A 57147-nucleotide genomic window follows, 5' to 3' on the forward strand; every position below is an offset into this window, starting at 1 on the left:
GCAGGGGTCCCGGGGTGGGGTGGGATGCCGCTGGTTTGTCGTTCATATCTTCATTTTATTGTGTCTGACCTGCGATGACAATGTTTGGTTCGGCTAATTCGCGTGTGTTTCCGTGGTGGTTCGGCCATGGCATTCGGCAATCGGAACGGAAGTCTTTAGGCAATGTCTCCGACGAATCAACAACATTGCAGTTCAGGCGCCTGATCGTGGTGCGGAGGTAGCGGTGGGCGACATCCGTGCCGCATCCCGGTGTGTGCGGCCCAGCGGTGTCGCTCCGTTCCCGAAGGGCACAGAGCGGTCAGGCGTATTGCCGTTGGGCTGGGGCTCCCTGCCTTCTCGCAGCCGTGCCCACGCAGGTGTACCCGTGTCCATACCGCTCACCAAGCACGATCTAGGCTGAGCCGGGCGGCCGGGACCGGCCCGGCGGCCATGACACAGGGGGACACCGCCGATGATCGACCTGCGCTCCGACACCGTCACCCGGCCGGGACCGGCGATGCGCCAGGCCATGGCGCAGGCCGAGGTGGGCGACGACGTGTTCGGCGAGGACCCCACGATCAGGGAACTGGAGGAGGAGACCGCCGCGCGGCTCGGCAAGGAGGCGGCCCTCTACGTCCCGTCGGGGACGATGTCCAACCAGCTCGCCGTCCTCGCGTCGCTGAACAGCGGCGAGGAGTTCTGGGCGCACTCGGGCAGCCACCTCATCACCGACGAGCAGGGCGGGACCTCACTCATCGCGCGGGCGCTGCCGCGCACCTTCGACGACCCCGGCGGCGCGCCCTCCGACGAGGTGCTCGCGGCGTGGACCTTCGAGACCGGCGACATCCACCGCGCGCGGCCCCGCCTGATCTGCCTGGAGAACACCATGACGGGCAGGCCGGTCGCGCTCCGCGAGCAGCGCCGGGTCGGTGCGTTCGCCCGGAGGCACAGCATGCGCGCGCACCTGGACGGCGCCCGGCTGTGGAACGCGGCGGTCGCGCTCGACGCGCGCCCGGAGCAGGTCGCCGAACCGTTCGACACGGTGTCCGTGTGCTTCTCCAAGAGCCTCGGAGCGCCGGTCGGATCGGCGCTCGCCGGCGACGCCGACGCCATCGACCGCGCGCGGCGGGGCCGCAAGCTGCTGGGGGCCGGCATGCGCCAGGCCGGGATCATCGCGGCGGGCGCGCTGTACGCGCTGCGCAACCACGTCGACCGGCTCGCTGAGGACCACGCGCGCGCGTCGCGGCTCGCCCTGGGCCTCCGCGAGCGCTGCGGATTCCACGCCGAGGCGCACACCAACATGGTCGTGCTCACGACCCCGCCGGGGGAGGCGGAGCGCCACGTCGCGGCGTTCGCCGCGCACGGTGTGCGCTGCCTGGCACTCGACGCCGACCGGATCCGGCTCGTCCTCCACCTGGAGGTCGACGACTCCGCTGTCGGCGCCGCTGTCGACGCCATCGCCGCTGCGACCCGGTAGCCGCCCCCGGCCCGCCGACCGCATCGGCCCGCCGGGCCACTCGCCCGGGCGGGTGCGGCGGGCCGGGGGCGGGCCGGGTCAGTCCAATGGGCCGCCGGCGACGTAGATGACCTGGCCGGAGACGAACCCGGCCGCTTCGCCGGTGAGGAACGCGATGGTGTTGGCGATGTCCTCCGGTCGGCCCACCCGGCGCACCGGGATGCTCGCCGCCGCGGCGTTCTTGAAGTCCTCGAACTCCATGCCCACGCGCTCGGCGGTCGCCCGGGTCATGTCGGTGGCGATGAACCCGGGCGCGACCGCGTTGGCGGTCACCCCGAACTTGCCCAGCTCCACGGCGAGGGTCTTGGTGAACCCTTGCATTCCGGCCTTCGCCGCGGAGTAGTTGGCCTGCCCCCTGTTGCCGAGCGCCGAACTGCTCGACAGGTTGACGATGCGCCCCCACCCGTCGGAGGTCATGTACTCCTGCGCCGCGCGGCTCATGAGGAACGCGCCGCGCAGGTGCACGCCGAGGACGGTGTCCCAGTCGTCGTCGCTCATCTTGAACAGCATGTTGTCGCGGATGACGCCGGCGTTGTTGACCAGGATCGCGGGTCGGCCGAGCCGGTCGGCGACCTGGTCGACGGCCGTCCGCACCTGCCCGGCGTCGCTGACGTCGGCGCCGACCGCGATGGCGGTGCCGCCGTCGGCGGTGATCTGCTCCGCTGTGGCGTTCGCGTCGGCCTCGGCGAGGTCGAGGACGGCGACCGAGTGCCCCTCGGCGGCAAGGCGGCGTGCGGTGGCTGCGCCGATCCCACGGGCGGCACCGGTGACGATGGCAACGCGCGGAGTCTCAGGCATGGACGGCCTCCAGTGTTCGGGCGGCGGGCGAGTGCCGCGATCCTACCCACGAGTAGGGGGCAGGGGGAATGTCCGGCCGCGTGGAGACGGAGACGGAGACTGCCGTCGCGGGCGTCGTAGGGGAGTGCGGTTCGAGCGAGGTCGCCAGGGCCGCCAAAACCCCCTTCGCCCCCCTTCGGCTCAACGGCTTTGGGGCTATCCCGTCCGTTCCAGGTCCGCGCCGAAGAGCCGGGCGCCGTTGTCGTACAGGACGGCGCGCAGCCAGTCGTCGCCGAGTCCGAGTGCGGTGAGCGCGGTGAGCTGGTCGTAGTACCGGTGGGGGATGTTGGGGAAGTCGGTGCCGAGCAGGACGCGGTCGCCGAGCCCGCCCAGCCGGGGGAGTTCGGCGGCGGGGAATGGTGCCATGCGCTCGGTGAACGGGGTGAACACCATGGTGGTGTCTAGGTGGACGTTCGCGAAGCGCTCGGCCAGGTCGAGGAACGGGCCGTACTCGGGCAGCCCGGCGTGGGCGATGACGGCGTACAGGCGGGGGTGCGCGGAGAGGACCTTCGTGAACGGCTCCGGCCCGGTGAACGCGCCCGGCCGCGGCCCCGACCCGCAGTGCACCACAACGGGGGTGGCGGAGTCCTCCAGCGCCCCCCAGACCGGCGCCAGCAGTGGGTCGGCGGGGTCGTACCCGCCGACCTGGAGGTGCGCCTTGAACACGCGGGCGCCGGAATCCAGGGCGTCCGTCACATAGCGGGCCGCGTCCGGCTCCGGGTAGAAGGTCGCGCTGTGCAGGCAGTCGGGGGTCCGCGCGGCGAAGTCCGCGGCCCAGCCGTTCAGCCATTCGGCCATGGCGGGCTTGTGCGGGTACAGCAGGGAGGTGAACCGCCGCACGCCGAAGGCCCGCAGCATCGCCACCCGCTCGTCCTCGGTCTCGCGGTAGCGGATGGGCCAGACCCCGTCGCCCAGGCCGTCGAAGAACGCCTGGACCTTGCGCAGGACGTTGGCCGGCATGAAGTGCGTGTGCACGTCGACCAGGCCGGGGAGGCCGAGCCCGGTCCACAGCGCGCGGATCAGCTCGGATTCGGAACCGCCGTCGGTGCTGTCCATGCTGTCCATCCGGCCACCCTAAGGCGTGTCCCGCGGGCCGTCCGGGGCCGGTGTCCGCGCCCCTCCTGTGCGGCGCGCCGAAAGGAGGCGCCGCCTGCGGGCGCGGCGGGGGTAGCGGACCGTGACGGCGGCGGGTGCGACCGGCCGGGAAAGGTCGTGGCGGGCGGCCCGCACCCGTATCCTTATGTCACCCAACGCGTTCTCAGGTGTGCGTTGCGTGTCGATCGCGGGGGTTCGCCGTCGGTCGGCCGGGTGCCGGCGGGCCGTGCGGACTCCGGCGGTGGTGCTGGCACCACGAGCCGCGTGGGGACCACCCGACAATACACAGAGTCACGAAAATTCGCCGTTTTGCGCGGTATCGTAACTCTACGAAACGTCGGATTCGGTCGGTCGTTCCCCGCTCCCGGGGGTGGAGACACGCCTGCCGGTGCCGCACCGGAGGCGATCCGGACGGCGGGAGCCGCCGCACGGGCGCGGACCGCTCTGTGCGCGGCAACCGTCGAACAGGAGCGCAGAAAGGGGTGCGGCCGTGCTGGTCACCGAATCCGCGACACCGGTGCGGCAGGCGGCCGTGCCCGCGGTGCGACGGCCGTCCGTCATCGTCGTCGCGCATCGCGGGGCGTCGGCGAGCGCGCCGGAGAACACCCTCGCCGCGTTGCGCACCGCCGCCCGGCTGGGCGCCCACATGGCCGAGCTCGACGTCCGGCGCACCGCCGACGGCGAACTCGTGGTGCTGCACGATCCCACCCTGCGCCGCACGACCAACGTCGACGCCGTGTACCCCGCGCGCCGCTCCCGCCGGGTCGAGGACTTCACGCTGGCGGAGCTGCGCCGGCTCGACGCCGGGTCCTGGTTCGGCCCGGCGTTCGAGGGCGAGCCGATCCCGACGCTCGGCGAGGCCATGACCACCATGAAGTCCTGCGGGCTCGGCGCGCTCATCGAGCTCAAGGTGCGCCGCCGCGACCCCGAGCTGGCGCAGCGGATCGTCGACCAGGTCTGCGCCGACGCCCATTGGCGCGCGGCCGGCGCCGAGGGCCGGCTCATCGTGCAGAGCTTCGACTGGGTGACCCTGCGCGCCATCGGCAGGCTGCTGCCGGGGGTGCGCACCGCCGTGCTGGGCAAGACCCACACCCGGTACGCGCTGCGCCGGGTGGCCCGCTACGCGGCGCAGATCAATCCGCACCATCTCCGGGTCACCGCGTCCTATGTCCGCCATGTCCACGAGCACGGGCTGGCGATGTTCGGTTGGACCGTCAACACCGACCAGGCGATCCGCAGGCTGATCCGCGACGGTGTCGACGGGATCATCACCGACTACCCCGACCGGGTCGCCGCCCACCTGGCGATCGCGGCGTGATCCGCGATTCCGCACGTCCCCGGGCGCCGAGGGCCGCCCGGGGGGCGGTCCACCGCTGTCCGTGACCGGCCGACACGGAATTGCAGCGAAGGATCTGCGTACTTCCCCTGTCGTTGGTGGGATCGTGTTCTAGTATGGGTGGACGGAGAGAATGCACGTGCATTCGTGCCTTGCATCTGCACACTCTCCCCGTGTTCCGGCGCCGGTGGGCACCGGATCGGCCGACAGGCGACCGACACGACGGCAAGGGGTTCCCGGTGACCGGACATTTCGCCCATGGGTCGATTCGGAGACCGTCCGTGCGGGAGTGGGCGTCGGAGACCGTGTTCTCGGCCGAGGCCCAGCGCTGCTGGTGGATCCCTGCCCTGCACAACGGCCCCCGGGGCTGGCAGGCGCACGGCGGAGCGAGCCACGACACCGCCACCTGGACGCTCGAACCCGAACTCGTCGCGGTGAAGATCGGGCGCGAGCTCTCAATGGCGGTCCTGCGCGAATGGAACATGGTCCGGTTCGCCGGCGATGTCGAACTCGTGGTCTCCGAACTCATCACCAACGCGCTGCGGCACGGCCTCGCGCGCGGTGACGCCCACAACGTGACCCAGTTGAGTATCATGCGGCGCGGCGGTCAACTCGTCTGCGCCGTGCGCGACGGCAGCGACGAGTTCCCGACCGAGCGCGAACCCGATTTCCTCATGGAGACCGGTCGCGGCCTGAACCTTGTCAGGTCGTTCAGTCGCAGGTGGGGTGCCCTGGCGGTGCCGCCGCACGGCAAGTTCGTGTGGGCGCTGTTCGAATAGCGCCGGCAGCCCCCGCCGTGTGATGAGCGCCGCGGCAGCGGGATCCCCTGTGGTTTCGCGGGCCCATCCTCCCGAAGGCGGGGCGCCTCGGGCGATATCGTGTGTACGACGCGCCGAGTGCGCGCTCGAATGACCATGGATCGGTCGATGGGAGGGAACGAGCCGTGAGCATCACGCTTCCGGATCCAGAGGCCGGACCCACCGTCCGACGTCTGCTGCTCGGCTATCACATGCGGAGGCTCCGCATGGATGCCGGCCTGTCCCGCGCTGATGCCGCTGACCGGGTCCAGGGCTCCGAATCGAAGATGAGCAGGGTCGAGCGCGGCCAGGTGGGTGTCAAGCAGCGCGACGTGGTCGACCTTCTCGACCTCTACAACTTCACAGAGCCGCAGCAGCGCAAACTGTTCATCGAGATGGCCTCGGGCACCACCAAGCCCGGCTGGTGGAAGAAGTTCCACGAGGCGCTGCCCGACTGGTTCCAGAGCTATGTCGGCCTCGAAGAGGCGGCGAGCCTCATCCGCACCTATGAGTCCCAGTTCGTTCCCGGTCTGTTGCAGACCGAGGAGTACGCCCGGACGGTCATCGCCGCGGGCCGGCAGGACGGCAAGGTCGAGGAGCGCGTCGAACTGCGCATGCAGCGCCAGCAGCGGTTCGCCCGGCAGGAGGAGAAGGCCAAGCTGTGGGCCGTCGTCGACGAGGCCGCGGCCCGGCGCCCCGTGGGCAAACCCGAGGTGATGCGCAAGCAGTGGCAGCGCCTGCTCGACCTGGTTGAATCGTCCAACATCATTTTGCAGATCATCCCGTTCGCCGCCGGCGCGCACGCTGCCGAGGCAACCTCCTTCACGATTCTGCGCTACCCGTACGAGCACCTGCACGATGTCGTGTACCTGGAGCACTTGACCGGCAAGGTGCTGTTGGAGACCTCAGACCACACCGAGGTGTACGCGAAGGCGATCACCAACCTCAGCGTGGCCGCCGACTCCCCCGAAGCCACCAAGGAGCGGCTCCGCTCGATGATCAAGGACCTCGACGAGGCCTGACCGGGACCCGGGCAGGGGACGGCCGAGGCCGGAGACGACGGTGCGCCCGCCGGAGCGATGTCCGACGGGCGCACCGCTGTGCAGGGCACCCCTTGGGCGGGTGTCCTGCCGCCGAGCGCGTGCCACCGTGACGCACTCGGGCGAGCGGGGCCCCGCCCCCGTGTCGCGGCAGGGCCCCTGATCTGTGTCACGACGCGCCGCTGTCGTCGTCGGTCCTGCTCTTAGCCGATGAGGTTGTCGAAGTCGCCGTCCTTGGCGCCGCCGACGAACGCGTCGATCTCGGCCTGTGTGTAGACGAGGGCCGGCCCATCGGGGAAGTTCGAGTTGCGCATGGCGATCGAGCCGTTGGCGAGCTTGGCCAGCTCGACACAGGTGCCCTGCGAGTTGCTGCGCCGGCTCTTCTGCCAGGTGACGTTCTTCAGTTCGGTCGCCGAAATGCCGTTGTAGGCGCTCATGGGAAAGCTCCTTGCTCGGTTGTAGAGACCACAGTGCCAAGCACGCGCATTTGCATTCCCGTCTGCACGTGCATTCGCACTGTACTTCGGTCAGCCTAGCGCAGTGTGACCGACTCCACGGGAAGTATCGGCAAATGCTTTCGGTGGCGATGCCGTCGCGGTCCGCACCGGCGCCGCACACGACGGTGCCCCGCCGGCGGATGCCGACGGGGCACGGGTGGTGGGGCGCCCTACCGCTGGGTCATGCGGCCGCGCGGCGGCGGGGGCGGACCGGGCGGTGCGTCAGGAGCAGTGGAGCGCCTTGCTGAGGGCGCCGAGGTTGGCGTGCATGATCGACGGGTAGTCGTCGCCGGGCGAGCGGTCGGTGATCCCTTCGAGCGGGTCGAGGACCGCCGTCGTGGCCCCGGTCTCCTCCGCGATGGTGTTGGCGACGGCGGGGCTCGCAAGGGTCTCGGTGAAGATCGTGTCGACCCCCTTCTCGTCCACCACCTTCGCCACCTCGCCGATCCGGGCGGGGGAGGGCTCGTTGTCGGGCTCGACCCCTGCGACGCCGATCTGGTTCAGGTCGTAGGCGTCGGCCAGGTAGCCGAACGCCTCGTGGCTGACCACGAAGTCCCGCTGGCTGCAATCGCCGAGGCCGTCCTCGTACTCCGCGCGGATGTCGGCCAGTTCGCCCGCGACGGTCTTGGCGTTGGCGCGGTAGGAGTCGGCATTGTCGGGGTCGGCCTCCGCGAGCCGGTCGCCCAGCGCCTCGGCCAGGACCGCCATCCGCTCGGGGTCGAGCCACATGTGCGGATCGGTGCCGCCGTCCTCGCCGCCCGCCTTGCGCAGTTCGACGACTTCGGCCGCGTCGAGACCGTGGTCGGCGGCCTGCTGCTCGACGGCTTCGTCGACGGCGGGCTGCATGCCCTGGATGTAGAGGGCGATCCCCGCCTCGCTGACCTGCCCGACCTGGCGCGGGGTGAGTTCGAGGTCGTGCGGTTCGGCGCCGGGTTCGGTCAGGGCCTCGACCGCGACGTCGTCGCCGCCGACCTGCGTGGCCAGCCACTCCAGCGGGTAGACCCCGGCGACCACGGTGAGCCGCCCGTCATCGGTGAATCCGACCGGTCCGCCGGTGCCGCAACCGGCCAGTACCAGCGCAGCCGCCCCCGCCGCTGCGCCCCGCAGTGTCCTCGACATCCCCGTTCTCATACGCCAATGATGGCGACAATGAAAATGATTGTCAATTTGGCGGTTTTCAGGGAGAAAACCACCGAGTCGTGCCGGTTCGCGCGGGCTACGATGCTCGTGGACCGACCCGGTGCCGACAGCGGAGGAGATCCAGGGCCGATGGCACACACGAATCCGCCCGATCCCGGCCCGCACCCGTGGTCCGCCGGGCCGCCCTCCGGCCCCTACCCGCCGCCCGGACCGCCGGGTCCGCCCGCCGGCCCGCAGCCACCAGGGCCCCAGTGGCAGCAGCCCCCGCCGCCCCCGCCGAACCGGAGCCGCACCGCCGGAATCGTCATCGCCGTGATCGCGGTGGTCGTAGTGCTGGGCGGCGGCGCCACCGCGGCCGTCGTCCTGCTCGCCGAACCGGCGGTACTGACCGAACCCGCCGACCCCTGCCCGGCGATCGAGGACGACATCGACGCCTCCTACTCGGCCGAGGAGAACGACAAGCTCGGCTACGCCACCTGCGCGTGGACACTGACCGACCCGGACGCCTCCGGCGCCAGCGGTACCGGCGACACCGACCAAATGCACCTGACCGTCGGCTACGAGGTCATCTCCGAGCCGGTCGGCGGCGCGTCCCCCGACGAGATCGCCGGCTTCCTGCTGAAGCACAACCGCGAGCGGATGGACACCGACTACGTCACGATCGAGGACGAGGAGGACGTCGCCGACCTCGGCGACGAAGCCCACCACCTCTACACCGTCTACTCCACCGAAGGCTACGAGAGCGGTGCCAGCACCATGCAGGTCCGGCGCGCGAACGTGCTGATCACCGTCGAGATGTCCGCGGGCAGCGGCGGCTACGACTCGATGGAGGCCGCCGACGAGTCGGACCTGCGGCCCATCGTCGAGGACGTCAGCGAGTCGGCGCTCCAGCAGCTCGAGGGGCGCCCGGCCTGAGCACGGCTCAGTTCAACTCGGCGAACTTCTCCACGCGCTCCGTCTTGCCCGCGACGATGATGATGTCGCCCTTCTGCGGGACGGTATCGGCCGTGGCGTAGGTGAACTGCGCCCCGTGCCGCTTGATGCACACCACGGTGATGCCGTGGTTCGCGCGGATGCCGGTCTCGCCGAGCTTGCGGCCGATGATCTCGCGCGGGGCGCGGGTCTTGCCGAGGGCGAAGTCCTCCTCGATCTCCACATAGTCGAGCATGCGCCCGGACACCAGGTGCGCGACCCGCTCGCCCATGTCGTGCTCGGGGAGGACCACGTTGTGCGCCCCGATCTGTTGCAGGATGCGGCCGTGCCGCCTGCTGATCGCCTTCGCCCAGATGTGCGGCACCCCCATGTCGACGAGCAGCGACGTGGTGAGGATGCTCTCCTCCAGGTGGGTGCCGATGGCGACCACGGCGCGCGAGAACTCGTGCGCGCCGATCTGGCGCAGCGCCTCGTCATCGGTGGAATCGGCGACGACCGTGTGGGTGAGCGCGTCGGCGTACGCCTGGACCAACCGCGGGTTGCTGTCGACACCGAGGACCTCCCAGCCGTGGTCGACGAGCTCCGTGGCGAGCGAGCTGCCGAACCGGCCCAGCCCGACGACCAGGACACGCTTGTCAGTGGTCTTACTGCGCTGCACAGTGACTCCTGTTTGCTTGGTCGTCGCGGTTGCGGGGCGCTTTAGGCCGATGTCTTCCCTCCTCGCTCGTCACGCCCTCGTTCCTCGGGCGCTCCTCGCTCGTCAGTCCAGACACCGGCGCGCCCCTCCACCGCGACTCTTGTTTTCTGGGTCGTCGCGGTTGCGGGGCGCCTCAGGCCGGTGTCTTCCCTCGTCGCGTGGCGCTCCCTCGTTCCTCGGTCGCACCCCGCTCCTCAGTCCAGACACCGGCGCGCCCCTCCACCGCGACTCCCGGAGACACCCCCTTCGGCTAGGGTTCACGACCCCCTTGGGTGCTCTCCGGATCCTGGGCCGGGTCAGCCGATGATGGGCCGGGCCTCGGCCAGATCGTACCGGCGGGTGCGGTCGCGCAGTGCGAGCGCCGACGCGAAGGTGATGGGACCGATCCGGCCGGCGAACATCAGCGCCGCGAGCAGCACGTGCCCGTCGGGGGGCAGATCCGGGGTGATACCGGTGGACAGGCCGACCACCGCGGAGGCCGACACCACCTCGAACAGCACGGTCGAGGTCTCGAACGGGGTGCGGACCAGGAGGTACACGGTCGCCAGCGCCACAACGGTCATGGACAGGAAGGTGAGGCTCAGCGCCTGCCGGATCGCGCCGGGCGAGATCCGCCGGCCGAAGGCGTGGACGTGCGGGTGGCCGCGGATCTCGCTCCACACCACCAGGAAGAGCACGGCGAACGTCGCGGCCTTGATGCCGCCGGCGGTCCCGGCGCTGCCGCCGCCGACGAACATCAGCATCACGGTGACGAACAGGGTCGACGTGTCCATCGCCCCCACGTCGACCACGTTGAAGCCACCACTGCGCGGCATGATGCCGTGGAAGGCGCCGACCAGGATCCGCTGCGCCCAGCCCATGGGGCCGAGGGTCGCGGGGTTCGACCACTCCAGGAAGGTGACCACGGCCGCTCCCGCCACGAACAGCAGCGAGGTGGCGGCGAGCGTGAGCTGGGCGTGCAGCGTCCAGCGCTTGCGGTCGCCGAGGTGCCGGCGGAGTTCGAGGAGCACGGGGAAGCCGAGTCCGCCGAGGATGGTCGCCAAGGCGATGGGCAGCAGGATCACCGGGTCGGCGGCGAAGCGCGTGAGGCTGTCGTGGAACAGCGAGAGTCCCGCGTTGTTGAACGCCGAGACGGCGTGGAACCCCCCGACGTAGGCGGCCTCGCGCAGGGGCATGTCGTACGAGGCCCACAGCCGCGCGGTGAGGATCACCGCGAGGGTCCCCTCGACCGCGAGGCTGGTCTTGACGATGCGGGCGACGACCCCGCGCGCGTCGCCGACATTGGGGCTGCGCAGCTCCGTCTGCACACTGAGCTGCATCTTCAGGCCGAACCGCCGGATGACGACCATGCCCAGCACCGAGGCGAGGGTCATGATCCCCAGACCGCCGATCTGGATCAGTCCGAGGATGACGAGCTCGCCGAACACCGACCAGTGCGCGCCGATGTCGAGCACGGCGAGCCCGGCGACGCAGAGCGCGGACGTGGAGGTGAACAGCGCCTCGACGAAGGTGTTGTGATTGCCCTCGGCGCGTGCGATCGGCAGCATCAGCAGCGCCGTGCCGATGGCATCGGCGACCGCGAAGGCCAGCACGAACAGCCGAGCCGGGCGTCCCCAGGCGAACCGGTGCGCCATGGGGGCGCCGCGCGGCGCGCGCATGGTCGACGTGATCCGGCTGCGCAGCGCGCGCAGCATAGCCAGCATGGTCGTCGTCCTGTCCGCCGGGGTCGTTGCGCGGGCGGGTGCCCGCAGAGTCCGAACCTAGCGCCGTCAGGTGCCGGACCTGAACCGGGTCGCGGGCCCGGCGCCCCGATCAGCAGGTCCCGGCCTGCGGCGAGAGGGGGGCGGGGGCGGCGTGTCGCGGCGCGCCCGCCCCGTTTCAGCCCAGGTCGCCGCCTGAGCTCGTGGGCAGTTCGCTGTAGCCGTGCCGCCGGTAGTGCGCGCTGCGCACGGTCAGGATGCACGCCGCCAGCACGGTGGCGATCAGGGAGGCGATGAGGACACCGGCCTTGGCGTGCGCGAGCGTCCCCGGGTCGTCGAAGGAGAGCTCGGCGATGAGCAGCGACACCGTGAACCCGATCCCGGCGAGGATCGACATCCCTGCGACGTCGATCCAGCTCAGCGAGGGGTTGAGCTCGGCGGAGGTCAGCCGGGTGGTGACCCACGAGCCGCCGAGGATGCCGACGAGCTTGCCCGCGAGCAGGCCCACGATCACGCCCAGGCCCGCGGAGTCGGTGAACACCGAGCCGACTCCGGCGAACACGACCCCGGCCGACATCAGCGCGAAGATCGGCAGGACCACGCCGGCCGACCAGGGGCGGAGGAGGTGCTCGACCCGGTGGCTGGGCGACTTCGCCTCGCGGCCGATCGGGGTGGTGCGCATCAGCATGCCCATGGCGACGCCGGCGATGGTGGCGTGCACCCCGCTGGCGTGCATGAGTACCCAGATCAGTACGGCGAGGGGCACGTAGACGACCCAGTTGGGCACAGGGGAGCGGTCCAGTACAGCGGCGGCGCCGCGGCCGCGTTGCAGGTACCCGAAGACGGCCAGCAGGGCGATCGCGCCTGCCAGCGCAGCCATGGACAGGTGGTCGGTGTAGAAGACCGCGATGACGATGATCGCGCCGAGGTCGTCGACGATGGCGAGGGTCAGCAGGAAGGTGCGCAGCGCGGGCGGCAGGTAGCGGCCGACGACGGCGAGGATCGCCACGGCGAACGCGATGTCGGTCGCCATGGGGATGCCCCAGCCGTGCAGCGTCTCGGGCCGGGTGGCGTTGAAGGCGACGTAGATCAGCGCGGGGACCACCATTCCGCACAGCGCGGCGATGATGGGCAGGACGGCCCTGCGCGGGTTGCGCAGGTCGCCGTGGACGAACTCCTGCTTGAGCTCGTTGCCGACGATGAAGAAGAACACGGCGAGCAGGCCGTCGGCGGCCCAGTCCTGCACGGACAGGCGCAGGTGCAGGGACTCGGGGCCGAGGGGGAAGGTGCGCAGCTCCTCGTAGGAGCCGCCGAGCGGCGAGTTCGCCCAGACCAGAGCGATGATGGCGCCGCCGATGAGCAGGAAGCCGCCGATCACGTCCTCGCGCAGCAGGTCGGGCACCCGGCGCAGGCCGGATCCTCTGGTCGTGCTCATGGTCGTCCCCCCGGGGTGTGCGCTACGCGGACCGCAGAGGCCGACCCTACTGACCGCGGTCGCGGGAAAACGCGTGACCCCCCGTGTGACGTGGTCTCATTCCTTCGAGGGGCCGTGCCGGGGGTGCCGCGGGCCCGAGGGCGGTCACCGGTGGCGGGCGCCCTCGTGGGCCGCGTGGCTCGGCGGTTCCAGTTGCAGTGTGGAGTGTTCGACGTCGAAGTGCCCGGTCAGGCAGTCGCGCAGTTCGTCGAGCATGCGGCCGGAGTCGCCGAGGCGGTCCTCGTCGACCACGACGTGCGCCGACATGACCGGGACGCCGGAGGTGATGGTCCAGGCGTGCAGGTCGTGGACGTCGAGGACGCCGGACTGGGCGCGCAGGTGGCTGCGCACCTCGTCGAGGTCCATGCCCTTGGGGACCGCTTCGAGCAGCACGTGGACCGCTTCGCGCAGCAGGTTCCAGGCGCGCGGGACGATGAACACCGCGATGGCGAGCGAGACGAGGGAGTCGGCGTAGCCCCACCCGGTGAGCCAGATGACGAGGCCGGCGATGATGACGCCCACCGAGGACAGCAGGTCGCTGAATACCTCCAGGTAGGCGCCGCGCATGTTCAGGCTCTCCTGCTGGCCGCGGCGCAGCAGGACGAGGCCGATGAGGTTGGCGACCAGGCCGACGACCGCCACCGCCAGCATGGTCGGGCCGGTGACCTCGGCGGGGGAGAACAGCCGGCTGACGCCCTCGTAGAGGATGTAGCCGCTCAGGGCGAACAGCAGCAGGGCGTTGGCCGCGGCGGCGAGGATCTCGGCGCGCTGGTAGCCGAAGGTGCGCCGGTCGCAGAACGGGCGCCCGGCGATCCAGACGGCGAACAGGGCGAGCATGATGCCGAGGGCGTCGGCCGCCATGTGCCCTGCGTCGGCGAGCAGCGCCAGGCTTCCGGCGGAGAGGCCGCCGATGATCTGGACGACCATCACCCCGAGGGTCATCGCGCAGACGAGCGCGAGGCGGCCGCGGTGCGCGGCCGCTGCGGTGCGGTCGGCGTGGTCGTGGTCATGACCGATGCCCATGGCCCGGTGCCTCCTCGGCGTCGTCGCCCCTGTTGGTTCAGTCTCCACTGTTTATACAGCCCGCACTGTCAATACAGCAAATAATGTACAATGATTTTCATGTTGACCTCCGAGCAGCGACTGTCCGCCATCCACCGGCTCGGCCGGGCCCTCGCCGATCCGACCCGGTGCCGGCTGCTGCTGGCACTGCTGGACGGCCCCGGCTACCCCGCACAACTGGCCGATGACCTGGGCCTTACCCGCCAGAACGTCTCCAACCACCTCGCGTGCCTGCGCGAATGCGGACTCGTCGGCACCTCGGCGCGCGGCCGCCAGGTCAGCTACGCCCTGGTCGACGACTCCCTTGCGCACGCCCTCAACGACCTGCTGCGCGTGGTGTGGGGCACCGCCGCCGAGCACGTCCCCCCGGGCGAGACCGTGCCGGTCGCCCCCTCCTGAACCGCGCTCAGCGGACCCCTCCCGTGTCGCGCGGCGGCGCAGCGGGGCGACAGGCGGGGGGATCAGTCCCCCGCGCCCCCGCGCAGCGAGCAGTCCCCGCACACGTCCCCCCGCGGCGCCCGGTACAGCAGGCAGCAGGTGCGGCGGGCGAACCGCCGCTCGGGGCTCCGCGGGTCCGGGCGCAGCACCTCGCCCAGGCCCCGCATCGGGCCCTCCGCGATGAGCGCCGCCCCGATCGCGGCGGCGCGGTCGGCGAGGTCCGGTCGCAGCCGCGACAGCATCAGCACGGCGCCCCCGACCGCCGCGGCGGCGTTGCCCCACAGCAGCCGCTCCGCGACCCGCACCCGGCCGCGCACCGCGGCGCCGAGCGGGCGCAGGTGCTCCTCGACCAGGGCGGGGCGCAGCGCGGCCGCCACATCGGCCGCAGCGGCGCCGTCGACGCAGCGGCCGCGCGGCGCGACGGCGCGCAACGGCAGCATCGAGCCGGGCGCGAGGTCCCAGAACAGCCGGTCGGCCGGCAGTTCCAGCAGCACGCCGAGGCACGCTGCGGCGAGTACGGGCGAGACGACGCGCGACGCGACCCCCAGGTGCAGGACCGACGCCGACACCCGCCGCTCCGCCGGCCGGTGCGCGGCGTCGACCAGGTCCATGCGCCCGTCGACGAGCGCGGGGGAGCCGTAGAACGCCGCGAACGACGTCCATCCGGCGCCGGCCGGCGCCGCGGCGGCGGCGTCGAGCGCGTTGAAGCCCCCGGCGCGCCGCAGTTCGCCCAGAACGGTGGTGATCCGGGCGTCGTCGGCGGGGCGGTCCATGGCCCCATCCTGCCTGGTGCCGACGGCGCCCGCTCCGGTCTCATCCACCGGGTGGAGGGCGACCCTGAACTTTCGCTGAGCACACCCTGACATTCCCCTGGTGTTCCGGGGAGGTGCTGCGCCGTGCTCCGCACGGCGCAGTATTCTTACTGGTGCGTGCCCGGCAAATCAGCGCGGATCCCCGTAAAGTTCCGCGCCGCACTCAGTCCCGACCGCTCGTCGCAGCGGTGCCGTCTGCCGCGCTACAACGCCTCCGAGGAGCACCCTTTCCATGTCCAGATTGGCCAAGCTGAGCCTTGGCAACCGGGCACTCATCCTGCTGATCACACTCGCTGCGATCGTGTTCGGGCTGATCGCCACCACCTCTGCCAAGCGCGAGCTGATGCCCTCGCTGGAACTCCCCATGGTCATGGTGAGCGCCCAGTACCAGGGCGCCTCGCCCGAGGTCGTCGAGAACGAGGTCACCGAGCCGCTGGAACAGGCGGTCAAGGGCGTCCCCGGCATCACCAGCTACACGTCGACCTCCAGCAACGGCTCGACCTCGATCACCGCCGAGTTCGACTACGGCGACGAGACCGAGGACGTCGTCCGGTCCATCACCCAGGCGGTCGACCAGTCGAAGGCGACGCTGCCCGATGACGTCGAGCCCAACGTCCAGGCGTTCAGCTTCGACGACATCCCGGTGGTCATGCTGGCCGCCGGCGCGGAGGACGACGAGCAGAAGCTCGCCGAGCCGCTCCAGGAGCAGGTCGTCCCGGAGCTGGAGTCGATCGACGGCGTCCGCGCCGCCCAGGTCACGGGTGTGCGCGAGTCCACGGTGGCCATCACGCCCGATGAGGACGAGCTGGAGGACGAGGGACTCACCTCCGCCGACCTCACCGGCGCGCTCCAGGCGAGCGGCGCCATGGTGCCCGGCGGCGACATCACCGAGGACGGCCGGACGCTGACGGTCACCACCGGCGGCAAGCTGGAGTCCCTCGACGACGTCAAGAACATCTGGCTGATGCCGGGCGGCGGTGGCGCCGGTGCCGGCGGCGGCGAGGCGCAAGGAGGCGGCGCGGCCGGCGGTGCGGCGGGCGGCGCGGCGGCAGGGGGCGCCGCGGGCGGCGCCGGCGCCATGGCGCCCGCAGCGCCCTCCGACCCCGTCCAGCTCAAGGACGTCGCGAAGGTCAAGTTGCAGCCCGACGAGGCCAGCAGCATCACGCGCACCGACGGCAAGCCCAGCCTCGGCATCATGGTGACCAAGACTCCCGAGGGCAACACGGTCGAGATCTCCGAGGCCGTCCAGCAGAAGCTCGACGACCTCAAGCCCCTGCTGCCCGCCGGCGCCGAGGTCACGGTGGTGTTCGATCAGGCGCCGTTCATCAACGAGTCCATCGTCGCCATGGGCGAGGAGGGCCTGCTCGGCCTCGGCTTCGCGATCATCATCATCCTGGTGTTCCTGCTGTCGATCCGATCGACCATCGTGACCGCCATCTCGATCCCGGTGTCGCTGCTGGTCGCGATGATCGGCATGCAGGCGTTCGAGTACTCGCTGAACATCCTCACGCTGGGCGCGCTCACCATCGCCATCGGCCGGGTCGTCGACGACTCGATCGTGGTGCTGGAGAACATCAAGCGGCATATGAGCTACGGGGAGGAACGCTACGCCTCTGTCTACACCGGGGTGCGCGAGGTCGCGGCGGCCATCACCTCGGCCACGCTCACGACCGTGGCCGTGTTCCTGCCCATGGGCTTCGTCGGCGGCGAGGTCGGCGAGCTGTTCCGGCCGTTCGCCGTGACCGTCAGCATCGCGCTCGGCGCGTCCCTGCTGGTCTCGCTGACCATCATCCCGGTGCTGTGCTACTGGTTCATGCGCCCCCGGATCGTGCCGCCGGAGGAGCTGGAGCGGGTCAAGGCCGAGGAGTACCAGCGCGAGCTGCGCACGCCGCTCCAGCGCATCTACCTGCCGGTGATCCGCTGGGCCACCCGGTTCCGCCTGACCACCATCGCGGTGGCGGTGCTCATCTTCGCCGGGACCGTCTACCTCGCGGTCGGCGGCTTCCTGAAGACCAACTTCCTCGGCGACCAGGGCCAGAACACCCACCAGATCACCCAGGAACTGCCGATCAGCACCTCGCTCGCCGAAGCCGACAAGGAGGCCGAGAAGATCGAGGACGCGCTCAGCGGGCTGTCCTGGGTGGAGTCCTACCAGGCGTCCCTGGGCGGCGGAGCCGGCGGGGAGGCCGCCGCCATGGGGCCCATGGGCGGCGGCGGTGCGGCGACCACCAACACCTACACGGTCACCACCGACCCCGACGGCGACCAGGCCGTCTACGCCGAGCGGCTGCGCGAGGCGCTGGAGTCCGTCGACACCGAGGCCGAGCCGCAGGTCGCCGCCGCGGGCGGCACCGGTACCTCCAACCTCCAGGTCGAGGTCAAGGCCGAGAACAACGAGGACCTGGAGAAGGCCGCCAACGACGTCGAGGACGTCGTCCGCGACATCCCCGGCGCCGCCGATGTGCAGAACAGCATCGCGGCGGCGCAGCCCGCGCTGGAAGTGCGGGTCAAGGGCGAGAAGGCCGCCGACGAGGGCCTCAGCGAAGGGCAGGTCGCGCAGGCGGTCAGCGACGCGTTCAGCGGCGCCGACGTCGGCAAGGCGACGGTCGACGACGTCCAGCGCGACATGGTCGTCCGCCTGGAGGACAAGCCGGGCAGCGCCAAGGAGTTGCGCAACCTGGAGATCGCCACGCCGGCCGGCGACAACGAGACCGTCGACCTCTCCGACGTCGCGGTCGTCGACGAGGTCAAGCAGGCGCCGGAACTCTCCCGCAGCGGGGGCGTGAGCACGGCGACCATCGAGGCCACGCCGACGGCCGACGACCTCGGGTCGGTCACGGCCGAGCTCACGCAGAAGCTCGACACCGTCGACCTGCCCGACGGCGCGACCGCCTCACTCGGCGGGGTGAGCTCCGACCAGAACGAGGCGTTCACCCAGCTGGGGATCGCCATGCTGGCGGCGATCGCGATCGTCTACCTCATCATGGTCGCGACCTTCAAGAGCCTCATGCAGCCGCTCATCCTGCTGGTGTCGATCCCGTTCGCGGCGACCGGCGCGCTGGGGCTGCTGTGGCTCACCGGGGTGCCGCTCGGCCTGCCCTCGATGATCGGGCTGCTGATGCTGATCGGTGTGGTGGTCACCAACGCCATCGTGCTGATCGACCTGATCAACCAGTACCGCGAGGACGGGATGGAGCTGCGCGAGGCGGTCGTCGAAGGGTCGCGGCACCGGCTCCGGCCGATCCTGATGACGTCCCTGGCGACCATGGGCGCGCTGACACCCATGGCGCTCGGCATCACCGGCGGCGGGGCGTTCATCTCGCAGCCGCTGGCGGTCGTGGTGATCGGCGGCCTGGTGACCTCGACACTGCTCACCCTGGTGCTGGTGCCGGTGCTGTACACCATGTCCGAAGGGCGCAAGGAGCGCCGCGCGGCCAAGCGCGCCGCCAAGCGCGAAGCGAAGATCGAGGCGGCGCGCGCCGAGCGTCAGGAGCAGGACGCCGAGCGGGCCGCAGCGGGCACGGGGGGTCAGGACTCCTGACCCTCTGAGCACCGCACCCGGCTCCGCCGCGCCGCCGCGCCTCCCTCCGGGGGAGCGCGGCGGCGCGCGTTGCGGGACGTGCACGGGGAGTCCGGAACCGCGAACTCCGCGCAACGCCGCGGCTCCGATTTGTTATACGCCCCTGTGGAAGGCAAGCTGCACTTTATGGATCCCAAGAAACCGGACCTCGACGAGCTGGTGCGCGAAGAGCTCGGCGACGAGCCGTCGCAGGAAGCCAAGGACTACGCGCGCGAACTGTACGAGAAGTACCGGCTGCCCGACCCCCAGACCCCTGCCCCCCGGGAGGATACGTAGTGCATGGGCTCCAGCCCAGCTTTGCCGACCACTCAGTAGCCGACCAGCACGATGACGACCGGGGTCTCCCCGCAGGGGGGACCCTTCGTCATGCCGGGGTGCCGGCCGGCACCCCGGGGCTCACGGCTCCTCGGGGGCCGGGTGGTCCTCCCAGGTGAGCTCGAACCAGACCAGCCGGCCCATGCCGTCGGGGCGGGGGTCGGTGCCCCACTTCTCGGCGAGGGCCTCGACGAGGTCGAGGCCGCGGCCGTTCTCGCTGGCGTCGTAGGGGTCGCGGTGCTGGGCGCGCGGCTGCTCGGAGCTGCCGAGGTCGCGGACCTCGACGCGCACCCAGGTGTCGGCGCGGTACACGGCCACCTCGAACTTCCCGCCGAAGCTGCCCGACGCGCTGTGCGTGACGGCGTTGGTGGCGAGTTCGCTGGTGAGCAGGGTCGCCGTTGCGGCGGTCGGGGTGTCGCCGAGCTGCCGGGCGACGAAGCGGCGGGCGTGCCGGATCTGGTTGGCGAGGCCGGGGAACCGCCGGCGTACGGCAACGGGGTCGGCGGTGGTGTCGTGCGGTTCCTCGGGCGACGGGTGTGGCCCGGATGCGGGATCCGGGTCTGGGGAGCGCTCAGCCATGGAATTCGCCGGGAGTCGGGAGGGCGGTGGGGTCGTCGAACCGGCGCGTGGACCCGGAACCGGTGCACGGGGTCGTGTGGGCGGTGCGGTCAGTGGGATCTCGGGCATGTGATCACTCCCCGGGGGAAGACGTACGTCATCGCGGCATCGCGCGCTGGCTGCCGCGGTGACGGGCGTGCGGGGATCCTCCGGCGTTGCAGTCCGATGCCTTCGCACGTGAAGGTCACGGCAGTGTGCGGGGACGGGGAGGACCGCGCTCTGGGAGCGGCGGGGTGGAGGTCGGCTGTTTCGCGGCTATGGAGTTTTCTGCTCGGTCAGAATACGCGTGCGTGCCAGGGGTCACCCAGGCGGGGTTTTGCAACTGTGGACGAAAGGTGTGTCCACGGGAATTAACGCCGGATTTCTGGTCGCGACCCCTTCTGGCTGCGGTGATTGCATTTGCGGGATCCCGCGTGAGCATCCGGGTGCCGGATCCGCGGCGCGTCACGTCTGGTCTCCGGGGGCGAATCGTGAGTTACTGGCCGCGCGGAAGGGCGACCGCGACTTCTTCCCGTGTTCACCCGCCATTGGGAACTCGTTCACCCTTCCGTCGGAATTGCCCGGTAGTGGCGCCGGGCGGCATCCCGCTCGAAGGTGAAGGAGAACCGTGACAGAGTCCGAGGCCGTACCCCCATCCGCGCGGCGCCGCCGCCTGCTCCCCCTCCTCGGCGGCATCGCCGGCAGGTCCCGCGACACCTGCCGGTTCCGCTGCGGCGACGCGTGCTTCCACGAGGCCCCCAACACCAGCGGCAACACCTACTTCGGCGATGTCTACGCCGCGGTGCTGTCGCGCCGCGGGGCGCTGCGCGCCGGCGCCCTCGCCGCGGGCGCCGCCGCGGTCCCGCTCAGCGCCTCCGCGGCGTGCGCCGACACCCCGGGCCGCCCGGCTCACCCGCGCCCGGGGTTCACCCCGGTGGAGCCCAACACCAAGGACGCCGTCGTCGTGCCCAAGGGCTACGACCACCGGGTCGTGGTGCGGTGGGGCGACCCGGTGCTGCCGGGCGCGCCGGAGTTCGACCCCGAGGAGCAGCGCGCCGACGCCCAGGAGCGGCAGTTCGGCTACAACTGCGATTACACCGCCTTCTTCCCGATGGGGGAGCGCCGCGGCCTGCTGTGGGTGAACCACGAGTACACCAACGAGATCCTGATGTTCCCCGGCTACACCGACGGCAATGGCGCCACCGAGGAGCAGATCCGGATCGGCATGGCGGCGCACGGCGGGTCGGTCGTCGAGATCGAACGCGTCGGACGCAGCGGCGGATGGCGGCTGGCGGGCAAGGGCGCGCGCCGGTTCAACCAGCGCATCACCGCGTCCACCCCCATGGAGTTCACCGGCCCCGCAGCGGGCGACGCCCTGCTGCGCACCCCCGACGACCCCGCGGGGACCAAGGTCCTGGGCATGCTGAACAACTGCGCGGGCGGCACGACCCCCTGGGGGACGGTGCTGACCTGCGAGGAGAACATCAACCAGTACTTCGTCAACGGCGACAGGGCGCCGGAGGCGGCAAAGCCCGCGCTGAAGCGCTACGGCTTCGCGATCGAGGGCGACACCACCGCCGACAACCGCCGCTTCGACCGGGTCGACCCGCGCTTCGACCTTGAGCGCCAGCCCAACGAGGCGAACCGGTTCGGCTACGTCGTCGAGATCGACCCCTTCGACCCCGGCGCGAAACCCCGCAAGCACACCATGCTCGGCCGGGTCAAGCACGAGGGCGCCAACACCCGCCTCACCGAGGACGGCCGCGTCGCCGTGTACATGGGCGACGACGAGCGCTTCGAGTACCTGTACAAGTTCGTCAGCGCGAAGCGGTACCGCAAGGGCTCCCGCCGCCGCAACAGCGAACTGCTGGAGTCCGGTACCCTGTACGCCGCGAAGCTGACCGGCGACAGCCCCGCCGAGGAGATCGACGGCGGCGGCGCGCTCCCCGAAGACGGCGCGTTCGACGGCGCGGGCACCTGGATCCCGCTCTGCACCGACGAGGAGAGCTTCGTCGACGGCTTCTCGGTCGCCGAGGTGCTGGTGCACACCCGCCTCGCGGCCGACGCCGCCGGGGCCACCAAGATGGACCGCCCCGAGGACGTCGAACCGAACCCCGTCACCGGCAAGGTGTACTGCGCGCTGACCAACAACGACGCCCGCACGCCCGAGCAGGCCGACGAGGCCAACCCCCGGGCGAACAACAAGTACGGCCACATCCTGGAGATCACCGAGAAGCGCGACGACGCCGCGGCCGAGTCGTTCGGCTGGGTGCTCCCCATCGTCTGCGGCGACCCCGGCGACCCCAGCAGCTACTTCGCCGGCTACGACAAGTCCAAGGTGTCCGCGATCTCCTCGCCCGACAACCTCGCCTTCGACGCCCGCGGCAACCTGTGGATCTCCACCGACGGCCAGGGCAAGACCATCGACTGCAACGACGCCCTGCACGCCGTGCCGATGAGCGGGCGCTACCGGGGCGAACTGAAGATGTTCGCCACCGTCCCCATCGGCGCGGAGTGCTGCGGCCCGTTCATCACCGAGGACCAGCGCACCGTGTTCATCGCCCCGCAGCACCCGGGCGAGGGCGGCACCTACGAGGAGCCGATCAGCACCTGGCCCGACGGCGGCGTGGCCCGGCCCTCGGTCGTGTCGGTGTGGCACAAGCAGGGCAGGCGCATCGGGTCCTGACCGGCGTCCGGCGCCGGCCCGTCCGGCCCCGCGGGCGGCGCCGGACGGGCCGGCCACCCGCTGCCGGCCGTCCCGGAATGCCGGAAAAGCGAAGGCGTGTGCCGGAGTTGGCGGCGCATTCACTGCGGATTCACCCTCTCGAACTCCCCTTCCGCCAGTGTCGTGGCTGGTCGGCGGCTCCCCGCGCCCCGGCCGACCTTCGCCAGCGCTTCCGAGGAGGACCAGTGACAGAGCCAGCATCCGCGCAGCGCCGCAGCCTGCTACCGCTGTTCGGCGGCCATGGCGGGCGCTCCCGTGCGACGTGCCGGTTCCGCTGCGGTGACGCGTGCTTCCACGAGGCCCCCAACACCAGCGGCAACACCTATTTCGGCAGCATCTACTCGGACGTGCTCTCGCGCAGGAGGATGCTCCAGGCCGGTGCCGCGGGATCCGGCGCGGCCGCGCTCGGCATCGCGGCCCCCGCCGCGCCCGCGCTAGCCGCCCCCGGCCGCCCCCGGCCCGGGTTCGCCTCGGTGCCGCCGAACAACGACGACGTGGTGACCGTCCCCAAGGGGTACCGTCAGCGGGTCGTGGTGCGGTGGGGCGACCCGGTGCTGCCGGGCGCGCCGGAGTTCGACCCCGAGGAGCAGCGCGCTGACGCCCAGGAGCGGCAGTTCGGCTACAACTGCGACTATGTGGCGTTCATCCCCGTCGACCGGAGCCGCGGCCTGCTGTGGGTGAACCACGAGTACACCAACGAGGCCATCATGTTCCCCGGCTACACCGACGGCAACGGCGCCACCGAGGAGCAGATCCGGATCGGCATGGCGGCGCACGGCGGGTCCCTCGTCGAGGTCGAGCGGGTCAAGTCGACCGGGGCGTGGAAGCTCGTCACCACCGGCGAGCGCCACTTCAACCGGCGCATCACCGCGTCCACCCCCATGGAGTTCACCGGCCCCGCAGCGGGCGACGCGCTGCTGCGCACGGCCGCCGACCCCGCGGGGACCAAGGTCCTGGGCATGCTGAACAACTGCGCGGGCGGCACGACCCCCTGGGGGACGGTGCTGACCTGCGAGGAGAACATCAACCAGTACTTCGTCAACGGCGACAGGGCGCCGGCCGGAGCGAAGCCCGCGCTGAAGCGCTACGGCTTCGCGATCGAGGGCGACACCACCGCCGAGAACCGCCGCTTCGACCGGGTCGACCCGCGCTTCGACCTGGCGAAGAACCCCAACGAGGCGAACCGGTTCGGCTACGTCGTGGAGATCGACCCCCTCGACCCCGAGGCGACGCCCCGCAAGCACACCATGCTCGGCCGGTTCAAGCACGAGGGCGCCAACACCCGCCTCGCGAAGGACGGCCGCGTGGTCGTGTACATGGGCGACGACGAGCGCTTCGACTACATCTACAAGTTCGTCAGCGCCAAGAAGTACACGAAGGGCTCCCGCCGCCGCAACGACGACCTCCTCTCCAGCGGCACGCTCTACACCGCGAAGCTGACCGGCGACAGCCCGGCCGAGGAGATCGACGGCAGCGGGGCGCTCCCCGAGGACGGCGCGTTCGACGGGTCCGGCACCTGGATCCCGCTCTGCACCGACAAGGAGAGCTTCGTCGAGGGGTTCACCGTCGCCGAGGTGCTGGTGCACACCCGCCTGGCCGCCGACACCGCCGGGGCGACCAAGATGGACCGCCCCGAGGACTTCGAGGCCAGCCCGGTCACCGGCAAGGTGTACTGCGCGCTGACCAACAACACCGCGCGCACGCCCGAGCAGGCCGACGAGGCCAACCCGCGGGCGAACAACAAGTACGGCCATATCCTGGAGATCACCGAGAAGCGCGACGACGCCGCGGCCGAGTCGTTCGGCTGGCTGGTGCCGATCGTCTGCGGCGACCCCGAGGACCCCGGCACCTACTTCGCCGGCTACGACAAGTCGAAGGTCGCCGCGATCTCCTCGCCCGACAACCTCGCCTTCGACATCCGCGGCAACCTGTGGATCTCCACCGACGGCCAGCCCGGCACAATCGGCGGCAACGACGCCCTGCACGTCGTCCCCGTCGAGGGCAAGTACAAGGGTGAGCTGAAGACCTTCGCCACGGTGCCGGTCGACGCGGAGTGCTGCGGCCCGTTCATCACCGAGGACCAGCTCACCGTGTTCATCGCCCCGCAGCACCCGGGCGAGAACGGCACCTACGAGGAGCCCACCAGCTCCTGGCCCGACGGCGAGGGCTCGATCCCGCGCCCCTCCGTCGTCGCCATCTACCACGCCCAGGGCCGGCCCGTCGGCACCTGACCGGTGGCTCCCGGTTCCCCGCGGCGGGGAACCGGGGCCCGGCGTCCGGGCGGGGGAGTGGCGGCGTGGAAGGATGGGGCGCATGGTGCGAACTGCGAACATTCCGCGACTCGATGCCCCCGCAGCCGGTGTCCACACCGCCGACCCCGGCAGGTACGACGGCCGGATGCCCTACCGGCGCAGCGGGCGCAGCGGTCTGGCCCTGCCCGAGGTCTCGCTCGGGCTCTGGCACAACTTCGGCGACGACAAGGCGCTGGGCACCCAGCGGGCCATCCTGCGCCGCGCCTTCGACCTCGGGGTCACCCACTTCGACCTCGCCAACAACTACGGCCCGCCCGCCGGGTCGGCCGAACTGAACTTCGGCCGGATCCTGCGTGAGGACTTCCGGCCCTACCGCGACGAGCTCGTCATCTCGACCAAGGCCGGCTACGACATGTGGCCCGGCCCCTACGGCAACGGCGGCTCGCGCAAGTACCTCCTCGCCAGCCTCGACCAGTCGCTGGCCCGCATGGGCCTCGACCACGTCGACATCTTCTACAGCCACCGCCACGACCCCACGGTCCCCCTTGCGGAGACCATGGGCGCGCTGCACACCGCCGTGCAGTCCGGCAGGGCGCTGTACGCCGGAATCTCGTCCTACTCCCCGGAGCGCACCGCCGAGGCGGCCGCCATCCTGCGGGACCTCGGCACGCCCCTGCTGATCCACCAGCCGTCGTACTCGATGGTCAACCGCTGGGTCGAGGAGCAGGACCTCCTCACCACCCTCGACGCCGAAGGCGTCGGCTGCATCGTCTTCTCGCCGTTGGCGCAGGGCATGCTGACCAGCCGCTACCTCGACGGCATCCCGGAGGGTTCGCGGGCCGGCGCCGGGAAGTCGCTCTCGCCCGACTGGCTCACCGACGACAACGTCGCGCGCATCCGCGCGCTGAACGAGGTCGCCCAGGGCCGCGGCCAGACCCTCGCCCAGCTCGCGCTGTCGTGGGCGCTGCGCGACGGGCGCACGACCTCCGTCCTCATCGGCGCGAGCAGCGTCGCCCAGTTGGAGGACAGCGTGGGCGCGGTGCACGCCGAACCGCTCACAGCGGCGGAGCTGGCCCGTATCGACGAGATCACCGTGGACATGGGCGTCAACATCTGGCGCAGGTCCAGCGAGTCCTGACCGCCCGGCGCGCGCCGCCCCGCGGCGCGGCGTCCGGCCCCGCTGCCATCGGCCGCGGGGCCGGACGGCATCGCCCGGCCCCGTCCGGAACCCGGTTCCCAGCGGCGTCCGCGCGCCCGATTTCCTCACTCCATGTCACGATGCGTGCGCCGAACGCTAGCCTTTGGCAGTGCTGTAATCGCATGTCAACTCTTTGCAAAGCTCGTGACGCTTTCTTGATGCGGCGGTGACCGGGAGGTGTCTGGCGCGCCGCACACTCATTGGCATTCCGGTTCACTGACCGTGATCCGGGGAGCACGACGTTTCGGTTGGTTGCCGGAAGCCGAACCTTCGACGGTGGCGCGAGACGAGCACCCGCAGTTCTTTCGGGTGTTTCGCCATGCCCACCGCCACGGGTCGGCCATCCGCGGCAACCGGCCCCGCAGGTTCCTAGGTGGGAGGCCCCGATTGGGCAAGTTCCTGGTCCGGAGACTAGTGAACTATCTGGTCCTGATTTTCCTGGCGACCTCGTTCGCCTATCTGCTGGCCGCCTCCACCCTGAACCCGCGCGTCAACTACGAGCAGCTTCAGCCGAAACCGTCCCAAGAGTCCATCGAGATGCGGCTCGACGCGCTGAACCTGAACGACAAGACCCCGCTGGCGCAGCGCTACGGGACCTGGCTGGCCGGAGTCGCCCAGGCCGACCTCGGCCGCACCGTCGAGGACAAGAGCGTCAACGAGGCGGTCGCCCGCAAGGCGGGCGTCACCCTGCGGCTGATCGTGCTCGGCACCATCATCGGCTGCACGACCGGGGTCGCCATCGGTGCGTACTCCGCGGTGCGCCAGTACAAGGCGTTCGACAAGTCCGCCACCGCCGCGGCGTTCTTCGTGCTCGCCATCCCGACCGTCGTCATCGCGGTCGCCCTCCAGGTGCTGGCGGCGTGGTTCAACCGGGCGACCGGCACCCAGTTCTTACAGTACGGCGGCGAGTACACGGCGAACCTCGACGCCGGGTTCTGGGGCATGCTCCTCGACCGGATGCAGCACGGGCTGCTGCCCACGGCGACCCTCGCCATCGCGCTGTTCGCCGCGTTCAGCCGCTACCAGCGCAACATGATGCTCGACGTGCTCAACGCCGACTTCGTCCGCACGGCCATGGCCAAGGGCCTCACCCGGCGCAGGGCGCTCATCAAGCACGCGCTGCGCACCGCGCTCATCCCCACGGTCACCTACTTCACGTTCACCTTCGGGATCCTCCTCGCCGGCACCACCTTCACCGAGAAGATCTACGGGTGGAAGGGCATGGGCGCCTGGGTGGTCGACTCGATCGTCCGCAACGACGTGCACGCGGTCGCCGCCGTGTCGCTGTTCATGGCCGTGTGCGTGATGGCGGCCTCGTTCCTCTCCGACATCCTCTACGCGTGGCTCGACCCCAGGGTCAGGGTGAGCTGAGCCGATGCCGACCCCTGCACCGAGGCGCGCGCCGCGGCGCCCTGCCGAACCGCTGGAGACGAACCGATGAGCCTGTCCGCAGAACACGCGGCCTCCGATGGCGACAAGGGCACCGAGGCAGGACCCGGGGAGCCCCGGGTCTCCGGCCGCTGGAGCGCGGTGTTCCGAGAGATGCTGGCCACCCGGCGCGTTGTCGTCGGTATCGGCCTCATCCTGCTGCTCATGGCCGCCGCCTGGATCGGCCCGCTGATCAGCCCGTGGGAGTTCACCGAACGCGACTTCGCCTCCTTCCGCGAGCCGCCGTCGCCGGAGCACTGGTTCGGCACCGACAACACCGGGAAGGACGTCTTCGTCCTCACCATGGTCGGCCTCCAGAAGTCCATCGTCATCGGCCTGCTCGCCGCGCTGCTCACCACTGCGGTCGCCGCCGTCGTCGGCGCCTTCGCCGGGTACTTCATGGGCATCACCGACAAGGCCCTGATGTGGATCACCGACCTGATGCTGGTGCTGCCCAGCTTCCTGATCCTGGCGATCCTCTACCCGGTGCTGCGCGGCCAGGGCTGGCTCGTCTTCGTCCTGCTGCTGGCGGCGTTCGCCTGGATGGTCACCGCGAAGATGGTCCGCGGCATGACGATCTCGCTGAAGGAGCGCGAGTACGTGCACGCCGCCCGGTACATGGGCGTCTCGGACACCAAGATCATCTTCAGGCACATCCTGCCGAACATGTCGTCGCTGCTGATCGTGGACGCCACCATCAACGTCAGCGGCGCCATCATCGCCGAGACCGCGCTGTCCTACTTCGGGTTCGGCATCCAGCCGCCCGACGTCTCGCTCGGGTCCCTCATCGCGACCGGCGCCGGGCAGGCGCTCGCCTACCCCTGGATGTTCGTCTTCTGCACCGGCCTGCTGATCGTGCTCGTCCTCTCCGCCAACCTCATCGGCGACGGCCTGCGCGACGCACTCGACCCCCAGGCCAAGAGCCGTCGCCGCTAGGGACCGGGAAACAGACACATGACCAGCACCGACACCAGAACCGGGACCCAGACTCCTGTGCGTGAGAACCGCGGCGAGAACACCCCCGTCCTCGAAGTCTCCGACCTGTTCGTGACCTTCCCCGGAGCGGCGAAGGCGCCCGACGTCCAAGCGGTCCGCGGAGTCGGCTACGAGCTGCGCAGCGGCGAGGTGCTGGGGATCGTGGGCGAGTCGGGCTCCGGCAAGTCGGTGTCGTCGCTCGCCACCATGGGACTGCTCCCGCCGCACGCCGAGATCAGCGGGTCCGTGCGGCTGCACGGCGAGGAACTCCTCGGGCTCGGCGACCAGGCCATGGCGAGGAAGCGCGGCAAGGCCATCTCCATGGTGTTCCAGGACCCGCTGTCCGGCCTGACCCCCGTCTACACGGTGGGCGACCAGATCGCCGAGACCGTGCAGGTGCACAATCAGGCCCTGTCAAAGGGCGACGCCGCGAAACGCGCCGTGGAACTCCTCGAACTGGTCGGCATCCCCAACGCCGCGCAGCGCTACCGGGCGTTCCCGCACGAGTTCTCCGGCGGCATGCGGCAGCGGGTGATGATCGCCATCGCCATCGCCAACGACCCCGACGTCATCATCTGCGACGAGCCCACCACCGCCCTCGACGTCACCATCCAGGCGCAGGTCCTGGAGGTGCTGAAGACCGCCCAGCGCGAGACCGGCGCCGCGATCGTGATGATCACCCACGACCTCGGCGTGGTCGCCGGGTTCGTCGACCGGGTCCTCGTCATGTACGCCGGGCGCGCCGTCGAGGTGGGCGACGTCGACGACGTCTACTACCGCACCCGCATGCCCTACACCATGGGGCTGCTGGGCGCGGTGCCGCGGCTCGACCTGGAGGAGCGCACCCCCCTCGTCCCCATCAAGGGCAACCCGCCCTCGCTCACCGCGCTGCCGCCCGGCTGCCCCTACGCCCCCCGCTGCCCGCTCGTCAAGGACGCGTGCACGGAGTCGGAGCCGGCCCTCTACCAGGTGGGCGCCTCGACGCACGCCGCCGCGTGCATCCGCGCCGGCGAGATCGAGGAGAACGCCTGGACCGCGGCCGACATCTACCCGCTGCCGGAGCTCCCCGAGGACGCCGAGGCCGCGGTCCCGCGCGCGGAGCGCGAGGTGGTCCTGGAGGTCAACGACCTCATCAAGCACCACCCGCTGATGAAGGGCGCGGTGTTCAAGCGGCGCGTGGGCACCGTCTACGCGGTCGACGGCATCACCTTCGACATCCGCGAACGCGAAACGCTCGGGCTGGTGGGGGAGTCCGGCTGCGGCAAGTCCAGCACACTCATGGAGATCCTCAGCCTCCAGGCGCCCCAGCGCGGCACGGTCGTGGTCCTCGGCAAGCAGGCCGGCGGCATGAACGCGCGGCAGCGCTTCGCGGTCCGGCGTGACCTCCAGGTCGTCTTCCAGGACCCCATGTCGTCGCTCGACCCGCGGATGCCGGTGTTCGAGATCATCGCTGAGCCCCTGCGCACCCACGGCCACTCGGCGCCCTCGGTGCGTTCGCGCGTCAACGAGCTGCTGACCGTGGTCGGCCTGGAGCCCGCGCACGCCGCCCGCTACCCGCAGGAGTTCTCCGGCGGGCAGCGCCAGCGCATCGGGATCGCCCGCGCCCTCGCGCTCGACCCGAAGCTGCTGGTCCTCGACGAGCCGGTGTCGGCCCTCGACGTGTCGATCCAGGCCGGGGTCATCAACCTGCTGGAGCAGCTGAAGGTCGAACTGGGCCTGTCGTACCTGTTCGTGGCGCACGACCTGTCGGTGATCCGGCACATCGCCGACCGGGTGGCCGTCATGTACCTCGGCAAGATCGTCGAGATCGGCGACGTCGAGTCGATCTACGCCACCCCGGCACACCCCTACACCCAGGCGCTCCTCTCCGCGATCCCCGTGCCCGACCCGGAGAAGGAGCGGGCCAGGACGCACATCCTGCTGGAGGGCGACCTGCCGAGCCCGGCGAACCCGCCGTCGGGGTGCAGCTTCCGCACCCGCTGCCCGAAGTTCACCATCCTCGACCCTGCCGAGCAGGAAGCCTGCCTGACCACGGAGCCGGGCCTCGAACCCGTCGCGGGTGACGACCAGGCGGCCGCGTGCCACTACGCGGAGGCGCGCGTGGTCGTGTGATCCACCGGTCCGGCGGGGCCCTCCTGCCGCGATGATCCCCTTCAGCTAAGGAAGAGAGCACATGCGAATGCGACGTTCGGCGGCCCTCGCCGCCCCACTCCTTGCCCTGGCCCTGGTAGCCAGCGCGTGCAGCGGCGGCGGTGACGGCGGCGGGGAGAACGAGGAGAAGCTCGCCGACATCCCCGCCCAGGACATCAACGTCCAGGGGCGCGACAAGCTCAAGGACGGCGGCGACTTCCACTGGGGTATCAACGAGTACCCCACGCAGTACAACACCTTCCACCCCGACGGCAACCTCGCCAACGTCGTCCGGATCGTGCACTCCTCGATGCCGATCGCGCACAAGTACGACGAGAAGGGCGTCCCGCAGCCCAACAAGGCGTTCGTCGAGGAGAGCGACATCTCCGAGGACGGCAAGACGCTGACCTTCACGCTGAACCCCGAAGCCGAGTGGTCCGACGGCAAGCCCATCACCTGGGAGGACTACAAGGAGCAGGTCGAGACGGTCGGCGGGCACACCGGCAACAAGAAGTTCGAGATCGGCAACCCCGACGGGTACGAGAACATCGAGAAGGTCGAGGAGGGCGGCGAGAACGAGGTCGTCTTCACCTTCGAGACCCCCTACGCCGAGTGGCCCCGGCTCTTCGAACCCCTGTACCCCAAGGAGTTCATGAAGGACCCGAAGAAGTTCAACGAGGGCTACAAGAGCGCGATGCCGGTCACCTCGGGGCCGTTCGGCGACGTCAAGTTCGACGACACCGCCGAGACCATCACCGTCAACAAGGACGACAAGTGGTGGGGTGACGAAGCGAAGCTCGACAGCATCGTCTACCACAACTACGAGTCCGACACCCTGCCCAAGATCTACAACAACGATGAGATCGACGGCTTCTACCTGGGTTACGACGGCGCAGGCTACGACCTGCTCAAGGACAAGGAAGGCTCCCGGATCACCAAGGCCGTCAACAACGGCTACCGGCTGATCTCCCTCAACGGCGGCGAGGGCCGGGGCCCCTTGGAGGACCCGAAGATCCGCAACGCCATCACGCACGGCATCGACCGCTCCGCGCTCGCCTCGGCGTCGCTGGAGGCCATCGACTGGAGCACCGACCCCACCGTCAACCGGCTCCTCCGCTCGCCGCAGCCCGGCTTCAAGGACAACAGCAAGGGCTACGGGGAGTACGACCCCGAGAAGGCCGGCAAGATGCTCGACGAGGCCGGCTGGAAGCAGGAGAAGGAAGGCGCCGTCCGGAGGAAGGACGGCAAGGAGTTCACCCTCCAGTGGGTGATCACCTCCGGGCTCCAGATCTCCCAGGACGAGGCCGAGATCGCGCAGTCGCAGCTCAAGGAGATCGGGGTGAAGGTCGACATCGAGTCGGTCCCCAACACCGCGTTCTTCGAGGAGTACATCATCCCCGGCAAGTACGACATGGCGACCTACGTGCTCACCGGCACCGTGCCCTACGCCGGCGACTCCGCCGAGAACTTCGCCGGGCCGCAGGGCAAGGACGAGGACGGCGAGGAGATCTGGGGCAACAACCTCTCCTTCACGTCCAACGACAAGATCAACGACGGCTTCGACGAGCTCGTCACCCTCACCGACCCCGACGAGTACGCGGCGAAGGCCAACGAGATCGACCGCGAGCTGTGGAAGTTCGGGGTCGGGGTCCCGCTGTACCAGCGTCCCGGGAACTTCGCCGTGAAGGCCGACCTCGCCAACTGGGGCGAGAACGGCCTGGCGTCCATCAAGTACGAGGACATCGGCTGGCTGGAGAAGTAGGAACCCCCGGCGGGTCGGCGCGGCCGACCCGCCGGACCCCGCGCCCCCGCCCACTCCCCTCCGGGCGGGGGCGCTCCTTGTGCGCGGGGGCCGGGTGCTACCTGGCGGCGCTGTTGAACGAGCTCGCGATCTCGGCGGCGAGCAGCAGGTAGGCGTGCCGGGTGGCCGGGTGCAGCTTGTCGAGGTCGATACCGGACCCTTGTTCGAGGTGGCGGTCGGCCGGGATGCGGACCACGCTGCGACACCGGCCGGTGAAGTGCGCGCTGAGCTTTTCGAGGTCGACGTCGCCGCGCTTGCCGACCTTCGACAGCACCGCCACCGAGTTCTCCGCGAGCCGGTTGTGCCCGTGCGCCTGCAACCAGTCGAGGGTCGCGGAGGCGCTGCGCGCGCCGTCGACGGACGGCGGCACGACGAGCACCATCTGGTCGGCGAGTTCCAGGATGGCGCTCATGGCGGAGTGCAGCATGCCGGTGCCGCAGTCGGTGATGCAGATCGAGTAGAAGCGCTCGACCACCGACGCGACACTGCGGTAGTCGTCGGCGCTGAACGCCTCGCTCACAGCGGGGTCGATGTCGGAGGCGAGGAACTCCAGCCGCGACGGCGCCTGGCTGGTGTAGGCGCGCACATCGGCGTAGCGGTCGAGGTTGTCGCGGTCGCGCAGCAGGTCGCGCACCGTGAGGCTGCCGCGCAGCTCGGGTGCGAGCCGCTCGGTGAGGGTCCCGCGGTCGGGGTTGGCGTCGACGGCGATGACCCGGTCGCCACGCCCTTCGGCGAACACCGACCCCAGCCCCACGGTCGTGGTGGTCTTGCCGACCCCGCCCTTGAGGCTGAGCACCGCCACCCGGTGGTGCCCGGAGTCGACGGGGGTGCGCATCCGCGAGCGCAGCTCCCGCTTCAGCAGCTCCGCCTTTGACTCACCGGGGTTCACCACCCCCGCCGTGGCGGTGTACAGCGCCCGCCGCCAGCCCTTGGTGGGCGGCGCCTTCTGGCCGCGGAGCAGCCGCTCCGGGGTGAGGTCGTGGGTCCGGGCCTGCCGCGGCGGCGCCTGCGGGGGCGCGGGCGGCTCAGTGGGCAGCGGCGGGTGCTGCGGCTCAGGGGCGTGCCCCGCAGGAGGGTGCCCGGAGTCGTGGCCGTTCACGGGGCCGGTGACAGGAGGGACCGGCGGCTGCTGGCCGGGTGCGGCGGGAGTGTGCACGGGCTTGACCGTTCCTCACGAATGGTGCTGCGAAACGGGACACGGACCGGGCGGCCCGGTCACGACTCTGCGGGGGTGTCCGCAGAAGGCGTCGAGCGGGGAGTATCGAGGGCCGAGGCGTCGTCGCTGCGGGGCTCAGCGGTGGACCCGGCGGGTTCCTCGGGGAACCACTGCGCCGCCGCGGTGTCGTCGGCCTCAGGAGCCTCCTGCGGCTCCGGAGGGGCGCCGTGCGCCTCAGCGGGCTCGGGGAGCGCCGCGGGCGCCTCCGGGGACTCAAGGGGCTCCTCGCGGCCGTCGGTGGACTCGGCCGGGGCCTCCTCGGCGCGCGCCTCGGGTCCGGGGTCCGCCGCGGGCGCCTCATGGAGGGCCTCAGGGGTCTCATGGGCGTCGGCGGGCTCGTGCGGCGGGTCCTCGGCGGCCGGGTGCGCCTCAGGGGCCACCTGGGGCTCCGCGTGCGCGGCTTCGGGGCCGGGGTGCGGCTCGGCAACGGCAGGCTCGGGCCCGGCGGGGGAGCCGGCGGGCTCCTCGGGGAACCACTGCGCCTCCGGGGGGCCCTCGGGGGCAGGGGCGGCCGGGACGTGCGCGGCGGGCGGCTCGGTGGCCTGGCCGCCGTGCGGCGCCTCAGGCGTCGGAACCGCGGCCGGGGGCGCCGCCGGCGAGGTCGCAGCGGGCGGGGCGGGCGCGGCCGGAGGCATCGCGGGCGGGGCGGCCGCAGGTGCCTGCCGCGGGAACCACTGGGCGGGCGGCTGCGGCTCGACGGGGGGCGCCTGGCCCGGGGCGTGCTCGGGTGGCGCGGGAGCCGCCGGCGCGGCCATGGGCTCGAAGCGGGGGGTGGGCGGGCCGGTGTGCACCGGGGCGGCGCGGGGCGCCTGCGCGGGCGGGGCGGGGTCGGTCACCGGGCCCTGGAACCCCTGCGCGACGGCGGCGGCGAGTTCGAGGAACGCCTCGCGGGTCCGCGGGTGCATGGCGTCGAGATCGACGGGGGAGCCCTGCCGCAGGTGGCGGTCGACCGGCACTCGGATGACCCGGCTGCACCGGCTGGTGAAGTGCGACTCGAGTTCGTTGAGGTCGATGTCGCTCTTGCGCTCGACCTGCGAGATGACGGCCACCGACTCGGCGGCCAGCGCACCGTGCCCGTGGGCGTCGAGCCAGTCGAGGGTCGCGGAGGCGCTGCGCGCGCCGTCGACGGACGGCGGGCTGACGATGACCAGGCGGTCGGCGAGGTCGAGGATGCCGTCCATTGCGGAATGCAGGATGCCGGTGCCGCAGTCGGTGATGCAGATGGAGTAGAACCGCTCGATGATGCCCGCGACCACCCGGTAGTCGGCCTCGCTGAACGCCTCGCTCACGGCGGGGTCCTGCTCGGACGCGAGGAACTCCAGGCGCGACTCTGCCTGGCCGGTGTAGTTGCGGACGTCGGCGTAGCGCAGGACGTCATCGCGGTCGCGCAGCAGGTCGCGCACTGTCATGGTGGGGCGGAGGTCCTCGGGCAGGCGCTCGCTGAGGGTGCCGCGGTCGGGGTTGGCGTCGACGGCGATGACCCGGTCGCCCCGCTGGGTCGCCAGCATGCCGCCGAGGCCGACCGCCGTGGTGGTCTTGCCGACCCCGCCCTTGAGGCTGAGCACCGCGACCCGGTGGTGCCCGTTGGCAAGGGGGGTGCGGGTGGTCGCGCGCAGGCGCTGCCGGTGCAGCTCGCCGGGCGACTCGCCGGGGTCGATCTGGCCGCCGCTCACCTTGAACAGCAGCCGCCGCCAGCCGCTGCTCGGGCCGGTGGCGCGCCTGCGCAGCAGGGTGTCCATGTGCAGTGCTTCGGAGGTTTCGGCAGCGGGCTCGTGACCCGGGTCCTCGGGCTTCTCTCCCAGACTGGAAGGGAGAAGAGGGGGAACGGACACGACGGGGAGACCTCTCTCATGCCGAAAAATGCCGATCCGAAGCAGGGTACCGCGCCCTGAGGCTCCTGTCGTGAGTCCTGGGGCTCATAATTGCCGGTGAACGGTCCAGCCGCGCGAGCGCACCGCGCGCCGCCGGGCACGGCCCGGAACCCCCGGCGTACGCGGAGCGTCGCACTAGGCTGCGGCAACCGGCACCGGAGCGTCCGGTGCCGCTCCCCCGAAGCCGACAGGAACACGCGCATGCACGACCCAGCCCCGTCCCGCCGCCACCCCCGGCACGTTTCCCGGGCACTGCGCACCGCGGCCCTCGCCGCAGCGGTCCTCACCGCGGTGTCCGGCTGCCTGGGCGGCAGCGGCGGCGAGCCGAAGTCGGACGCCACCCCGTCGCCCACTGAGAAGGCCGATCCTCCCGGCGGCGGCCCCACCGGGAAGGGGATGCCGGACATCGGCGGGGTCCGCACGGCCGCCACCGCCAACGACACCATCCAATTGGCGACCGTCCCGCCCGCAAAGGGCGACTCGGCCGACATCGGCGTCGCGCACGAGCCCCGCCTGACCATCGTCTTCGAGTCGTCCCGGCGCAAGGGCGACGACGTCGTCTTCACCGCCGAAGCCGAGTACCACGGCGAGAAAGGCGGCTACGAGCTCCACTCGAACGACTTCACCGCCTACCTGTACAAGAAGGACCGCGCCGAGAACGCCGAAAGCTGGGCGGCGCAGCTCGACACCTTCCCCGTGCGCGACGACGGAATGCTCGCGAGCCTCGACGCGGCAGAGCCCAAGCAGGACTTCAGCTTCACGGTGCCCGAGGTGCGCCCCCTCGCCGACGGCACCGGCCTCGACAGCTTCGGCTACATCGAGTACGAAACGCCCGAGAAGCTGTGGGGATACGACGTCAAGCAGCAGGACCCCATCCCCGGGCGCCTCTGCTACCAGGAGGGCGAGGGCTGGCACGACCTGCCGCTGTTCCCCGAGGTCGAGGTGCCCTGCGGCTGACCGCCGCGCCGGCCGAACGGGCGTACCGGGGACCTGATGGGCCCCTGGTCCCGCCCGGGATTTGGGCTCGGCGACCCTGTCCGTCCCGGCGGTCGGCTCAGTACCGTTGGCCGGAACCGGACACGGCGGCCCCGGCCGCCGCACGGCAGACGACCCGCGAGGAGTCGGCGATGCTGGGAAGGCGGCGCTACGACCGCGGCGGCCACGCGATCCCCGCCGGGGCGCCGTGATGCCCGGCGGGCGGCCGCGCCCGGCCCACCAGGCGCCGCCCCGCGCACGGGACGCCACCGCACACCGTGCGGACCGGTCGACGCGCCCCGCGCCCCACTGACCTGCCCGGCCGCCGTGCGGGACGGGCACGGCGGCCGGGCAGCACCACCCCTACTCCGCCAGGCTCTCCTCGAGGGTGCCCACCTCGCCCTTGGGCGGTGCGGCGATGTCGAGCTTCTTGCCCCAGTCCTTGTAGTGGACCGTGCTCGTGGCCTTCTCCCCCTTGGGGCTGAGCACCGAAGCGCTGAGTTCGGTGGGCAGTCCCTTGTCGCTGACGGTGAGCGACCAATCGACCGACTCCAGGCCCTGGTCGGCGAGGTCGGAGTAGGTCTCATCGCCGAGGTCCGACAGCTTCTGCGCCTTGGTCGAGCCCTTGTAGGTGGTGAGGGTCTCGCCGCCCTCCTCGGCGGTCTCGGGCTTGCCTTCGAGGGTGCCGTACTGGACGAGCCGCAGGCTGGAGTCGCCGGTCGCCTCGTCGATGCCACTGATGGTCTCGTCGAGGATGACGGTGAAGATCTCGGCGAACGGGCCCAGCTCCTCCTTCGCCTTGTCGACCTCGGGCTGGGACATGCGCATCCACGGCTTGCCCTCGACCAGCGCCTCGCCCTTGGGCATCTTGGTGTAGATGACGTCGTCGAGCACCACGATGTCGGTGGTGGTCGGCGGCTTCGCCTCGGTGTCGACGACCTGCATCGTCGCCGCCGGCGGGTCGCTCATCCGGAGGTCGAGCACGGTCTCCTTGATGGGGTCGGCCTGATCGGCCTCAGGGCTCAGCTCGATCCCGACCTCGACGGTCAGCGCCTCCTGCATCCGCTCCTGGACGAACGGGGCGAGGTCGGCGGGGGTGTCGGGCAGGCTGGCCTTGTCCATCTTGTCCGCCGGGACGGGCTGGGGGCCCTTCCCGTCCCCCTCGCCCCCGTTCCCGCCGCCGTCACCGCCGGAGCCGGTGCACGCGCTCACTGCGAGCACAGCGGACAACACAGCTGCGGCGGGCATCAGACGTCTCATCAGGGGGCAACCGATCTCTGGTGGCGGGGGCCGACGGGCGCCGGGACGGTAAAAGCGTAGGAAAGGTACCCCGAAATTACCAACGGGTCCGGAAACCTCGTCATCGGGATCCGGTGCCGACGGCGCCCCGCGGCCGAAGAGGCGGCGGCGCCCATGGGCCGTGGGTCCCAGCGGGGTCCCGTTCCGGTCCTGAACATGCCCTGCGGCCTGGTGCGGCACTCCTGCGGCGTGCTATCCCGGACAGTGGAGTTGTCCCGTCGGCGCCGAAATCTCCCTAATCTCCCTTCGGACCCTTTTTCGCGTCCGTCCGCCGCCGGCTCTCCGCTCCGAGGTTCCGGACGGTCCGGGTCCACATCGTGATCCATGGGAAGAGCTGCCACTGTGCGCTGGGTATGGCGTGCCGAATCGGGCGCCGGAAAGGTCGAGTACGCCGCGTTGGTGGTGCTCGTCGCCGTCATCCTCGGTGCACTGATCAGCGCGGGCCTGCCCACCGACGTGAAGCCCGCTGTCGCGAGCGCCACCTGCGGACTGTTCGGCGGCGACGACTGCGAACCCGCGGACCCCGGCTCCGGCGACGGCGACCCCGGCAATGGCGGGCCCGGCGGCGACCCCGAGGAGCCCGAGGAGAGCGGTGGATCCCCCGACGCTCCCGAGCAGGCGGGCACCGATCCCGCTGCCGTCCCCTCCGACCTCGACGAGCAGATCGAGAAGGCCGAGCAGGACCTCGCCGCCGCGGAGAAGGAGGAGAGGGACGCCAAGGGCGAGTACGGCAACCTCGACAAGGAACTGCTGGACCTCCTTGAGGATCTGATCGGCCTCACCGACGCCAAGAAGTGCTTCCTGGACGGCGACGTCCAAGCGTGCCTGTGGACGGCCCTGGAAGCCATCCCGTGGGGCAAGGCCATCAAGTTCGCCCGCAAGATCCCCAAGGCGTACAAGCTCTTCGACAAGTGGCGCAAGGGCTCCAAGGTCCTCGACAAGGCCGCGGACAAGGTCGCCGACCGCAGGAAGAAGCTCGACGACCTGAAGGACAAGAAGAAGAAAGAGCAGGAGAAGAAGGAGCCGACCAGCTGCCCGAGACCGAAGAACAGCTTTGTTCCCGGGACCCCGGTGCTGCTCGGCGACGGGTCTACCCGGCCGATCGAGGACGTCGAGGTCGGCGACGACGTCCTCGCGTTCGACCCGCGGACCGGCACCGAAGGCCCCCGCCCGGTGACCCGCCTGATCGAGGGCACCGGAACGAAGTCCCTGGTCGACATCACCGTCGTCGACGACAGCGGCCGGTCCGGGCGCGTCACGGCCACGGCCGAGCACCCCTTCTGGGTCCCCGAAAGCGCAGAATGGGTCGACGCCGCGGATCTCGGAACCGATACCCGGCTCCGCACCGGGACCGGCGCGTGGACACAGGTCGAGACCGTCCGGCCGCGGACGGAAGGCGACCAGCGTGTCCACAACCTGACAGTCGCCGACCTGCACACCTTCTACGTCGCAGCGGGGCGCACGCCCGTCCTCGTCCACAACAGCAACTCGACGCCGGGCAAGGACGACGAATGCGAACCCGAGAAGCCGAAGGACGGCCTCGAGGACATCGGCGACCCGAAGAAGTTCGACGCGGAGTCGCTGCGGGGACGTTCGTCGGAGGACGTCGCCGACTCCATCCCCGAGGGGTGGACCAGCAAGCCCAGCAAGAAGGGCGGGGGGACGGTATACGTCGACCCGAACAACTTCGGCCGCCAGATCAGGATCATGCCCGGGTACAAGGCGGGCAACCGGCCCGACCCGCTGACGCACGGACCCTACGTCGAGGTGTCCCAGAACGGGAAGACCATCAAGATGCCGCTCGAAGGCAACCCCACGCTCTGAGATTGAACGCGGATGACTGACAGATCACCGGCCGAATGGCTCAAGCAGGAGGTCCTGGAGCACCTGGACGACTTCGGTGTCGTCGGGCTCTACGAGCTCCGCTGGCTCCTGAACGGATCGGACTTCGCGCTCGACCCCGACGAGACCGCCGGCCTCGCACGCCGGGTCGCCCGGGAGGTACTGGCGGAGTCCGGCGCCGCGCTGCACACCGCCGCCTGGCCCGGGTCCGAGGTCACCGGCGAAGAGCTGCCCGCCTCGGTGCTCGACACCGAGAGCGCATGGGGGGAGGGCCCCGGAAGCAGCTTCGTGGCATTGGTCGGCGCCGATGAATGAGGAAGACTCGTCCCTCGACGGCCCTCCCCACCGGTGGGGAGGGCCGAGCGCCGTCTCTCACCAGAGCCAGCCCTGATCCCGTCCCACCACTTGGAGAGTCCCCCGCAATGACGTCGACCGAGGAGCTGACCCCGGCCCCACCGGAGGTCGCCCGCACGAAGAGCGGCTCACTGAACACGCTCTTCACCGCCGCGATCCTGATCAGCGCCTTACTGCTGTTCGCGGTGCAGCCGATGGTCTCGAAGATGCTGCTCCCGCCCTACGGCGGAGCCCCCGCCGTGTGGACGACCTCGGTGCTGTTCTTCCAGATCGTCCTGCTGATCGGCTACACCTACTCGCACTTCGCGCCGCGCCTGTTCGGACGCCAACAGCCCCTCGTCCACCTCGCCCTGGTGCTCATCCCCCTGCTGGTCCTGCCGATCACCCTGCCGACCTGGGCCGCGCCCGACGAGTCGGTCTCCGTGGCGGGCTGGCTCCTGGTCGTCCTGACCGTCATGGTGGGCCTGCCGTTCGTCGTGCTGAGCACCACGGGTCCGCTGGTGCAGGCGTGGTACGCGACCCTCGGCCTGCCCCGCTCGCGCGACCCCTACTTCCTCTACGCCGCCAGCAACATCGGCAGCCTGGTCGCCCTGGTCGGCTACCCGTTCGTCATCGAACCGGTCCTCGGCGTGGAGACCCAGTCCGTGTGGTGGGCGGTCGGGTACGGGGCCTTCGTCGTGCTCGTCGCCTGCTGCGCCGTCCTCGCCTGGCGGCGGATGCGCGCCGGCGCAACCATCGCTGACGGCGCGCCGGAGGAGGAGGGCGCGGCGCCGGCCGACGCCCCGACACCGTCGGCGACCGCACTGACCTGGCGCCGCCGCGGCCGCTGGCTGGCGCTGGCCGCGCTGCCGTCGTCGCTGATGCAGGGCTCCACCTCCTACATGTCCACCGACGTGGCCGCTGTGCCGCTGCTGTGGGTGGTGCCGCTCGCGCTCTACCTCGGCACCTACATCATCGGTTTCGGGCTCCGCAAGCACGGCTGGGTGAACGGGACGGTGGACGCGGCGCTCATCCTGTCCATCCCGGTGCTGCTGCTCGCCGTCCAGCCCGACATCGCCTCGGTGCCGGTGGCGATGGCGCTGTCGATGGTCATGCTCACGGTCGTCGCCCTCGCCTCGCACGGCCTCCTGGCGAAGGACCGGCCGGCACCCGTCCACCTCACCGAGTTCTTCCTCCTCGTCTCGCTCGGCGGTGCGCTCGGCAGCCTCTTCAACGGCGTGATCGCGCCCGTGCTCTTCGACCGGGTGCTGGAGTACCCGCTCGCGCTGATCGCCGTCGCGCTCCTCGCCCTCACCGCAGGAGGTTCCTCCCGCGTCGTGCAGTGGGCGGCGCAGCGCGCGTGGGCGCGGATGATCCCGCTGGTGCTGGCCCTCGGCGCCACAGCGGTGGTCTACCTGCTCGAGATCCGCTGGCCCATGGTGCTGATCGCGCTGCTGTTCGCCGTGACACTGGTCCTGGTGATCCGGCAGGTCGTCGCATTCACGGCCGTCTTCGCCGCGTTCGGTGCTGCCCTGCTGATCGGAACCCAGATCCTCGACAGTGAGACCGCGGTCCTGCACGGCCGGTCGTTCTTCGGCAGCTACTCCGTCAACGAGGACAACGGCAGCCGCTCCCTCTCGCATGGGACCACCACGCACGGTTTTCAGCCGTTGGACCCGGAGAAGAGCAAGGACCCGGTGTCCTACTACGCCAAGAGCGGTCCCGTCGGGGACGTGTTCGAGGCTTACGGCGCCGAAAGCAAGAAGGTCGGGGTCGTGGGACTCGGAACCGGTGTGATCGCCGCGTACGGGCAGCCGGGTCAGGAGTTCGACTTCTTCGAGATCGACCCGGAGATGGTCGAGCTCGCCCAGGACCCGGAGCGGTTCAGCTACCTCGACGACAGCAAGGGCGAGGTCCGGACCATCGTCGGCGACGGGCGCCTGCGCCTGGGCGAGACCGAGGACGGGTCGTACGACGTGATCATCCTTGACGCGTTCACCTCCGACGCGATCCCGGCGCACATGTTGACGCGTGAGGCATACGAGGAGTTCGCCGACAAGCTGGCCCCGGGAGGGGTGATCGCCGTCCACGTCAGCAACCGGGTGCTGGAACTCGCGCCGATGGTCGGCGCGACCTCGGAGGCCGCCGGCCTGCACGGGCTGTACCGGTCCGATGACAACATGGCCGCCGACGGTGGGCCGGTCGACCCGTACGCCTTCGCCTCGCAATGGATCGCGCTCGCTCCGGAAGAGGGCGACCTGGCCAAGCTGAAAGAGCCGGACAGCCCGAACCGCGGGGAGTGGACCCCACTGCCCAGTGGGGGGCCGGTGTGGACCGACTCCTACTCATCGCTCTTCCGCGTCATCAAGTAGATCCGCGCTCGGGCCTGTTCCGGCTGGGCGTCATGCCGTGGGCGGCGGGGCTTTACCGCCGCCCACAGTCGTTCCACCCGGATGATCTGACACGCCTGGCCGCGTCCGCGGTCGTGCCCTTCCGCCGGGCGGCGGGAGGGCACCGAAAGCAGAAGAGGGCCGACCGGGCACTCAGTGCCCGGTCGGCCCTCTCGAAACCGAAGGTGCTCAGTACCAGTGCGTGCTGGCTCCCGCCGGCGAGCCGGTGGGGTTCTGCCAGAACGCCCATGCCTTGCACGGGGTGCCGTAGTTGGGGCGCTCGGCGATGTAGTTCATACCCCATTGGATCTGGATGCTGGGGTCGTCGTAGTAGCCGGGCGGGACATCGTGCCCCGCGCTCGGCAGCAGCTGGGGGATCCCCGCAGCCTGCGACGTGGGGTTGATCGCGGTGTGGTCCCAGCCGCTCTCGCGCTGCCACAGTTGGTCCAGGCAGTCCCATTCCGCACCGGTCCAACCGCGTTCGGCGGCGAGCTTCTGGCCGAGTTTCCGGTTGGCCTCGTTCTTCACACTGCCGGCGGGAACACTACCCATGGTGACGGGGCGCTTGATGGGCGGATCGGTGTCCTCCAGGACCACCCAGCTCTTGCCCTTGCAACTCTCCGCGCCAACGAGGCAGACCGCTTTGCGCGTGTAGTCGTGAAACGCGTTGTCTGGTTGTGTGGCCGCGATGCCTAGAACGAGAACGGTGACGAACACGAATGCTGCGGCTGTCTCGATGATCGCGCTGCCTTGGTCGGCGCGACGTGTTCGCGACACCCGCAGCCGGTGTTTTCTCGCCGGCATCGAGGGCTCCTTCCATTGACGCAAGAATGGGGTTTGACTAGTTGATTGGAACATCCTTGATCGCACTAAAGCCCGGAACTCGCACAGTGACGCTCTTCACCTCCTTGGGAATCAGGAATGATCCCCAGACGACACCATGAGAGCCCGCCTCTATGACGTCGGCAGTGGAAGTTCCATTTGTGTTTGAGCAGAAGCAGTAGAACTTCTCGTCAGTGAGATTGTGGTAGCGGATCTTTTCGTTAGTGTCGAGAACCGCTCCACTCATCGACTTGATCGGCGCATACGTGTATGTGGGACTGGCACTCCACGCGGTCAAGGGATAGCTTTCGGACTCATGCTCATTGCGTACGGTGTACATAAGCGTTGTCAGTTCACCGTCCTTCGCGCGTTTGAGAGAGTTGACCTCCACAGTGGCCTTCGCGTCGTTCTTTCCTGCGTTTGCACTCATCTCACCGGTGAACTCTGCCTTGCCAAGGACGGGCAGCTTGCCAGTTTGGGAAGCAGAACCGTCCGCACTCGCAGATGCGCTCAAGCTGGCCGTGAGCAGTGCGACCAGGGCGAGCATGGCGCTGAGTTTGTGCTTCATTTGGGCTACCAATCTCCTCCGACGGGCGCTACTTCGCGAACCTGACACTGACGCGCCGATTCTTCTGCCGCCCGTCGTCGGTGTCGTTCGAAGCAACCGGGTCGGACGACCCATGGCCTGCCGGCTTGAACTCGATGCCTTTTCGTTTTACCAGTTCCTTGAGCTTTTTGGTGACCTCGGAAGCTCGGTCCTCAGAGAGCGGTTGATTGATGGAGTCGTCTCCGCTGTTGTCCGTATAGCCATCAACTTTGACCGTCTTTGCGCTCGATTCGTCGATTTCCTCGGCAACTTTCTTGAGTGAGGAATCGGCCTTGCTGGTCAGGTCCGACTTGTTCAACTCGAAGAGCACATCCGACGAGAGCATGACGTTGGTCTCGTCATTGTTCTCGTCGCGTGCAGTGCCGTCTTCAAGATCCTCCTCGATCTGGCGGAGATCAAGAACTCGAGGTTTGGCGAGTTTCCCGGACGGGTCTTCCGGAACCTCTCCTCCACTGCTCAGTGGCACGTCGAAGATCGCTGGGCTGGTGGGGATGTCGACACTGAGCTTCTTGACGTTCTTTGGAGGAGCAGGGTAGACAACCCATGTTTCGAGAGATTTGCCGGGTTCGATGTTGTAGTTGTCCCAAAGTTTGCAGTAGCAATCCTTGTTCGAGTAGGACTGCGGAAGGTAGTGCTTCATCCCTTGCGGGTCGATTAGGGAGACCCCGCTAGGAGAGTTGAGTGAGGCACCATCGGTATCGGCCTGTGTGGCGAGTTCACTGAAGATCTCACCGGGCTCATCACCGGTGTTGGTGATCCGGAAGCTCAAGAAGACCATGTCGTCCTGCGTACGCTGAAGCTGCATGATCTCGGTCTTCGCGCTGAACTTGAGGACCGTCTCATCGGTGGAGGCGATGGGCTTCGCCCCGTCCCCGGTCCCGCCGCCGTTGCCCCCGCCGTTGCCGGAGCCTCCGCCGTCATCACCGCCCTCTCCGCCGTCGCCACCACCGACACAGCCGGTGAGCACGGTGGCGAGAGCGACGGCGGGGGCGGCGACCCGGACGCCCAGCGAAGCTCTGCGCCAGAACGCTGGGCTACCTTTGCGCTGTTCAACCATGGGATTGCGGTCCTCTTAGATCGGGGAGACTCGGGGCGACCTGACCGAATTCGATGCGAAGCCGACACAGACCCGGGCTAGTTTACAGAGACGTGCACGTGGTCATAGTGGTTCTGGGTCGGGCTCCCGCGGTCCTCCATGGAGCGCCACCCCTCGCTCGCCCTTTGCGGGCTCCAGATCTTCTGCGCCCAGATGATGTACATGATGCCCAGTTTGTCGGCATTCTGCTGGATCCAGGCGGCGGTGGCGTCGCCGAGCGCCTTGTCGGCTCCGGTGGCCATGCCGCTACTGACCATGTAGTCGCATGCGCGGCCCTTCGGGTGCTCGCCGCCGCCGGCGATGCCGCCGTTGGACCGGTAACAGCCGGGACCTTTCGCGATAAGCGGCGGGAACTTCTTCAGAATGGCCTTGTGCGTGGCGCACATCAGCGGCGTGAGGTTGCCGCCGCCAGCGGGCGCGTCGCACGGTCCCATGCTTCCACCGGCAAGGTTCGACACATCACCGGTGACTCCTCCGGTCGGGTCGAAGAGGTACTTGCCCTCCTTGTCGACCAGCTTGACCCGGATCACCGAGCGTGCGTCGGCGACGTTGTAGATCCACTTCCCGGCACAGAACGGCCGGACCTCTTCCGAGAAAGGGCTGACCTTGCGGAGCGAGCAGTTCGGCGCATCGACGCGGGCGACCGCGGCGGCCTCGCCGGAGAAGGTCTCGATCTTCTTTTCCTTCTCGGTGCCGTCGCAGGTGGTGTCGCCCCAATTGCGGCTCCGGTCGTCCTTGAGCTCCCGCTGGCATTGGGCGCCGCGTACGACGACCCGGATGTGGTTCCCGGAGAAGCCGTACATGTTGTCGCTGACACGAACGTCGGTGACGACGCCGCGGTTCTTCCTTGCATAGCGGTCGGCCGCGGCCTCGCCGGAACTCTCGTTCCAACTGGAGAAATGGATGGCGTCGCCGCCGGCGAGCGCATAGGCCATGCGGTCCTGCGTGTTTCCCGCGGCGGCGAGTGCCGCGGCGTCGGCGGCGGTTTGCGCCTGGGAACGCAAGTCATTGGCGTTGCCCAGTCGAACGAACAGGGACATTACCGCAAGGAGGGAAAACATCAAGCCGATGACGAGGAACAGGGTTGCCTGTCCCTCGTCATCGGCTGCATTCCCCCGGGAGGGAAAGTTCATGAGGCGTATCCGTATCTCTGACCTGGTATCAAACCGGAGTCGGTATGACCCGGTAAGCCGGGTCGAGGCTGGGTCGCCGTTACCGTGCCGGCCTAGATCAACCCGCCTTGCAGTTGGCCGCCATGAGGCAGTCGACCTTCTTGGTGACGGCGGTCTGAATGTCCTTGGTGACACCACTGGCGATGAGGCCGGCGAGGATCGCGGCGGCGAGGACCACCAGGGCGGCGTATTCGACGATGCCCGCACCGGCGTCACGCGTGCCGCGGGAAAGGCGGTCGCGGGTCTTCATGATGAAGCCGGTGTTCTGGTCCTCGGTGGAAACGGTGACGTTCGCCATTTTCGCTGCTCCTGTATTTCTGGGGGTTTTCCCTACCCGGTGTCTTCCGATAGCCATAAATCTACGGTCTGACGGGAGGAGGCAACAGAGCCTGGGGACTCATTCGGGCGAGGGACCTGGGACCCATGCGGGGTGGGACCGCTCGGCACCGGAATAGACGGCATCGGGCTACCCCACCTGTGACCTGGAGACACCGTTCCAACTGGCGATCGCGGCCGCCCTGCTGGAGACGTTGAGCTTGGCGTAAATGTGGCTCACATGATTCTTGACCGTCTTCTCGGCCAGAAAGAGCTCCTTGGCGATTTCGGCATTGGAGAGGCCCTGGGCGATGAGTGCGAGGATCTCGCATTCCCGCTGGGAGAGCCCGAGTCGCGCCGAGTGGTCCTGTGCGGCCCCTTCCGAAACGGGGTCGCTCGCGGTGGCGGGGTCGCGCAGCGCGGACAGCATCGCCGAGACGGCGACCGGCGAGAGGGGGTTCCCGCGGCCGGCGACGACCTCAAGGATGGCCTTGCTGAGCTCGTCGGCGGTGAACGCGCCGTGCACGAGGTATCCCGACGCGCCGTTGCGCAGGGCCGCCTGGATGATCTCCGGCTCCTCCGTATGGGTGAGCATGAGCACCGGCGCGGTCTTGACCAGCTCCTCGACCGCGCTCACGCCGTCGAGCAGCGGCATCCGGACGTCGAGCAGGGTGACGTCGGGCCGGAGCTCGACTACCTTCTCGATGGCCTCTCGGCCGTTGCCGGCTTCGCCCACAACGGTGACGGTCCCGGTCGCTTCGAGCAGCGAGACCAGTCCGGCGCGGACGAGGATGTTGTCGTCGACGGCAAGGGCGCGAATGGGGTCGGAATTCATGGGGCCTCAGCAACTTGTCTCGTGGGGGAATCAGCGGGGTTGTCCTGCGGAGAGCACAGAGGAAGGCGCACGGTGACCTCGGTGCCCGCACCGGGGCTGCTCGTGACGTCGAGCTCGCCTGAGGCGTGCCGGGCGCGTTCGCGCATCCCGACCAGTCCGTAGTGTCCGGTGGGGGTATCGCCAGGGTCGAATCCGTCGCCGTCGTCCTTGATGCGGAGGTACACGTGGGAGTCGGCGGTGTCGAGGCTCACGCGGACCGAGGCGGCACCCGCGTGGCGGTCGACGTTGGTCAGCGCCTCGCGCAGGACGGAGACGATCTCGTGCCGGGCGATGGCGAGCAACGGAGTTGGCTCGCTGGTCAATTCGAGTTCGAGTGTCACGCTGCTCTCGGCCGCCCACTCGTCGCAGGCGTTCCGCACGAGGTCGGCGATGGGGCGCCCGGAGGCCTCGCTGCGGAGCTCGCCGATGAGGTCGCGAGCCTCCTTGGCCGCGACCTCGGCCGCCTGGGCGACCTGGTGGGCGGTCGTCGCCGCGCGTTCGGGGTCGCGCTCGATCCACAAGGGGAGGGCCTGCGCCGCCATTGCGGCGCCGCGAAGGGTCTTGGCGACGGAGTCGTGCATGTCGCGCGCGAGCCGGGTGCGCTCCTCGGCCGCGGCGGCGATGAGCTCGGCGGATTGGCGTGCCTCCTGCTCCGATGCCAGCTGGTCGAAGAAGGTGCGCAGCCGGAGACCCACGAAGCCGGCGATGGCGTACAGGGCCGGATGCATGATCAGGACCTGGAAGGTCGCGGATCGCATGGCGAAGTCGTCCAGCGCGATCTGCGAGAGGAGCGCGGCGTAGTAGCAGCACACTTGCAGGACCGCCATCAGCGCGACCCCCACGCGGCCGAACAGCACGCCGGTCAGTGTCGAGGTGAGGACGGTCGCCATGAAGAACGGGCCCGTGGGCCCGTCGAGCGCGAGGACGATGGCGGCGACCAGGGCGTCGGCGCCGATCAGCGAAGGGCGCCGTTGCAGGTGCGGTGCGAGGCGTTCCCAGTACCGGATCAGCAGCCAGGTGAGGAACGCGAAGGCGCACACCGTGATGAACACGCTCACCGTGAGGCGGTCGCGCGGCAGCAGCAGCAGGGCGATCGCGGTGAGGAGCAGCCGAACCTGGAGCAGCAGGCGCACGGTCGCGGTCAGTTGAGCCGCTGCGGCGGTCGTCATCGTTTTCGGCACCTCCTGTTCGTGGTTCGTGATCACGAGGACTCTCACATTCCGCCCGTGATGGTGCTCCAGTCGATGTCGAGACCGAAGAACATGGATCCCCCGAGGAGCAGCATCAGCCCGGGGAGGAGCGTGGCGGTGGACACCAGGGTGACCCGGGGGTTGATCTTCTGCGCGAGCCGGCGCATGTACTGGGCGTCGTCGCGGCGCATGTCGAGACTGATCTCCATGAGTGCTTGAGACAACGGCGCACCGAGCTCCTCGGCCTGCTGGATCGCCGTGACGAACTTCCCCAGGGAGTCGTTGCGGTTGCGGACCCGGAGCTGCTCGAAGGCTTCTTTGCGGGGGGTCCCTAGGTCCATCTGCTGGAGCACGAGCCGGAACTCCTCGGCGAGCACGCCGGGCATCGATGCCGAGACACGCTCGATGGCCTGCCGGAACGACAGGCCGGCGCCGACGGTGACCGCCAGGACGTCGAGGAAGTCCGGAAGCTGCCGCTGGATCTGGTCCATGCGCTTCTGCCGGCGGCTGTAGAGGTCGAGATCGGTGAGCACCGCGCCAAGGAGCATGATGATGCCGAAGAACGTCTGCCCGCTGAGCACGAACAGCAGCATGAGTCCGCCGTAGAGGACGATCTCACCGGCCTTGCGCTGGGCGTAGCGTTCGGCGGTGAGTCCTTCGGGGCGGCCGGCGGTGTCGATCCTGCCGCGGATCTTGCGCATCATGCCGTCGCCGAGCAGCTTGACCGTCGTTCCCCTGAACGGCAGGCCGATGAGCTCGGTCACGCGGTGCAGGATGAAGATCTCTTCGGGCTTCTTCTTCGTGGTGGTCTCCAGCTCGGCGGAGACCTGGTTGTCCGCCGTCAGGAGGTGGAAGCCCCACACGGCGATGAGCACGATCAGTGTGCAGGCGACCCCGAGGAGCAGGATCTGCGGCAGTTCGAGGTTGACGTTCGGCATGGCTGGCCCCTAGTGCTCGATCGTGGTGACGCGTCGGACCAGCACCACGCCGGCCAGCATCATGGCGCAGGAGATGGCGAGGACGATCTGTCCGCCGAACGAGCCGGTCATGGTGCGGATGACCCCCGGGTTGATCAGGTTCACCAGGAACAGTGAGCCGACGCTCATGAAGGTGAGCGCCCAGGCGGTCGATGTGCTCTCGCTCATGATGGTCTTCACCTCGCGGTGGGTCTCCTTGCGCTCTTCGAGCGTGCCCGAGATGTTGCGCAGCGAAGTGACCAGGGCACCACCGGACCGTGACGCCACCAGCAGGGTGCTGACCAGGACGCCGATCTCGCGTGAGGGCATCCGGTCGCGCAGTTCCGCCATTGCGGAGTCGAACGACTGGCCGACCTTGAGCGACTGCGCCACCCGGCGGAGCTCTGCTCCGGCGGGCTCGTCCAGCTCTTCGGAAGCCATGTCGACGGCGGTGGGCAGCGCCAGCCCGGCGGACGTGGCGTTCGACAGCACCCGGGCTACCTCGGGCAGTTGCGCGATGAACTCCTCCTTGCGGCGCTCCTCCTGCCGCTTCAGGTAGGCGAGGAAGATGTAGCCCACAAGGACGATCGAGAGGACCCCGAAGATCGGTGCGAGCGTCCTCCAGACGAAGATGACGCTGAATACCGACACGACCGACATGAGAAGGAGGAAGGTGGAGACCTTGATCCGGACGCCTGCCCGGATGATGCGCTTCTCGATCTTGCGCCCGATCTCGGTCTTCTTGAGGTAGAGGTCGAGGCGCGCCATCGGTGAGGCGGACCGGCGCTCGACTTCGAGCATGGCGCTGCGCGAGGCGAGGGCCCGGTTCTGCTGGGATCCGGCGGCGACCTCGCGTACCGCCAGCACCACGAGGACGAGGGTGACGGCGGTGGCCAGCAGGATGATCTGGGGGTAGTTCACGGGGTGGCTCCGTGGCGGACGAGGCGGGGACGGGGGAGGAGGCGCGACGGAGGGGTCATGCGTCCACACCCCGAACGAAGGTGGTGTCGTCGTCGTCGATGACGCCGAAGACGGAGGGGACGGTCTCACCGGCGTTGAAGATCCGCTCGGCGACGTGCCGCGGCAGCGGATTGTGCACGAATGTGCCGGCGGACTTGCGTTCGGCGGTGAGCGGACTGGACTTGAAGTCCATGACGCTCTGCAACCGGAATTCCTCGCGCCGGGTCGAGGCCACGACCGCGACCTCGCCGACACGGCGGACGCCGTCGGCCGCGCGGTCGAGGTGCACGATGACGTCGACGGCGTTGTTGATCTGGTCGCGGATCGCCTCGAAGGGGATCTTGACCTCGCTCATCGACGCGAGGGTCTGCAAGCGGTAGATCGCGTCGTCGGCCGAGTTGGCGTGCACGGTGACCAGTGAGCCGTCGTGGCCGGTGTTCATGGCCTGCAACATGTCGAGGGTCTCGCCGCCGCGGACCTCACCGACGATGATGCGGTCGGGGCGCATACGCAGGGAGTTGCGCACGAGGTCGCGGATGGTGATGGCGCCGGCGCCCTCGATGTTCGGCGGCCGGGACTCCAACCGGATGACGTGCTCCTGCTGGAGTTGGAGCTCGGCGGAGTCCTCGATGGTGACGATGCGCTCGTAGCCCGGAACGAACGCGGACAGTGCGTTGAGGAACGTGGTCTTACCGGTACCGGTACCGCCCGCGACGATGCAGTTGAAGCGCGCGCGCACCAGTGAAGCCAGCAGGATGCCGGTGGCGGTGTCGAGGCTGCCCATGGACACGAGCTTCTCGATGCTGAACGGCTTGGGGAAGCGCCGGATCGTGAGGATGGGGCCCTGGAGCGACAGCGGCGGGATGATGACGTTGACGCGTTCGCCGGTGGGGAGGCGGGCGTCGACCATGGGGCTCGACTCGTCGACGCGGCGGTTCACCTGCGAGACGATGCGGTCGATGGTCTGCATCAACTGCTCTTCGTTGGCGAACGTGGTCTCGATGCGCTGGACCCGGCCGCGGCGTTCGATGAAGACGTCGTCGGGGCCGTTGACCATGATCTCTGTGACGTTCTCGTCGGCGAGCAGCGGCTCCAGCACGCCGAGGCCCAGCGCCTCGTCGACGACACGGCGGATGAGGTTGCCGCGCTCCTTGTCGGAGAGCACGGGGCCCTCGCGCGACAGGATGTGCCCGACGACCTTCTCCAGCCGGATCCGGCGCTGGGTCAGGCTGAGGAGGGCCAGGTCGTCGAGGTTGATCTCGTCGAGAAGCCGCTGCCGCCAGTGCGCGATGCTGCCCCGGTCGGCCTGGACCTCGACCTGGCGGTCTTCGGCGAGACGGTTCTTGAGTCCCATGACGTCCTTTGTGTCACTACTGGGCGGAAAGGTGCGGTGAGGAGCGTTCGGCTACAGCACCGGCATCTCCACCCTGCGGGTCAGTGTGATGTCGAAGGGCGCGCTCTGCCACATGATGGGGGTGTCGACGCTCACCTGCGTGTAGACGCCGTTGCCGGTGTATCCGCTGCGGACCTCGGCGTGGTCGAGCCAGCTCGGCAGGGACGCCCGCGCGGTCGCCTGGGCCGAACCGAGCCCCTGCGGGCCGGCGACCCGGGCACCGGCGCGCGCCGCGGCCTCGATGCGCTCGATGGCGGTGAACGAGAAGTACACCTCCATCGCCAGGACGATCGCGGCGAGCAGGAACGGGAAGAACGCGGCGAACTCGATGATCTGCGCGCCGCGGTCGCCGCGCCGGGCGGCGCGGTGGATTCGGGTGATCATGAGGCCCCCTCGTTCGGAGCGGCTCCGCAGGGCGTGCGTGGGCGGCTCATGGGATGGGCTCGACGGTGTCCTCGAGGACGACCTTGGTCTCGGCGCCGATGTCCCAGCTGCTGTTGAAGCCGGGCAGCACGATCGGGATCTTGATCTCGACCTGGATGTAGGTGTTGAGGTTGCGATCCTCGGAGTCGATGCTGAACGCGTCGTCGTGGTTCCACGGGGCGGAGATGCGCTTCTTCGCCCGCTCCTCGATCTTCTCGGCGTCGTAGGGGGTCACCGCGGCCTGGCGGGCGCCCTCCGCCGCGGCGTGGCTGGCGTACATGGAGGTCAGGCCGATCATGATGACCTGCCACACGAGGAGCGCGAAGAAGAGGATGAACGGCGTCAACGCCGCCAGTTCGACCAGGGCGACCCCGTGGTCGTCCCGGCGCCGTTTCAGCCGTCCGGTCATGGCGCGGGCTCCGGCTTCTTCTTCGCGGCCTTGCCGCCGTTCTCTTGCGCCTTGGGGTCGATGAACAGCCCGAGTTCGTCGGCCACCTGGCGGAACGCCTTGCGGAACGCGTCGTCGGTGAGTTTCAGGGGGTCGCCGGTGTTGCCGGCCTCCTCCAGCGCGCGGAAGTTCGCGGGCAGCGAGTGCTTGAGCATGCCGGTGCCCAGGAGCTTGCGGGCGAAGTCGGGCTGGATCTCGTTCTTGCGGCTGTGCCGGGTGAGGAGACCCATGACCTCCTTCTTGTTGCGCACCTGGAGGCGGTCCCACATGTGGATGAGGCGCTGGCCGCCGCGGATCGACGGGAGGTCCGGGGTGAGGAGGACCAGTGCGGTGTCGGCGAGTTCGACCGCCATGGCGCTGGCCTCGGTCATGGCCGAGCCGCAGTCGACGATGACGACCTCGTAGCGGGAGCGCAGCGCGCCGAGGACCTGGCGCGCGGCCCGCGCCGTGACGTCCTCGCCGCGTTCGCCCTCGCTCGGGGCGAGCAGGACGTGGGGGCCGTCGGGGTGGACGTAGAGGGTGTCGGCGAGCATCGCCGCGCTGATGTCGTCGGCGGCCTCGACGAGGTCGGCGATGCTGCGCCGATGGCTCAGGTCGAGGTAGCTGGGGATGTCGCCGGTCTGGAGGTCGAGGTCGACCAGGCAGACGACGCGGCCGGCCTTCGCGGAGAGCATGGCGAGTTGCACGGCCGTCGTGGTGGTGCCCACCCCGCCCTTGCCCCCGGTGATGGCGAGGATGGAGCCGCGCCCGCCCGACACCGGGACGTCGAGCGAGGCGGCCTCCAGGTGCCGCCGGAGGGTGCGCGACCAGTCGGCGGCCGTGGTGATGCGGGCGTCGAGTTCCTCGAGCGTGGCGTTCGTGGACAGGACGCCGCGGGCGCCGGCCTCCATGGCCTGGGTGAAGGTCTCGGACTGGATGTCGTCGACGATCAGGATGACGGCGAGCTGGGGGTGGGTGCGGGACAGCTCGCGGATGAGGTCGAGCACCGGCAGCGGGCCGAGTTCGTTGTGGATCAGGACGACGTCGAGGTTGGGCAGCTTGGAGACGGTCTCGATGATCTCGCGCGAGGAGCGGTGCACGCTGACGAGGTCGGTCTCCTGCAACTCGTCGAACCGGGTGGTGAGGGTCGACTCCAGTTCGGCGTTGGGGGCGCCGAGCATCACCTGGTAGGTCACTGGCCACCGCCCGGGGCCTGCTGCCTGTCCTTCTTCGCGAGGTCCTGGATGTCCTTGTTGCAGAACTGGATGGCGCCGGGGTCGCCGGAGCCTTCGGGGCTCACCAGGCCCAGCCGCACGGTCTCGGAGAACGCCTCGACCTGGGTGAGGAGGAGGGTCTGGTCGGAGTCGAGCCGGAAGGTGACCGGGACGCTGCCCGCTGATGCGCCTTCGGCGTCCTGCGAGGAGCGGACCACGCCGACCTCCAGGACCTGGACGTCGGTCAGGGCGCGCAGTGCGCACTGCTTGGCGGCACCGGCCTCCTGGTCGCCGCCCATGGTGGCGTAGACGTCGACCCGGGACCCGGGGCTGACCTTGCCGGCGACGCCGGTCTCGGCATCGACCATGACCGCGACCTCGCGCTCACCGGCTTCGAGCTTGGGCGCCGCGATGACCATGCCCTTTTGCAGGTAGGAGCCCTTGGGAAGCTTCGTGGACGAGACGGGGACGCTGCCCGGCTGCTTCAGGGCGTCGTCGAGGTCGCCGAGGAAGTTGTTGGAGTAGAACTTGGCGGGGACCTGCGTCTTCTCGACCATGTCGTCGGTGACCGGCTGGTAGGCCGGGACCTCCTGAGTGAGCCTCAGGACGGTCTTGTACGTGCCCAACTCCCGATTCAGGGTGTTCACGTAGCTCACCACGGTGAAGAACACCGCGATGGCGCCGATGCCGGCGACGATCATGAGCAGGATGCCACGTCGCTGACGGGGGTTCATGAGCTTCCGTTCCTTGTCGGGGGGCTGGCGAGGGGACCGGGGGAGCCGTCCTCACCGGGGCGGTTGGTGATGCCGCCCGTGCCCGGGGGCAGGAGCGGTCTGCGGATAGGACGCGGGACCAGGGGGGGCGGGTTCCGCGTGAGGCGATGGTTGCTGAGGGGGTTGCTGCGGGGGTGCGGCGCCGGGTGGGGGTCCGGCCGCGCTCGGGCGGGCCGCGCCGGGGTCGTTGCCGACCCAGGCGGGGCGGACGTGCTCACCGGTGTTGCGTGCGGGCGGCGGGGGGACGTCGGCGCCGCGTGTCGGGGGCCTGCCGACCGGCGGGTGGTTGGCGGCCCGGCAGAAGGGGCAGTGGAGTCCGGCGACGGGTTCGCGGCACCAGACGCAGGCGGTGGGGCGGATCGCGCGGACGGTCTGGGTGAGCGCCTGCGGGTGGGCGCTGAACGCGACGAACTCGATGTACTTCTTGCTGCCCCAGTACTTGGCGCCGAGCGGCTGCTCGGGCAGGGCGCTGATCGACACCGGGCGCACCGCGGGGGTGAACTGGTTGTTGAAGGCGTCGATGTCGTGGCCCTCGGGGCGGGCGATGAGCATCTGGATCGGTTCGACCGGCCGCGCGGAGATGTTGGCCGCGGCGCTGCCCTTGCGGACCCGGCCGACCCGCTTGGTGGGGGCGCTGAACGCGAGGAAGGTGCTCCCGGGGGCGTAGGACCCCAGGTGCTGGCGGACCGAGATGGGGATGGTCGCGAGGTTCGTGACGCTCTTCAGCCACCCGCCGGCGAGCATGTGCTCGGGCAGCACCGCCGGCAGCGCCGCGACCAGCCCCGACGGGAGGTAGGGGGCCAGATAGGCGAGCTGGTCGGCGGCGAGCGACATGGCGAGCGGTGAGAAGTCCATGGCGACGGCGGCGACGCTGTCGCTCTGGAGCGCGCCGCGGGCGAACCTGATGGCGCGGACGGCGCGCTCGGAGTGCCAGCTGGGGTACAGCGCGACGACCTTGCGCCCGGCGTCGACGTGGTAGCGCGCGAACTCGAGGAAGGCCTCGCCTTGTGCGGCGAGGTCTTCTCCTTCGAGTGGGAAGCGCTGCGCCTGGGCCTCGCCGAGTTGTCCCGTACTCGGGACGTCTGCGAGCAGCGCGACGACGCTCACGGAACGTGGGCGGGCTTTGGGCACTGGGCGAGCTCCTCCGGGGGTAGGCGCTTCGACGCGTCGGATGTCTGGATCACCTGCGAAGGGGCACTACGCGGCGTGTTGCAGGCGTATCGTAACCATTCACCGGGAACGTGGATATGCCTGAAGCAGTCCTGTGGACAACCGTGACACTGACTTCCACGCTGTGTCACCAAGTCGTCGTTAATTGGAGCCGTATTCAGTCCTAAATGTTACCGAATGCGCTAATCCTGGCCGAATGCGGACAGTCGGCCGGGGTGCGTCGGAGCAGTTCGGACTTGCGGATCGTAGCTCGTTCGGATAACAACGGCGGCCCGTTTTCGGGGGGCGAGCGGGTGCCGACGGCCGGGGGCACCGCGAGGTCACGCACGGTCATTCCGGCTCGTTCTCATTCTCTGGACGGCATTCGGCATCGGCCGCGGCCGCGGGTGCCGGGTCGGGTTCGGAGCTGGGGTCGGGGGCGTCGTTGCCGCCGCCGTCCTGGTGGGCGGCGCACTCGCCGAAGTCCAGCCACACGCGCGGGCCCATGTCGTCGGGTGCGCCCAGGAACTCCGCCTTGGACGCGGCCCGCTTCTCGTCGCCCCACGCAGCGGGCAGGACGGAGCCGGCGCCCAGCATGCTGAGGCCGAACGGGGTGGAGCCGGTGGAGCGCTCGGTCTCGTAGAGGACCCGGCCGATCCTGCCGCGCTCGTAGAACTGCTGCTTGACGCGGTCCTGGACGGCGCCGTCGTCGCCGGACACGGCGGGGACGCCGAACTCCGAGTCGCGGTGCTTGCCCCCGCCGCCGCTCCGCAGCCAGTCCTCCACGTCGTCGCGGTTGCCGTCGTCGACGGCGAGCGCCGCGCTGCGGGTCTCGTACAGCCCGTTCTTGCCGCCCGCGCCGGAGGGCGGCGGGCTGGGTGCGGGTTCGCCGGCGGCCTCGGTGTCGAGGCCGGCGCCGTCGGGCGTGGCGATCGTCTCGGCGACCCGCACCGAGGTCAGGCGCCCCTTGTCGTCGCGGACCAGGCGGAGTGCGACGTCCTTGCGCTCCTTGGCCCCCAGGGAGAACAGGCCGACGTTGTGCTTGCCCTTGGCGGTGAAGGAGTAGGTGCGCGCCGTCGTCGGGTGGTCGGGGTCGGTCGCGTCGACCTCCTCCAGGGTCGCCCCGCTGAGGCGGCCCTTGCCGCCGAGGAGGCCGAGGTCGAGGGTGCCGCTCTTCGCCTTGGCGCCGAACCCGAGGGATCCGGGCACGGATTCGGCGGTGATCTGCGGGTCGCCGACCTTCTTCGCGAGGTCCTTCAGGTCGGCGGGCTCCTTGGGGCATGCCTGCGGGGTCTCGGCGCTGCCGTCGTCGCACGCCTGCTGCTTCAGGTAGTCGGCCGCGGCGTGCTGGACGCGGTCGGCCTCCTTTGCCGCGCCCGGCCCCCTGAACGCGAACGCGTCGCCGGCCCGCCACGGCGGGTCGCCGGGCAGTTTGCCGCCGAGCGCCGCGTCGCCGCTGGTGACGGCGCGGTCCGCGCCCTTGCCCTTGGCGCCGA

General features: G+C 69.9%; 48 protein-coding genes (1 of these 48 only partly in view). 19 read left to right on the forward strand and 29 right to left on the reverse strand.

The genetic code is table 11. The features are described 5' to 3' along the window. Positions 1-451: 451 nt before the first annotated feature. Entirely contained in the window at positions 452-1456 is a 1005-nt protein-coding gene (locus tag CLV63_RS24400; RefSeq protein WP_106585545.1) for a threonine aldolase family protein, read from the forward strand. Between the two features lie 78 nt (positions 1457-1534). Here the strand turns inward: CLV63_RS24400 and fabG are convergent, their stop codons facing one another. Together fabG and CLV63_RS24410 are read right to left on the reverse strand one after the other, a co-directional pair. Further along, positions 1535-2293 (reverse strand): 3-oxoacyl-ACP reductase FabG, encoded by a 759-nt coding sequence (fabG, locus tag CLV63_RS24405; RefSeq protein WP_106585546.1) that lies wholly within the window; start codon positions 2291-2293, stop codon positions 1535-1537. A 195-nt stretch (positions 2294-2488) separates the two neighbouring features. Then, positions 2489-3388, reverse strand: coding sequence for an amidohydrolase family protein (locus tag CLV63_RS24410; RefSeq protein ID WP_394339806.1), 900 nt, complete (start codon positions 3386-3388; stop codon positions 2489-2491). A gap of 529 nt (positions 3389-3917) precedes the next feature. On the opposite strand from CLV63_RS24410, the gene CLV63_RS24415 reads away from it, so the two are divergent. The 3 genes from CLV63_RS24415 (at position 3918) to CLV63_RS24425 (ending at position 6582) form a co-directional block, all read left to right on the forward strand. Beyond that, on the forward strand, positions 3918-4745 hold the full coding sequence (locus CLV63_RS24415) for a glycerophosphodiester phosphodiesterase (RefSeq protein WP_245929025.1): 828 nt from the start codon (positions 3918-3920) through the stop codon (positions 4743-4745). Between the two features lie 299 nt (positions 4746-5044). After that, positions 5045-5542: an ATP-binding protein gene (locus tag CLV63_RS24420; protein ID WP_245929026.1), complete on the forward strand. Its 498-nt coding sequence runs from the start codon at positions 5045-5047 to the stop codon at positions 5540-5542. A gap of 164 nt (positions 5543-5706) precedes the next feature. Then, on the forward strand, positions 5707-6582 hold the full coding sequence (locus CLV63_RS24425) for a helix-turn-helix domain-containing protein (protein WP_245929027.1): 876 nt from the start codon (positions 5707-5709) through the stop codon (positions 6580-6582). A gap of 221 nt (positions 6583-6803) precedes the next feature. On the opposite strand, the gene CLV63_RS24430 is transcribed toward CLV63_RS24425, so the two are convergent. Both CLV63_RS24430 and CLV63_RS24435 read right to left on the reverse strand, forming a co-directional pair. Then, the gene (locus CLV63_RS24430) at positions 6804-7037 is read right to left on the reverse strand and encodes a DUF397 domain-containing protein (RefSeq protein WP_106585550.1); all 234 of its coding nucleotides are present in this window, start codon (positions 7035-7037) and stop codon (positions 6804-6806) included. Between the two features lie 282 nt (positions 7038-7319). Beyond that, positions 7320-8216, reverse strand: a complete 897-nt coding sequence (locus tag CLV63_RS24435; RefSeq protein ID WP_245929028.1) for a metal ABC transporter substrate-binding protein — start codon at positions 8214-8216, stop codon at positions 7320-7322. Between the two features lie 150 nt (positions 8217-8366). Between CLV63_RS24435 and CLV63_RS24440 the strand changes: the two genes are divergently transcribed. Next, the gene (locus CLV63_RS24440; RefSeq protein WP_170134312.1) at positions 8367-9152 is read left to right on the forward strand and encodes a hypothetical protein; all 786 of its coding nucleotides are present in this window, start codon (positions 8367-8369) and stop codon (positions 9150-9152) included. A gap of 7 nt (positions 9153-9159) precedes the next feature. Here the strand turns inward: CLV63_RS24440 and CLV63_RS24445 are convergent, their stop codons facing one another. From CLV63_RS24445 to CLV63_RS24460, 4 genes are all read right to left on the reverse strand, one after another. Then, positions 9160-9828 (reverse strand): potassium channel family protein, encoded by a 669-nt coding sequence (locus tag CLV63_RS24445; protein ID WP_106585553.1) that lies wholly within the window; start codon positions 9826-9828, stop codon positions 9160-9162. A gap of 335 nt (positions 9829-10163) precedes the next feature. Further along, on the reverse strand, positions 10164-11525 hold the full coding sequence (locus CLV63_RS24450; protein ID WP_211301455.1) for a TrkH family potassium uptake protein: 1362 nt from the start codon (positions 11523-11525) through the stop codon (positions 10164-10166). 220 nt (positions 11526-11745) lie between these two features. Then, entirely contained in the window at positions 11746-13002 is a 1257-nt protein-coding gene (nhaA, locus tag CLV63_RS24455; protein ID WP_106585555.1) for a Na+/H+ antiporter NhaA, read from the reverse strand. A gap of 144 nt (positions 13003-13146) precedes the next feature. After that, on the reverse strand, positions 13147-14064 hold the full coding sequence (locus CLV63_RS24460; RefSeq protein WP_170134313.1) for a cation diffusion facilitator family transporter: 918 nt from the start codon (positions 14062-14064) through the stop codon (positions 13147-13149). A gap of 99 nt (positions 14065-14163) precedes the next feature. Here CLV63_RS24460 and cmtR point away from each other — a divergent pair, with 99 nt between their 5' ends. Beyond that, positions 14164-14502, forward strand: a complete 339-nt coding sequence (gene cmtR / locus CLV63_RS24465) for a Cd(II)/Pb(II)-sensing metalloregulatory transcriptional regulator CmtR (RefSeq protein WP_211301451.1) — start codon at positions 14164-14166, stop codon at positions 14500-14502. Positions 14503-14564: 62 nt separating this feature from the next. On the opposite strand, the gene CLV63_RS24470 is transcribed toward cmtR, so the two are convergent. Further along, positions 14565-15314 (reverse strand): (2Fe-2S)-binding protein, encoded by a 750-nt coding sequence (locus CLV63_RS24470; protein WP_170134314.1) that lies wholly within the window; start codon positions 15312-15314, stop codon positions 14565-14567. Between the two features lie 271 nt (positions 15315-15585). Here CLV63_RS24470 and CLV63_RS24475 point away from each other — a divergent pair, with 271 nt between their 5' ends. Together CLV63_RS24475 and CLV63_RS33740 are read left to right on the forward strand one after the other, a co-directional pair. Then, positions 15586-18894, forward strand: coding sequence for an efflux RND transporter permease subunit (locus CLV63_RS24475; RefSeq protein ID WP_106585557.1), 3309 nt, complete (start codon positions 15586-15588; stop codon positions 18892-18894). Between the two features lie 165 nt (positions 18895-19059). Then, complete coding sequence (locus CLV63_RS33740; protein ID WP_170134315.1) at positions 19060-19209, forward strand: hypothetical protein; 150 nt, start codon at positions 19060-19062, stop codon at positions 19207-19209. A gap of 120 nt (positions 19210-19329) precedes the next feature. Here the strand turns inward: CLV63_RS33740 and CLV63_RS24480 are convergent, their stop codons facing one another. Next, positions 19330-19827, reverse strand: coding sequence for an ATP-binding protein (locus tag CLV63_RS24480; protein ID WP_106585558.1), 498 nt, complete (start codon positions 19825-19827; stop codon positions 19330-19332). A gap of 646 nt (positions 19828-20473) precedes the next feature. On the opposite strand from CLV63_RS24480, the gene CLV63_RS24485 reads away from it, so the two are divergent. From CLV63_RS24485 to CLV63_RS24520, 7 genes are all read left to right on the forward strand, one after another. Beyond that, positions 20474-22531, forward strand: a complete 2058-nt coding sequence (locus CLV63_RS24485; protein WP_106585559.1) for a PhoX family protein — start codon at positions 20474-20476, stop codon at positions 22529-22531. Between the two features lie 224 nt (positions 22532-22755). Next, positions 22756-24801, forward strand: coding sequence for a PhoX family protein (locus tag CLV63_RS24495; RefSeq protein ID WP_245929029.1), 2046 nt, complete (start codon positions 22756-22758; stop codon positions 24799-24801). A gap of 82 nt (positions 24802-24883) precedes the next feature. Then, positions 24884-25960: an L-glyceraldehyde 3-phosphate reductase gene (gene mgrA / locus CLV63_RS24500; protein ID WP_106585562.1), complete on the forward strand. Its 1077-nt coding sequence runs from the start codon at positions 24884-24886 to the stop codon at positions 25958-25960. Between the two features lie 447 nt (positions 25961-26407). Beyond that, positions 26408-27391 carry an ABC transporter permease gene (locus CLV63_RS24505; protein WP_106585563.1) on the forward strand — a complete coding sequence of 328 codons (984 nt, stop codon included), beginning with the start codon at positions 26408-26410 and terminating at the stop codon, positions 27389-27391. A 66-nt stretch (positions 27392-27457) separates the two neighbouring features. After that, positions 27458-28384: an ABC transporter permease gene (locus tag CLV63_RS24510; protein ID WP_106585564.1), complete on the forward strand. Its 927-nt coding sequence runs from the start codon at positions 27458-27460 to the stop codon at positions 28382-28384. A gap of 18 nt (positions 28385-28402) precedes the next feature. After that, positions 28403-30535, forward strand: a complete 2133-nt coding sequence (locus tag CLV63_RS24515; RefSeq protein ID WP_106585565.1) for an ABC transporter ATP-binding protein — start codon at positions 28403-28405, stop codon at positions 30533-30535. Between the two features lie 61 nt (positions 30536-30596). Further along, a complete protein-coding gene (locus CLV63_RS24520; protein ID WP_106585566.1) occupies positions 30597-32315 on the forward strand; it encodes an ABC transporter family substrate-binding protein in 1719 nt (572 codons plus the stop codon). Positions 32316-32412: 97 nt separating this feature from the next. Here the strand turns inward: CLV63_RS24520 and CLV63_RS24525 are convergent, their stop codons facing one another. Together CLV63_RS24525 and CLV63_RS35175 are read right to left on the reverse strand one after the other, a co-directional pair. Further along, entirely contained in the window at positions 32413-33510 is a 1098-nt protein-coding gene (locus tag CLV63_RS24525; RefSeq protein WP_106585567.1) for a MinD/ParA family ATP-binding protein, read from the reverse strand. 59 nt (positions 33511-33569) lie between these two features. After that, entirely contained in the window at positions 33570-35309 is a 1740-nt protein-coding gene (locus tag CLV63_RS35175) for a nucleotide-binding protein (protein WP_342751435.1), read from the reverse strand. Between the two features lie 333 nt (positions 35310-35642). On the opposite strand from CLV63_RS35175, the gene CLV63_RS24535 reads away from it, so the two are divergent. Beyond that, a complete protein-coding gene (locus CLV63_RS24535; protein WP_106585568.1) occupies positions 35643-36398 on the forward strand; it encodes a hypothetical protein in 756 nt (251 codons plus the stop codon). Between the two features lie 381 nt (positions 36399-36779). Here CLV63_RS24535 and CLV63_RS24540 read toward each other — a convergent pair whose 3' ends face one another. Further along, positions 36780-37664: a hypothetical protein gene (locus CLV63_RS24540; protein WP_106585569.1), complete on the reverse strand. Its 885-nt coding sequence runs from the start codon at positions 37662-37664 to the stop codon at positions 36780-36782. Positions 37665-38057: 393 nt separating this feature from the next. Here CLV63_RS24540 and CLV63_RS24545 point away from each other — a divergent pair, with 393 nt between their 5' ends. The 3 genes from CLV63_RS24545 to CLV63_RS24555 all read left to right on the forward strand — a co-directional run bounded on the left by CLV63_RS24545 (position 38058) and on the right by CLV63_RS24555 (position 42262). Then, entirely contained in the window at positions 38058-39539 is a 1482-nt protein-coding gene (locus CLV63_RS24545) for a polymorphic toxin-type HINT domain-containing protein (RefSeq protein ID WP_245929030.1), read from the forward strand. A 12-nt stretch (positions 39540-39551) separates the two neighbouring features. Next, entirely contained in the window at positions 39552-39872 is a 321-nt protein-coding gene (locus CLV63_RS24550) for a hypothetical protein (RefSeq protein WP_106585570.1), read from the forward strand. A 107-nt stretch (positions 39873-39979) separates the two neighbouring features. Continuing rightward, complete coding sequence (locus CLV63_RS24555; protein WP_106585571.1) at positions 39980-42262, forward strand: fused MFS/spermidine synthase; 2283 nt, start codon at positions 39980-39982, stop codon at positions 42260-42262. A 207-nt stretch (positions 42263-42469) separates the two neighbouring features. Here CLV63_RS24555 and CLV63_RS24560 read toward each other — a convergent pair whose 3' ends face one another. The 16 genes from CLV63_RS24560 to CLV63_RS24635 form a co-directional block, all read right to left on the reverse strand. Next, on the reverse strand, positions 42470-43084 hold the full coding sequence (locus CLV63_RS24560; protein WP_146165652.1) for an aggregation-promoting factor C-terminal-like domain-containing protein: 615 nt from the start codon (positions 43082-43084) through the stop codon (positions 42470-42472). A 37-nt stretch (positions 43085-43121) separates the two neighbouring features. Continuing rightward, positions 43122-43670: a glycosyl hydrolase 43 family protein gene (locus tag CLV63_RS33285; protein WP_146165653.1), complete on the reverse strand. Its 549-nt coding sequence runs from the start codon at positions 43668-43670 to the stop codon at positions 43122-43124. Positions 43671-43698: 28 nt separating this feature from the next. Next, positions 43699-44766: an OmpA family protein gene (locus CLV63_RS34695; RefSeq protein WP_245929031.1), complete on the reverse strand. Its 1068-nt coding sequence runs from the start codon at positions 44764-44766 to the stop codon at positions 43699-43701. Between the two features lie 77 nt (positions 44767-44843). Continuing rightward, on the reverse strand, positions 44844-45938 hold the full coding sequence (locus CLV63_RS24575) for a pilus assembly protein TadG-related protein (protein ID WP_106585574.1): 1095 nt from the start codon (positions 45936-45938) through the stop codon (positions 44844-44846). 97 nt (positions 45939-46035) lie between these two features. After that, a complete protein-coding gene (locus CLV63_RS24580) occupies positions 46036-46275 on the reverse strand; it encodes a hypothetical protein (RefSeq protein ID WP_106585575.1) in 240 nt (79 codons plus the stop codon). A 168-nt stretch (positions 46276-46443) separates the two neighbouring features. Next, complete coding sequence (locus CLV63_RS24585) at positions 46444-47127, reverse strand: LuxR C-terminal-related transcriptional regulator (protein ID WP_106585576.1); 684 nt, start codon at positions 47125-47127, stop codon at positions 46444-46446. Then, positions 47124-48335: a sensor histidine kinase gene (locus tag CLV63_RS24590; RefSeq protein WP_106585577.1), complete on the reverse strand. Its 1212-nt coding sequence runs from the start codon at positions 48333-48335 to the stop codon at positions 47124-47126. The genes CLV63_RS24585 and CLV63_RS24590 overlap by 4 nt, the downstream gene beginning before the upstream one ends. A gap of 44 nt (positions 48336-48379) precedes the next feature. Continuing rightward, positions 48380-49294: a type II secretion system F family protein gene (locus tag CLV63_RS24595; RefSeq protein ID WP_106585578.1), complete on the reverse strand. Its 915-nt coding sequence runs from the start codon at positions 49292-49294 to the stop codon at positions 48380-48382. Between the two features lie 9 nt (positions 49295-49303). Then, complete coding sequence (locus CLV63_RS24600; protein ID WP_106585579.1) at positions 49304-50233, reverse strand: type II secretion system F family protein; 930 nt, start codon at positions 50231-50233, stop codon at positions 49304-49306. Between the two features lie 55 nt (positions 50234-50288). Then, complete coding sequence (locus CLV63_RS24605; RefSeq protein WP_106585580.1) at positions 50289-51626, reverse strand: CpaF family protein; 1338 nt, start codon at positions 51624-51626, stop codon at positions 50289-50291. A 51-nt stretch (positions 51627-51677) separates the two neighbouring features. After that, positions 51678-52049: a pilus assembly protein TadE gene (locus CLV63_RS24610; RefSeq protein WP_106585581.1), complete on the reverse strand. Its 372-nt coding sequence runs from the start codon at positions 52047-52049 to the stop codon at positions 51678-51680. 46 nt (positions 52050-52095) lie between these two features. Then, the gene (locus CLV63_RS24615) at positions 52096-52497 is read right to left on the reverse strand and encodes a TadE/TadG family type IV pilus assembly protein (protein WP_106585582.1); all 402 of its coding nucleotides are present in this window, start codon (positions 52495-52497) and stop codon (positions 52096-52098) included. Next, positions 52494-53711 (reverse strand): AAA family ATPase, encoded by a 1218-nt coding sequence (locus CLV63_RS24620; RefSeq protein WP_106585583.1) that lies wholly within the window; start codon positions 53709-53711, stop codon positions 52494-52496. Before CLV63_RS24620 ends, CLV63_RS24615 begins: the two co-directional genes overlap by 4 nt. After that, on the reverse strand, positions 53708-54463 hold the full coding sequence (cpaB, locus tag CLV63_RS24625; protein WP_211301452.1) for a Flp pilus assembly protein CpaB: 756 nt from the start codon (positions 54461-54463) through the stop codon (positions 53708-53710). Before cpaB ends, CLV63_RS24620 begins: the two co-directional genes overlap by 4 nt. Before the next feature lie 51 nt (positions 54464-54514). Continuing rightward, positions 54515-55633, reverse strand: a complete 1119-nt coding sequence (locus tag CLV63_RS24630; protein WP_245929040.1) for a hypothetical protein — start codon at positions 55631-55633, stop codon at positions 54515-54517. Positions 55634-56002: 369 nt separating this feature from the next. Next, positions 56003-57147, reverse strand: the 3' portion of a protein-coding gene (locus CLV63_RS24635; RefSeq protein ID WP_146165654.1) for a hypothetical protein. It continues 451 nt past the right edge of the window; the window shows 1145 of its 1596 coding nt (coding positions 452-1596); its start codon lies off the right edge, out of view; it ends in the stop codon at positions 56003-56005.

The sequence above is a fragment of the Murinocardiopsis flavida genome (assembly GCF_003014485.1).
Taxonomy (GTDB): Bacteria; Actinomycetota; Actinomycetes; order Streptosporangiales; family Streptosporangiaceae; genus Murinocardiopsis; species Murinocardiopsis flavida.

What these genes read in the sequence shown, in the direction of transcription:
- CLV63_RS24480 (WP_106585558.1), bottom strand. Translation starts at nt 19,827, where the DNA reads ATGGCTGAGCGCTCCCCAGACCCGGATCCCGCATCCGGGCCACACCCG.
- CLV63_RS24590 (WP_106585577.1), bottom strand. Translation starts at nt 48,335, where the DNA reads ATGACGACCGCCGCAGCGGCTCAACTGACCGCGACCGTGCGCCTGCTG.
- CLV63_RS24555 (WP_106585571.1), top strand. Translation starts at nt 39,980, where the DNA reads ATGACGTCGACCGAGGAGCTGACCCCGGCCCCACCGGAGGTCGCCCGC.
- CLV63_RS24460 (WP_170134313.1), bottom strand. Translation starts at nt 14,064, where the DNA reads ATGGGCATCGGTCATGACCACGACCACGCCGACCGCACCGCAGCGGCC.
- CLV63_RS24515 (WP_106585565.1), top strand. Translation starts at nt 28,403, where the DNA reads ATGACCAGCACCGACACCAGAACCGGGACCCAGACTCCTGTGCGTGAG.
- CLV63_RS33285 (WP_146165653.1), bottom strand. Translation starts at nt 43,670, where the DNA reads ATGAAGCACAAACTCAGCGCCATGCTCGCCCTGGTCGCACTGCTCACG.
- nhaA (WP_106585555.1), bottom strand. Translation starts at nt 13,002, where the DNA reads ATGAGCACGACCAGAGGATCCGGCCTGCGCCGGGTGCCCGACCTGCTG.
- CLV63_RS24470 (WP_170134314.1), bottom strand. Translation starts at nt 15,314, where the DNA reads ATGGACCGCCCCGCCGACGACGCCCGGATCACCACCGTTCTGGGCGAA.
- cmtR (WP_211301451.1), top strand. Translation starts at nt 14,164, where the DNA reads ATGTTGACCTCCGAGCAGCGACTGTCCGCCATCCACCGGCTCGGCCGG.
- CLV63_RS35175 (WP_342751435.1), bottom strand. Translation starts at nt 35,309, where the DNA reads ATGGACACCCTGCTGCGCAGGCGCGCCACCGGCCCGAGCAGCGGCTGG.
- CLV63_RS24575 (WP_106585574.1), bottom strand. Translation starts at nt 45,938, where the DNA reads ATGAACTTTCCCTCCCGGGGGAATGCAGCCGATGACGAGGGACAGGCA.
- CLV63_RS24435 (WP_245929028.1), bottom strand. Translation starts at nt 8,216, where the DNA reads ATGTCGAGGACACTGCGGGGCGCAGCGGCGGGGGCGGCTGCGCTGGTA.
- CLV63_RS24560 (WP_146165652.1), bottom strand. Translation starts at nt 43,084, where the DNA reads ATGCCGGCGAGAAAACACCGGCTGCGGGTGTCGCGAACACGTCGCGCC.
- CLV63_RS24510 (WP_106585564.1), top strand. Translation starts at nt 27,458, where the DNA reads ATGAGCCTGTCCGCAGAACACGCGGCCTCCGATGGCGACAAGGGCACC.
- CLV63_RS24605 (WP_106585580.1), bottom strand. Translation starts at nt 51,626, where the DNA reads ATGGGACTCAAGAACCGTCTCGCCGAAGACCGCCAGGTCGAGGTCCAG.
- mgrA (WP_106585562.1), top strand. Translation starts at nt 24,884, where the DNA reads ATGGTGCGAACTGCGAACATTCCGCGACTCGATGCCCCCGCAGCCGGT.
- CLV63_RS24550 (WP_106585570.1), top strand. Translation starts at nt 39,552, where the DNA reads ATGACTGACAGATCACCGGCCGAATGGCTCAAGCAGGAGGTCCTGGAG.
- fabG (WP_106585546.1), bottom strand. Translation starts at nt 2,293, where the DNA reads ATGCCTGAGACTCCGCGCGTTGCCATCGTCACCGGTGCCGCCCGTGGG.
- CLV63_RS24535 (WP_106585568.1), top strand. Translation starts at nt 35,643, where the DNA reads ATGCACGACCCAGCCCCGTCCCGCCGCCACCCCCGGCACGTTTCCCGG.
- CLV63_RS24615 (WP_106585582.1), bottom strand. Translation starts at nt 52,497, where the DNA reads ATGACCGGACGGCTGAAACGGCGCCGGGACGACCACGGGGTCGCCCTG.
- CLV63_RS24440 (WP_170134312.1), top strand. Translation starts at nt 8,367, where the DNA reads ATGGCACACACGAATCCGCCCGATCCCGGCCCGCACCCGTGGTCCGCC.
- CLV63_RS24580 (WP_106585575.1), bottom strand. Translation starts at nt 46,275, where the DNA reads ATGGCGAACGTCACCGTTTCCACCGAGGACCAGAACACCGGCTTCATC.
- CLV63_RS24610 (WP_106585581.1), bottom strand. Translation starts at nt 52,049, where the DNA reads ATGATCACCCGAATCCACCGCGCCGCCCGGCGCGGCGACCGCGGCGCG.
- CLV63_RS24475 (WP_106585557.1), top strand. Translation starts at nt 15,586, where the DNA reads ATGTCCAGATTGGCCAAGCTGAGCCTTGGCAACCGGGCACTCATCCTG.
- CLV63_RS24540 (WP_106585569.1), bottom strand. Translation starts at nt 37,664, where the DNA reads ATGCCCGCCGCAGCTGTGTTGTCCGCTGTGCTCGCAGTGAGCGCGTGC.
- CLV63_RS24450 (WP_211301455.1), bottom strand. Translation starts at nt 11,525, where the DNA reads ATGCGCGCGCCGCGCGGCGCCCCCATGGCGCACCGGTTCGCCTGGGGA.
- CLV63_RS24400 (WP_106585545.1), top strand. Translation starts at nt 452, where the DNA reads ATGATCGACCTGCGCTCCGACACCGTCACCCGGCCGGGACCGGCGATG.
- CLV63_RS34695 (WP_245929031.1), bottom strand. Translation starts at nt 44,766, where the DNA reads ATGGTTGAACAGCGCAAAGGTAGCCCAGCGTTCTGGCGCAGAGCTTCG.
- CLV63_RS24430 (WP_106585550.1), bottom strand. Translation starts at nt 7,037, where the DNA reads ATGAGCGCCTACAACGGCATTTCGGCGACCGAACTGAAGAACGTCACC.
- CLV63_RS24520 (WP_106585566.1), top strand. Translation starts at nt 30,597, where the DNA reads ATGCGAATGCGACGTTCGGCGGCCCTCGCCGCCCCACTCCTTGCCCTG.
- CLV63_RS24585 (WP_106585576.1), bottom strand. Translation starts at nt 47,127, where the DNA reads ATGAATTCCGACCCCATTCGCGCCCTTGCCGTCGACGACAACATCCTC.
- CLV63_RS33740 (WP_170134315.1), top strand. Translation starts at nt 19,060, where the DNA reads ATGGATCCCAAGAAACCGGACCTCGACGAGCTGGTGCGCGAAGAGCTC.
- CLV63_RS24595 (WP_106585578.1), bottom strand. Translation starts at nt 49,294, where the DNA reads ATGCCGAACGTCAACCTCGAACTGCCGCAGATCCTGCTCCTCGGGGTC.
- cpaB (WP_211301452.1), bottom strand. Translation starts at nt 54,463, where the DNA reads ATGAACCCCCGTCAGCGACGTGGCATCCTGCTCATGATCGTCGCCGGC.
- CLV63_RS24410 (WP_394339806.1), bottom strand. Translation starts at nt 3,388, where the DNA reads ATGGACAGCACCGACGGCGGTTCCGAATCCGAGCTGATCCGCGCGCTG.